This is a genomic window from Tahibacter harae, from assembly GCF_024437735.1.
Lineage (GTDB): Bacteria > Pseudomonadota > Gammaproteobacteria > Xanthomonadales > Rhodanobacteraceae > Tahibacter > Tahibacter harae.
The window spans coordinates 114,808-163,307 of sequence record NZ_JANFQO010000015.1 but is presented as its reverse complement, the minus strand read 5'-3'; the positions used below and the strand labels follow the sequence as shown (position 1 = coordinate 163,307).

Annotated in this window: 44 protein-coding genes and 2 pseudogenes (1 of these 46 running past the window's edge); 28 read left to right on the top strand and 18 right to left on the bottom strand. The window is 66.3% G+C overall.

What is annotated here, in order from left to right; genetic code table 11:
• The 4 genes from rluB to NM961_RS16400 form a co-directional block, all read right to left on the bottom strand.
• A partial coding sequence (rluB, locus tag NM961_RS16415) for a 23S rRNA pseudouridine(2605) synthase RluB (RefSeq protein ID WP_255915492.1) occupies positions 1–1,183 on the bottom strand: 1,183 nt, incomplete at its 3' end.
• Positions 1,180–2,484: an SMC-Scp complex subunit ScpB gene (scpB, locus tag NM961_RS16410; protein WP_255915491.1), complete on the bottom strand. Its 1,305-nt coding sequence runs from the start codon at positions 2,482–2,484 to the stop codon at positions 1,180–1,182. The genes scpB and rluB, both read right to left, overlap by 4 nt.
• The gene (locus tag NM961_RS16405; RefSeq protein ID WP_255915490.1) at positions 2,484–3,392 is read right to left on the bottom strand and encodes a segregation and condensation protein A; all 909 of its coding nucleotides are present in this window, start codon (positions 3,390–3,392) and stop codon (positions 2,484–2,486) included. The genes scpB and NM961_RS16405 overlap by 1 nt, the downstream gene beginning before the upstream one ends.
• Positions 3,393–3,464: 72 nt before the next feature.
• Positions 3,465–4,082, bottom strand: a complete 618-nt coding sequence (locus NM961_RS16400; RefSeq protein ID WP_255915489.1) for an L-threonylcarbamoyladenylate synthase — start codon at positions 4,080–4,082, stop codon at positions 3,465–3,467.
• Positions 4,083–4,136: 54 nt separating this feature from the next.
• On the opposite strand from NM961_RS16400, the gene dinB reads away from it, so the two are divergent.
• Both dinB and NM961_RS16390 read left to right on the top strand, forming a co-directional pair.
• Complete coding sequence (gene dinB / locus NM961_RS16395) at positions 4,137–5,315, top strand: DNA polymerase IV (protein WP_255915488.1); 1,179 nt, start codon at positions 4,137–4,139, stop codon at positions 5,313–5,315.
• A gap of 187 nt (positions 5,316–5,502) precedes the next feature.
• Positions 5,503–5,853, top strand: coding sequence for a PilZ domain-containing protein (locus NM961_RS16390; protein ID WP_255915487.1), 351 nt, complete (start codon positions 5,503–5,505; stop codon positions 5,851–5,853).
• A gap of 87 nt (positions 5,854–5,940) precedes the next feature.
• On the opposite strand, the gene NM961_RS16385 is transcribed toward NM961_RS16390, so the two are convergent.
• Entirely contained in the window at positions 5,941–7,629 is a 1,689-nt protein-coding gene (locus NM961_RS16385) for a long-chain-fatty-acid--CoA ligase (protein ID WP_255915486.1), read from the bottom strand.
• A gap of 160 nt (positions 7,630–7,789) precedes the next feature.
• On the opposite strand from NM961_RS16385, the gene NM961_RS16380 reads away from it, so the two are divergent.
• From NM961_RS16380 to NM961_RS16370, 3 genes are all read left to right on the top strand, one after another.
• Positions 7,790–8,215: a nuclear transport factor 2 family protein gene (locus NM961_RS16380; protein ID WP_255915485.1), complete on the top strand. Its 426-nt coding sequence runs from the start codon at positions 7,790–7,792 to the stop codon at positions 8,213–8,215.
• 83 nt (positions 8,216–8,298) lie between these two features.
• Positions 8,299–8,745, top strand: a complete 447-nt coding sequence (locus NM961_RS16375) for an Xre family toxin-antitoxin system antitoxin (protein ID WP_255915484.1) — start codon at positions 8,299–8,301, stop codon at positions 8,743–8,745.
• Entirely contained in the window at positions 8,742–9,236 is a 495-nt protein-coding gene (locus NM961_RS16370) for an RES family NAD+ phosphorylase (protein WP_255915483.1), read from the top strand. Before NM961_RS16375 ends, NM961_RS16370 begins: the two co-directional genes overlap by 4 nt.
• 48 nt (positions 9,237–9,284) lie before the next feature.
• Here the strand turns inward: NM961_RS16370 and NM961_RS16365 are convergent, their stop codons facing one another.
• Positions 9,285–9,704 carry a winged helix-turn-helix transcriptional regulator gene (locus NM961_RS16365; protein WP_255915482.1) on the bottom strand — a complete coding sequence of 140 codons (420 nt, stop codon included), beginning with the start codon at positions 9,702–9,704 and terminating at the stop codon, positions 9,285–9,287.
• A gap of 53 nt (positions 9,705–9,757) precedes the next feature.
• On the opposite strand from NM961_RS16365, the gene NM961_RS16360 reads away from it, so the two are divergent.
• On the top strand, positions 9,758–10,327 hold the full coding sequence (locus NM961_RS16360; protein WP_255915481.1) for a hypothetical protein: 570 nt from the start codon (positions 9,758–9,760) through the stop codon (positions 10,325–10,327).
• Between the two features lie 129 nt (positions 10,328–10,456).
• Here NM961_RS16360 and acnA read toward each other — a convergent pair whose 3' ends face one another.
• The 4 genes from acnA to NM961_RS16340 form a co-directional block, all read right to left on the bottom strand.
• Positions 10,457–13,153, bottom strand: coding sequence for an aconitate hydratase AcnA (gene acnA, locus NM961_RS16355; protein WP_255915480.1), 2,697 nt, complete (start codon positions 13,151–13,153; stop codon positions 10,457–10,459).
• Positions 13,154–13,352: 199 nt separating this feature from the next.
• Positions 13,353–13,976: a high frequency lysogenization protein HflD gene (gene hflD, locus NM961_RS16350; protein ID WP_255915479.1), complete on the bottom strand. Its 624-nt coding sequence runs from the start codon at positions 13,974–13,976 to the stop codon at positions 13,353–13,355.
• Positions 13,977–13,980: 4 nt separating this feature from the next.
• Entirely contained in the window at positions 13,981–15,072 is a 1,092-nt protein-coding gene (mnmA, locus tag NM961_RS16345; RefSeq protein WP_255915494.1) for a tRNA 2-thiouridine(34) synthase MnmA, read from the bottom strand.
• 28 nt (positions 15,073–15,100) lie between these two features.
• Positions 15,101–15,589, bottom strand: a complete 489-nt coding sequence (locus NM961_RS16340; protein WP_255915478.1) for an NUDIX hydrolase — start codon at positions 15,587–15,589, stop codon at positions 15,101–15,103.
• A gap of 109 nt (positions 15,590–15,698) precedes the next feature.
• On the opposite strand from NM961_RS16340, the gene clpS reads away from it, so the two are divergent.
• Together clpS and clpA are read left to right on the top strand one after the other, a co-directional pair.
• Positions 15,699–16,025 carry an ATP-dependent Clp protease adapter ClpS gene (clpS, locus tag NM961_RS16335; RefSeq protein WP_255915477.1) on the top strand — a complete coding sequence of 109 codons (327 nt, stop codon included), beginning with the start codon at positions 15,699–15,701 and terminating at the stop codon, positions 16,023–16,025.
• Between the two features lie 41 nt (positions 16,026–16,066).
• Entirely contained in the window at positions 16,067–18,343 is a 2,277-nt protein-coding gene (clpA, locus tag NM961_RS16330) for an ATP-dependent Clp protease ATP-binding subunit ClpA (protein ID WP_255915476.1), read from the top strand.
• 191 nt (positions 18,344–18,534) lie between these two features.
• On the opposite strand, the gene infA is transcribed toward clpA, so the two are convergent.
• The 4 genes from infA to trxB all read right to left on the bottom strand — a co-directional run bounded on the left by infA (position 18,535) and on the right by trxB (position 21,850).
• Positions 18,535–18,753: a translation initiation factor IF-1 gene (gene infA / locus NM961_RS16325; protein ID WP_133820089.1), complete on the bottom strand. Its 219-nt coding sequence runs from the start codon at positions 18,751–18,753 to the stop codon at positions 18,535–18,537.
• A 237-nt stretch (positions 18,754–18,990) separates the two neighbouring features.
• Entirely contained in the window at positions 18,991–19,722 is a 732-nt protein-coding gene (gene aat, locus NM961_RS16320) for a leucyl/phenylalanyl-tRNA--protein transferase (protein WP_255915475.1), read from the bottom strand.
• Entirely contained in the window at positions 19,719–20,867 is a 1,149-nt protein-coding gene (locus NM961_RS16315; RefSeq protein ID WP_255915474.1) for a GNAT family N-acetyltransferase, read from the bottom strand. Before NM961_RS16315 ends, aat begins: the two co-directional genes overlap by 4 nt.
• A gap of 23 nt (positions 20,868–20,890) precedes the next feature.
• Positions 20,891–21,850: a thioredoxin-disulfide reductase gene (gene trxB, locus NM961_RS16310; RefSeq protein WP_255915473.1), complete on the bottom strand. Its 960-nt coding sequence runs from the start codon at positions 21,848–21,850 to the stop codon at positions 20,891–20,893.
• A gap of 268 nt (positions 21,851–22,118) precedes the next feature.
• On the opposite strand from trxB, the gene ald reads away from it, so the two are divergent.
• From ald to NM961_RS16290, 3 genes are all read left to right on the top strand, one after another.
• Positions 22,119–23,186, top strand: a complete 1,068-nt coding sequence (ald, locus tag NM961_RS16305; RefSeq protein WP_255915472.1) for an alanine dehydrogenase — start codon at positions 22,119–22,121, stop codon at positions 23,184–23,186.
• Positions 23,187–23,240: 54 nt separating this feature from the next.
• Positions 23,241–23,687 carry a hypothetical protein gene (locus tag NM961_RS16300; protein ID WP_255915471.1) on the top strand — a complete coding sequence of 149 codons (447 nt, stop codon included), beginning with the start codon at positions 23,241–23,243 and terminating at the stop codon, positions 23,685–23,687.
• A gap of 126 nt (positions 23,688–23,813) precedes the next feature.
• Entirely contained in the window at positions 23,814–26,135 is a 2,322-nt protein-coding gene (locus NM961_RS16290; protein ID WP_343231925.1) for a DNA translocase FtsK, read from the top strand.
• Positions 26,136–26,150: 15 nt separating this feature from the next.
• Here NM961_RS16290 and NM961_RS16285 read toward each other — a convergent pair whose 3' ends face one another.
• Positions 26,151–26,738 carry a hypothetical protein gene (locus NM961_RS16285; protein WP_255915470.1) on the bottom strand — a complete coding sequence of 196 codons (588 nt, stop codon included), beginning with the start codon at positions 26,736–26,738 and terminating at the stop codon, positions 26,151–26,153.
• Positions 26,739–27,032: 294 nt separating this feature from the next.
• Between NM961_RS16285 and lolA the strand changes: the two genes are divergently transcribed.
• The 5 genes from lolA to serS all read left to right on the top strand — a co-directional run bounded on the left by lolA (position 27,033) and on the right by serS (position 32,461).
• Complete coding sequence (gene lolA, locus NM961_RS16280; RefSeq protein WP_439334224.1) at positions 27,033–27,713, top strand: outer membrane lipoprotein periplasmic chaperone LolA; 681 nt, start codon at positions 27,033–27,035, stop codon at positions 27,711–27,713.
• Positions 27,713–28,387 carry a YoaK family protein gene (locus NM961_RS16275; protein ID WP_255915468.1) on the top strand — a complete coding sequence of 225 codons (675 nt, stop codon included), beginning with the start codon at positions 27,713–27,715 and terminating at the stop codon, positions 28,385–28,387. Before lolA ends, NM961_RS16275 begins: the two co-directional genes overlap by 1 nt.
• A gap of 193 nt (positions 28,388–28,580) precedes the next feature.
• Positions 28,581–29,945 (top strand): replication-associated recombination protein A, encoded by a 1,365-nt coding sequence (locus tag NM961_RS16270; protein ID WP_255915467.1) that lies wholly within the window; start codon positions 28,581–28,583, stop codon positions 29,943–29,945.
• Entirely contained in the window at positions 29,942–31,114 is a 1,173-nt protein-coding gene (locus NM961_RS16265; RefSeq protein WP_255915466.1) for an MFS transporter, read from the top strand. The genes NM961_RS16270 and NM961_RS16265 overlap by 4 nt, the downstream gene beginning before the upstream one ends.
• A 69-nt stretch (positions 31,115–31,183) precedes the next feature.
• A complete protein-coding gene (serS, locus tag NM961_RS16260; RefSeq protein ID WP_255915465.1) occupies positions 31,184–32,461 on the top strand; it encodes a serine--tRNA ligase in 1,278 nt (425 codons plus the stop codon).
• A 124-nt stretch (positions 32,462–32,585) separates the two neighbouring features.
• Here the strand turns inward: serS and NM961_RS16255 are convergent, their stop codons facing one another.
• Entirely contained in the window at positions 32,586–32,885 is a 300-nt protein-coding gene (locus NM961_RS16255) for a DUF1244 domain-containing protein (RefSeq protein ID WP_255915464.1), read from the bottom strand.
• Between the two features lie 185 nt (positions 32,886–33,070).
• Here NM961_RS16255 and folD point away from each other — a divergent pair, with 185 nt between their 5' ends.
• From folD to guaA, 7 genes are all read left to right on the top strand, one after another.
• On the top strand, positions 33,071–33,925 hold the full coding sequence (gene folD / locus NM961_RS16250; protein WP_255915463.1) for a bifunctional methylenetetrahydrofolate dehydrogenase/methenyltetrahydrofolate cyclohydrolase FolD: 855 nt from the start codon (positions 33,071–33,073) through the stop codon (positions 33,923–33,925).
• Between the two features lie 8 nt (positions 33,926–33,933).
• Positions 33,934–34,797 (top strand): TRAP transporter TatT component family protein, encoded by an 864-nt coding sequence (locus NM961_RS16245; protein WP_255915462.1) that lies wholly within the window; start codon positions 33,934–33,936, stop codon positions 34,795–34,797.
• Positions 34,798–34,838: 41 nt separating this feature from the next.
• Complete coding sequence (locus tag NM961_RS16240; RefSeq protein WP_255915461.1) at positions 34,839–35,834, top strand: TRAP transporter substrate-binding protein; 996 nt, start codon at positions 34,839–34,841, stop codon at positions 35,832–35,834.
• Between the two features lie 36 nt (positions 35,835–35,870).
• A complete protein-coding gene (locus NM961_RS16235) occupies positions 35,871–36,374 on the top strand; it encodes a TRAP transporter small permease (protein WP_255915460.1) in 504 nt (167 codons plus the stop codon).
• Complete coding sequence (locus NM961_RS16230) at positions 36,371–37,645, top strand: TRAP transporter large permease (protein WP_255915459.1); 1,275 nt, start codon at positions 36,371–36,373, stop codon at positions 37,643–37,645. Before NM961_RS16235 ends, NM961_RS16230 begins: the two co-directional genes overlap by 4 nt.
• 710 nt (positions 37,646–38,355) lie before the next feature.
• Complete coding sequence (guaB, locus tag NM961_RS16225) at positions 38,356–39,813, top strand: IMP dehydrogenase (protein ID WP_255915458.1); 1,458 nt, start codon at positions 38,356–38,358, stop codon at positions 39,811–39,813.
• A 79-nt stretch (positions 39,814–39,892) separates the two neighbouring features.
• A complete protein-coding gene (gene guaA / locus NM961_RS16220; protein ID WP_255915457.1) occupies positions 39,893–41,536 on the top strand; it encodes a glutamine-hydrolyzing GMP synthase in 1,644 nt (547 codons plus the stop codon).
• Positions 41,537–41,617: 81 nt separating this feature from the next.
• On the opposite strand, the gene NM961_RS16215 is transcribed toward guaA, so the two are convergent.
• Positions 41,618–41,845, bottom strand: coding sequence for a hypothetical protein (locus tag NM961_RS16215; protein WP_255915456.1), 228 nt, complete (start codon positions 41,843–41,845; stop codon positions 41,618–41,620).
• Between NM961_RS16215 and NM961_RS16210 the strand changes: the two are divergent.
• Positions 41,838–42,393: pseudogene (locus NM961_RS16210) on the top strand (tyrosine-type recombinase/integrase); the annotation flags it as partial. The gene NM961_RS16215 and the pseudogene NM961_RS16210 sit on opposite strands and share 8 nt — an antisense overlap.
• 150 nt (positions 42,394–42,543) lie before the next feature.
• Here NM961_RS16210 and NM961_RS16205 read toward each other — a convergent pair.
• Positions 42,544–42,798 (bottom strand): annotated as a pseudogene (locus tag NM961_RS16205) (ATP-binding protein); the annotation flags it as partial.
• Positions 42,799–43,000: 202 nt separating this feature from the next.
• On the opposite strand from NM961_RS16205, the gene mads1 reads away from it, so the two are divergent.
• The 4 genes in view from mads1 to NM961_RS16185 are tightly spaced (at most 58 nt apart) and all read left to right on the top strand, a layout consistent with a single transcriptional unit that may run on beyond the window.
• Positions 43,001–43,201, top strand: a complete 201-nt coding sequence (gene mads1, locus NM961_RS16200; protein ID WP_255915455.1) for a methylation-associated defense system helix-turn-helix domain-containing protein MAD1 — start codon at positions 43,001–43,003, stop codon at positions 43,199–43,201.
• Between the two features lie 58 nt (positions 43,202–43,259).
• Positions 43,260–46,043 carry a class I SAM-dependent DNA methyltransferase gene (locus tag NM961_RS16195; protein ID WP_255915454.1) on the top strand — a complete coding sequence of 928 codons (2,784 nt, stop codon included), beginning with the start codon at positions 43,260–43,262 and terminating at the stop codon, positions 46,041–46,043.
• Positions 46,040–48,094 (top strand): DEAD/DEAH box helicase, encoded by a 2,055-nt coding sequence (locus tag NM961_RS16190; RefSeq protein ID WP_255915453.1) that lies wholly within the window; start codon positions 46,040–46,042, stop codon positions 48,092–48,094. The genes NM961_RS16195 and NM961_RS16190 overlap by 4 nt, the downstream gene beginning before the upstream one ends.
• A protein-coding gene (locus NM961_RS16185) for a GIY-YIG nuclease family protein (RefSeq protein ID WP_255915452.1) crosses the window boundary here: on the top strand, positions 48,087–48,500 show its 5' portion. It continues 771 nt past the right edge of the window; only the first 414 of its 1,185 coding nucleotides appear in the window; the start codon lies at positions 48,087–48,089; its stop codon lies beyond the right edge, outside the window. The genes NM961_RS16190 and NM961_RS16185 overlap by 8 nt, the downstream gene beginning before the upstream one ends.

Sequence of the window (48,500 nt, the reverse complement as noted above, 5' to 3'; positions counted from 1 at the left end):
CGCCGCGGTTGAATTCATCGCCGGCCGACCAGGTACGCGGCATCACCACTTCCTGGCCGGGCGCGGCGCCGCGGCGTGCGGGACGGCGCTGCGGCTTGTCGGTATTGCCGTCGACCACGCGGCCGCCGCGGCCCTGGCCGGCCGGGCGCGCCGCGCCGCCGCCGAAGCGCTTGGGACCGCCGGGGCCGCCGCGGCCCGGACGGCGGCCGGGGCCGTCGTCGCGGATGCGGTCGAAACGGGTCAGCTCGCGCGCCTCGGCGCGGTCGGCGCCGGTCCAGGCCTGCTGGCTGCTCTTGGGCGCCGGGCGGTATTCGGTCACGGCCGACTGGCCGGCGCGGCGCTGGTGGATCACCGGCTGCAGGGTCAGCGTGGGTTCGCTGCTGGTGGCGCCGCAGAGTTCGCGCAGCGCCTTGGTGTCCTCGGCATCCAGCTCCTGCGAGTGGCCGCGCTTGAGCGGCCGCGGCAGTTCCACCGTGCCGTAGCGCACGCGCTTGAGGCGGCTGACCAGGAAGCCGGCCGCATCCCACAGGCGGCGCACTTCGCGGTTGCGGCCTTCCTTGATCACCACGCGGAACCAGGAATGGCTGCCGCTGCGGCTGATCACGCCGATATCGTCGAAATGGGCCGGGCCGTCGTCGAGTTCTATGCCGGCCTTGAGGCGCTCCAGCACTTCATCGGGCACTTCGCCGTGGACGCGGCAGATGTATTCGCGTTCGATCTCGCTGGACGGATGCATCAGCGCATTGGCCAGGTTGCCGTCGGTGGTCAGCAGCAGCAGGCCGGTGGTGTTGATGTCCAGGCGGCCCACGGCGATCCAGCGCTGTCCTTTCAGGCGCGGCAGCTGCTCGAACACGGTAGGACGGCCTTCGGGATCCTCGCGCGTGGTCACCACGCCTTCAGGCTTGTGGTAGACCAGTACCTGCGCCTGTTCGGCATCGTCGCGGATCACCACGAACAGCTTGCCGTCGAGTTCGACCCGGTCGCCGCTCTTGACGCTGAGCCCGATCGTCGCCGGCGCGCCGTTGACCGTGATCTCGCCATTCTGGATGCGCTGTTCGAGCAGGCGGCGCGAGCCCAGGCCGGCGTTGGCCAGCACCTTGTGCAGGCGTTCTTCCACGGCCGGCGTGGTTTCGTCGCTCTGCGAGCGCTTGAGGGTGAGGGTACGGCGGGGTGCAGCGGTCATGCGTTGTGCTCCGGGACGTCGTCGGACGTCGTGGTTTCTGGCGGATCGACGACGTCGTCGTCCGGGGAAAAATCGCTGTCGGCGAAATCAGGGGTGTCGTCGCTGTCCAGCGCGGATTCGCCCGCAGCGGACCAGTCGGTGTCGGCTTCCGGCGCGTCCTCGAAATCGCCGGCGGCGAAGTCGCCGTCGGGATCGGGCGCGGAAGGCGCGGGGGAGGGCTTGCGGCTGCCGCGGGGGCCGGCGGCCGGCTGTCCCGATCCGGAGTCGCCGGATTCGCGGGAAGCTTCGGGCGCTTCGGTCTCGGCTTCGCCGGAGTGCGCGCTTTCTATGGTTTCTTCGGCGGTTCCGGCCATGGCGGAAGCGTCGGCTTCGGCGTTGGCTTCATCCTCACCGGCGGCCTCGGCGGAAATCCCGGCTTCGTGCGGCGCCGCAGCTTCGGCCGCGTCGTCCATGGCCGGCGCTTCGGCTGCGCCAGCTCCGGCTTCGAGCGGTCCGGCTTCAGCGCTGCCCGCAGGCTGCGCAGCATCGCCATCGCGGTCTTCGCCAGCGGCCGCGGTGTGGTCGTCGTCCGTCGCAGAGGCCGGCTCCGCGCCGGCTTCCGCCGCGGCCTGGTCTGCGCTTGCTTCGTCCGTCACCGCCGTTTCCGCGCCGGGTTCGCCGCCGGCTGCTGCCGTTTCCGCCGCGGCTTCGGCCGCCATGGCTTCCTGGTCTTCCGGCGGCAGTTCCAGCGATGGCGGGATCACCGGCGCCAGGTCCATCTGCGGGTCGTACTCGTCCAGGTCGCGGATCTCCGCCAGCGGCGGCAGCTCATCCAGCGATTTCAGGTTGAAATAATCGAGGAAATTGCGCGAGGTGCCGAACAGCGCCGGCCGGCCTGGCACGTCGCGGTAGCCGACCACGCGCACCCATTCGCGCTCTTCCAGGGTCTTGATGATGGACGAGGACACGGCCACGCCGCGGATCTGCTCGATCTCGGCGCGGGTGATGGGCTGGCGGTAGGCGATCAGGGCCAGGGTTTCCAGCAGCGCGCGCGAATACTTGGTCTGGCGTTCGGTCCACAGGCGCGTGACCCAGGCGTGCACGTCCTCGCGGATCTGGTAGCGGAAGCCGGAGGCGACTTCCTTGAGTTCTATGCCGCGTTCGGCGCAGTCCTCGGCCAGGGCGGCCAGGGCGGCGCCGATCTGGTCGTTGTCCACCGCTTCCTCTTCGGTGAACAGGCCGGCCAGCTGGCTCAGCGACAGCGGCTGCGCCGCGGCCATCAGCACCGCTTCGAGTATGCGTTTGAGCAGTAGCGGATCCATCACTCGGTTTCTTCCAGGGCGGCGTCGCTGTCGTCGGCGGCCAGCACGGGCATTTCGCCGTCGACGATCAGGGCCTTGAGGTAGATCGGGCCGGGTACCTCGTTCTGCACGATCTCGATGAGGATTTCCTTGGCCAGCTCCAGCATGGCCAGGAAGGTCACCACGATGCCGCGGCGGCCTTCTTCCACATTGAAAAGACTTTCAAAACGGTGGAACTGGCCGTCGCCCAGGCGGCCGAGCACGTCGCTCATGCGGTGGCGCACGGACAGGGCCTCGCGCTGGATGGCGTGGTGGCCGGTCAGGTCGGCGCGGCGCAGCACGTCTTTCAGCGCCAGCAGCAGTTCCTTCAGTTCCACCGGCGGCGGCAGGCGCACCACGGCGCGGTCCGGCACGAAGGCCGAGGCGGTGGAGATGTCGCGTTCCAGCCGCGGCATGGCTTCGATATCGGCCGCGGCCTTCTTGAAGCGTTCGTATTCCTGCAGCCGGCGCACCAGCTCGGCGCGCGGGTCTTCCTCTATGCCTTCCTCGTCCGGCGGGCGCGGCAGCAGCAGGCGGGATTTGATCTCGGCCAGGATCGCCGCCATCACCAGGTATTCGGCGGCCAGTTCGAGCTTCAGGTTCTGCATCAGCTCGATGTAGTCGACGTACTGGCGCGTGATCTCGGCGACGGGAATGTCGAGGATGTCGAGGTTCTGCCGGCGGATCAGGTAGAGCAGCAGGTCCAGCGGGCCTTCAAACGCCTCCAGGATGACTTCCAGCGCATCCGGCGGGATGTACAGATCCTGCGGCATCTGCAGCACGGGCTGGCCTTTCACGATCGCCAGCGGCATTTCCTGCTGCTGCGGTACGGACGTGAAAATGCCTTGGCCCTCGCTGGGCGCGAGTTGCTCGGCAGGCTCGGTGCTCATCTAGCGGGTGCTGGTCTCTACGCTGTTCGCCGCGCTCACCGCGGCATGCGGGCCTGGGAGGCCGGTTGCATCTCAGGCGAATGGCACTTCGCCCTTGCCCTGGCGCACTAGCCGCGGCGTGTCGTCCAGCAGGTCGATCACGGTCGTCGGTTCGTTGCCACAGAAGCCGCTGTCGACAAACAGGTCGACGGCGGAGCCAACATGGTCGTACAGGTCGTCGACTTCCCAGCCAGCCATGTCCGCGTCCGGGAGTATCAGGCTGGAGCTGCTAAGCGGCTCGCCCAATGCTTCGACCAGCGCCAATGCCACGCGATGGTCCGGAATGCGGACGCCTACGGAACGTTTCTTGGCCTGCTTGAGATGCCGGGGTACATCGGCAGCCGCAGGGAGAAGGAAGGTGTAGGGGCCGGGAGTCAGGGATCGGACTGTCCGGAACGCCGCATCGTGCATGCGGGCGTACGCGCCGACCTCACTCAAGTGGCGACAGATTAAAGTGAAGTTGTGCCTGCTGTCCAGCTTTCGCAGGCGTACCGCCCGTTCCTGCGCCGGCAGGGCGTTCAGGCGCCAGCCCAGGGCGTAGCCCGAATCGGTGGGGTAGGCGATGAGGCCGCCGCGGTCCAGCACGGCCACGGCCTGGCTGATCAGGCGCGGCTGGGGATTGTCCGGGTGGATGGCGAGGCGCTGGCTCATGCGGGGAGCCTGCGCACGCAGACGAAATTCGTCAAGCGCGGCACACTTGCGCGCATGGGAAGCCCGCGCGCCATCATCCACGTCGACATGGACGCGTTTTACGCGGCGGTGGAGGTGCTGGACCATCCGCAATGGCGCGGCCTGCCGCTGGTGGTGGGCGAGCTGGGCCCGCGCAGCGTGGTTTCCACCGCCAGCTACGAGGCGCGCCGCTACGGCGTGCGCTCGGCCATGCCGACCCTGACCGCCCAGCGGCTGTGTCCGCAAGCCCTGTTCGTGCCGGTGCGCATGGCGCGCTACCGCGAGGTCTCGGCCGAGGTGTTCGCGGTGTTCGGCGAGGTCACGCCGGAGATCGAGGGCCTGTCGCTGGACGAGGCCTTCCTCGACGTCAGCCGCAGCCTGCGCCTGTTCGGCGGCGGGATCGAGGCCATAGGCCGCCGTCTCAAACAGGAAATCGTGCGCCGCACCGGGCTCAACGCCTCGGTCGGCATGGCCCACAACAAGCTGCTGGCCAAGCTTGCCAGCGAATTGTCCAAGCCCGACGGCTTCCTGCGCATACGCCCCGAACAGGTCCACGCCGTACTCGACCCGCTGCCGGTGGGCCGGCTGTGGACCGTGGGCAAGGTGGCCGAGTCCAATCTGCACCGCCTGGGCATACGCACCGTGGGCGAGCTGCGCTTTGCCGAGCCGCGCCGGCTGCAGCAGGCCTGCGGCAACCAGGCCGCGCACTGGCAGCGGCTGGCCCGCGGCGAGGACGACCGCCCGGTACAGCCCGACGCCGGAGAAAAGTCGATCAGCGCGGAGACCACTTTTGTCACGGACCTGACCACCCTGGACCAGGCCTTGTCATGGTTGGCGCGCCTGGCCGAGCGCGTCGGCGAGCGCGTGCGTGCGCAGCAGCTCAAGGGCCGCACCATCACGCTGAAGGTGCGCAAGCCGCCGTTCGAGACACATACCCGCCAGCTCAGCCTGGGCGAACCCACCGATGCCACCAGGGAACTGCTCGATGCCGGCCGCACCTTGCTGCAGCGCTGGTGGGCGGCGGAAAAGGATCCCCGCCTGCGCCTGCTGGGCATAGGCATCAGCCAGTTCGCGGCCGAAGCGCAGAGCGGCCTGTTCGCGCCTTCGCCCGGCCAGGACCGCCTGGCCGACCGCATCAACCAGCGTTTCGGCCAGGGCAGTCTGGTGCGCGGGGTGGTGCTGAAATCGCGCCGCGGCGGGTCGGAGAATTCCTGACTATCGGCGTTTTGCCCCGTGCCTCCGGCGGAAAATCACCGGAATCGGCCTCGGCGCCGCGTTTTTCGCCGTGCTGCGCAAATTCCGTCCCGCTCCCTGGCACGATTTGTGATTCGCCATGAATTGATTTTGGCGGCATGCTTCGCTAAAAGAGCCTAGACCCACGGGGGGTTGCAGGATGCTTCACATGAACAATCGCAACGCGCGCGTGGGCATGCGCCCGGCCCGCATGAAAATCCGCTCGGCCGTGCTGATGATGCATGGCGCCGATGCGTGGTCCAGCGAGCTGGAAGACATTTCCGCCACCGGCGTGCTGGTGCGCCGTCCCGAGGAATTCACCGGCAAGGCCGGCGACATGTTCGTGCTGGACATGATGATCGGCGACGAACTCAACATTCATCTGGAGGCCACTGTCGCCCGTGTCACCGCCGACAGCGTGGGCTTCGCCTATGCGCGCATTCCCGAGAGCAAGGAAGAGCCGCTGTGGAACCTGCTCGGCGGCTATGCCGATTCGATCGAGTCCTACCACAACAACTAAGCGCCGCGTCCGCGCGGTGTCACTGCTTCCCGCAACAAAAAAGCCCGCTTCGCAGCGGGCTTTTTTGTTGCGCTGCAGCGCGAAGATTCAGGCCTTGACCGCTCCCTTGGGCGCGTCGCGCAGCTCGCGGCGGATGATCTTGCCGACGTTGCTCTTGGGCAGCGAATCGCGGAACTCGACGAAGCGCGGCTGCTTGTATCCGGTGAGGTTGGCCTTGCAGTGGGCGCGCAGGTCCTCGGCGGTCAAATTGGGATCCTTGCGCACCACGAAGATCTTCACCGCCTCGCCGGATTTCTCGTCCGGCACGCCGATCGCGGCGACTTCCAGCACGCCCGGATGCGCCGCGACCACGTCCTCGACCTCGTTCGGATAGACGTTGAAGCCCGACACCAGGATCATGTCCTTCTTGCGGTCGACGATGTACACATAGCCCTTTTCGTCCATGCGCGCGACGTCGCCGGTATGCAGCCAGCCGTCGTCGCCCAGCACCTGGGCGGTTTCCTCCGGCCGGTTCCAGTAGCCCTTCATCACCTGCGGCCCGCGCACGCACAGCTCGCCGATGTCGCCGACCGGCAGCTGGTTGCGGTTGTCGTCCTGGATGGACACCTCGGTGGAGGAAATGGGCATGCCGATGGAGCCGTTGTATTCGGGCAGGTCCAGCGGGTTCATGCAGGCCGCGGGTGAAGTCTCGGTCAGGCCGTAGGCCTCGACCAGGGTCACGCCGGTGACCTTCTTCCAGCGTTCGGCCACCGGACGCTGTACCGCCATGCCGCCGCCCAGGGCCAGGTGCAACGTGGAAAAATTGATCTGGTCGAAGCCCGGCGTGTTGAGCAGGCCGTTGAACAGGGTGTTGACGCCGGTGATCGCGGTGAAGGGGACCTGGTTGATCTCCTTGACGAAGGCGGGCATGTCGCGCGGGTTGGTGATCAGATAGTTCAGGCCGCCGAACTTCATGAACACCAGGCCGTTCGCGGTCAGCGCGAAGATGTGGTACAGCGGCAGGGCGGTGATGATGATTTCCTCGCCCATCTTCGCGTTCACGCCTATCCACGACGAGGCCTGCTGCATGTTCGCGACCAGGTTGCCGTGGGTGAGCATGGCGCCCTTGGCCACGCCGGTGGTGCCGCCGGTGTACTGCAGGAAGGCGATGTCGCCGTGGCCCAGCTCCGCGCGCACGAAGTTCTGCCGCGCGCCGCGCGCCAGCGCGTCGTTGAAGCGGATCGCGCCCGGGATATTGAACGCCGGCACCAGCTTCTTGACGTGCTTGACCACCAGGTTGGTGATCAGCGACTTGGGGAAGCCCAGCATGTCGCCCAGGCCGGTGGTGATCACGTGCCTGCACGACGTCTCGCCCAGCACTTCGGAAGCCGTGGCGGCGAAATTGTCCAGCACCACCAGGGCTGCCGCGCCGGAGTCGTTGAGCTGGTGCTTGAGTTCGCGCGGCGTGTACATCGGATTGGTGTTGACCACGGTCAGGCCGGCGCGCAGCACGCCGAAAATCGCGATCGGGTACTGCAGCACGTTGGGCATCATCAGCGCGACGCGGTCGCCGCGCTTGAGGCCCAGGTCTCCGGTCAGGAACGCGGCGAACTGGCGGCTCAGGCGATCCACGTCGTCGTAGCTGAGCGTCTTGCCCATATTGCAGAAGGCCGGCCGCTGGCGGAAGCGGTCGCAGGCGGACTCCAGCACCGCAACGACCGAGGCGTACTCGTGAAGATCGATCTCGGCGGGGACTCCGGCGGGATAGTTCGCGAGCCAGGGGCGTTGTGTGCTCATCGTCGGGAAGGCCTCGAAGTGCGGATTGGCGACATGGCCGCTGTTGCGCGGCGGATTCGGCCTGATTGGAGCACAGCCCCGGAAAATGCGGCAAGCGGCATTGCAGCGAGGCGCGGCCTGTGCGCCAATCGCGGTCCCCTGTCTTGTGCCGGAATCGCCTATGCGCCGGGTTTTCGCCGTCCTCGCCCTGATGCTGTTCGCCGCCGGCTGCAGCCGCACGCCCGATGAAACCCAGATCCGCGAAGCCATCGCGGCGATGGAGCATGCGGTGGAGCAGCGCCAGCCGCGCGAATTCATGGCCTTCGTCGCCGAGGACTTCACCGGCAGCGAGGGCAGCCTGGACAAGGCCGGCGTGCACAACCTGCTGCGCGCCCAGTTTCTCGGCAACCAGGCCGTCGGCGTGGTACTGGGGCCCATCGAGGTCACCCTGACCGGCGAGCGCGCCGTGGCCAAGGTCAGCGCCACCCTGACCGGTGGCAGCGGCGGCTGGATTCCCGAGCGCGGCGCGGTCTACGACTTCGACACCGGCTGGAAGAAAGTCGGCGGCGAATGGCGCTGCATCAGCGCGAACTGGACCCGGCACTGAGCCCGGCGCGGGCTTTGCCGGCCTGGAAACCGCGCGTATATTCCCCATATGATGGGCCTTGAGCCGTCATTTGGAGCAATGCCGTGAACGCCGTGGCCGAGGACGTCTCCCGTTTCCTGCAAGCCAACCGCGGCAGCGCGCGCTTTCGCGTGCCGGCGACCGCGCTGCAGTTCGACGCGCTGCTGCGCAAGGGCCTGGCCCTGTCGGTGGCCGACGCCGCCGCCAGCACCCTGGGCGTCACCCGCGAGCGTCTGGCCCGGCTTATCCGCATCAGCCCGTCCACGCTGGAGCGCCGCTTCAAGGAAAAGGCCGACCTCACCGGTGCGGAGGCCGACGCGCTCTACCGCATCATCGGCCTGCTCGGCGTGGCCCAGCGCGTGCTGGCCGACGACGCCAATGTGAAATCGTGGATGGCCCGGCCGCAGCCCGGCCTGGACGGCCGCATCCCGCTGGACCTGATCGACAACGCCGCCGGTACCGAGGCTGTGATCCTGCTGCTCGAACAGATCTACCACGGCCTGGTGCCGTGATTGTCTGGCGCGTCATCCGGCGCGAGTTCGCCGACGCGCCGCTGTCCGTCGAAGGCGCCAAGTCCTGGCCCGGCCGCTGGCATTCCGCCGGCACCGCCATCCTCTACACGGCCTCTACCGAATCCCTGGCGCTGCTGGAGAAATTCGTCCACCTCGCGCTGGAATTGCGCAGCATTCCCCATATCAAGCTGAAGATAGAACTCCCGCCCGGCGCGGTCGTCGAGGAAATGGAATCCCTTGCCGCCGGCGCGCCCGACTGGCGCAGCGACGATCCCAGCGCCGCCCGGGCTTTCGGCGACGAATGGGCGCGCACTGCAAAGAGCCTCGGGCTGAGCGTGCCCAGCGTGCTGTCTTCGAGCGAGCGCAATGTGCTGCTGCGCGCCGCCTCGCCGCTGTACGAGAAGCTGCAGATCGTCAGCGCCGACGAATTCCTGTACGACGAGCGCATGTGGAAAGGTGAAAACCGCGCCGCGCCCAGACGCGGCAGATAGAGCGCCGGTGACCGCGGCGAAATTCATCCGCATTCCGCGCCCGGCGAGTCATCCTGCAGGCAGGATGGACCCGGCACAGGCCAGCGGCGTGCCGGCGGCGGCACCGGTCCGCTTGCGCCGCAAATGTTCCTCGCCCCAGACACGTACCATTTCCACCAGCGGCAACAGCGCCGCGCCGTAGCGGCTGAGCTGGTACATCACCGGTGCCGGCGATGCTCCTGTAGGCACACGCTCGACGAGGCCGTCGGCTTCCAGTTCGCGCAGTTGTTCGGCCAGCACCTTGGGCGAGATCGGCGCCGCGCGGCGGCGCAGGCCGGCGAAATGCAGTTCGCCGTGGGCCAGCCAGTAGATCAGGGTCAGCTTCCATTTGCCGCCGATGGCGGCGAAGGCGGCCGTCAGCGGGCAATCCGCCAGCGGGTTGGGCCGCGCCGCGCGGGGATGCTTACCTGCAGGTGCGTTCTTGCGCATGGGCTTTCCGCTCTTTCATTCTCGTCCGCATCATGCGCACACGGGAGATCGCCATGCAAAAGCCTTCGTGGATCCGCGCCGCCGCCGCACTGCTGGCCCTGCTGTCCGCGTCGCCGGCGTGCGCCGCGCAGGCGCCGCCGGCAGCGCCGCCGCCGCGCGACGGCCAGCGGGATTTCGATTTCGAGGTCGGCGTCTGGAATACCCGCCTGAAACGCCTGGCGCAGCCGCTGTCGGGCTCGCAGGAGTGGCTGGCCTACGAGGGCACCACGACCGTGAGCAAGGTGCTGGACGGACGGGCGAACCTGGTCGAGCTGTCGGTCAAGGGCGCCGCCGGCACGCTGGAGGGCCTGAGCCTGCGGCTCTACAACCCGGTTTCGCGGCAGTGGAGCCTCAACTTCGCCAATATCCGCAGCGGCGTGCTGGCGCATCCCAGTGTGGGCGGCTTCAAGGATGCGCGCGGCGAGTTCTACAGCCAGGAGGAATTCGGCGGCCGCACCATTCTGGTCCGCTTCGTCATCTCGGCGATCACGCGCGACTCGGTGCATTTCGAGCAGGCGTTTTCCGACGACGGCGGCAGGAACTGGGAGGTCAACTGGATCGCGGACGACAGGCGCGTCCGCTGAAACCGCATACGCAGGCGTCGGCAGGGTCTGCCGGGGGCAGCGCCCGTGCAGGAAACTTGCCGGTACTGCAATAACTGCCGGAAAAGAAAAAGGCGCCGCCGCTCAGCGGCGGCGCCCTGGTCCGGTTTCTCAGGCCGCCTTCGGCGCCGACGCCAGCTGGCGCAGCACGTAGGGCAGGATGCCGCCGTGACGGAAGTACTCCACTTCCTTCGGCGTCAGCAGCAGCACCTTCACGCTGAAGCGCTTGGTGTCGGTCGGGCCCTTGGCCACGACTTCGATCTCGCGTGCCTCGCCGTCGTTGAGGCCGGCGATCTCGAACACCTCATCGCCCTTGAGGCCGATGGTCTGCGCGTTCTCGCCGTCCTTGAACTGCAGCGGCAGCACGCCCATGCCGACCAGGTTGGAACGGTGGATGCGCTCGAAGCTCTCGGCGATGACCGCCTTGACGCCCAGCAGCATGGTGCCCTTGGCCGCCCAGTCGCGCGAGGAGCCGGTGCCGTATTCCTTGCCGGCGATCACGACCAGGGGCACGCCCTCGGCCTTGTAGCGCATGGCGGCGTCGTAGATCGACAGCTTGGCGCCGTCCGGATAGTGATAGGTATTGCCGCCTTCTTCGCCGCCCAGCATCAGGTTCTTGATGCGGATATTGGCGAAGGTGCCGCGCACCATCACGTCGTCGTTGCCGCGGCGCGAGCCGTAGGAGTTGAAGTCGATCTTGGCCACGCCGCGGCTCTGCAGGAACACGCCGGCAGGCGAGGTGGCCTTGATGTCGCCGGCGGGCGAGATGTGGTCGGTGGTGATGGAATCGCCGAACAGGCCCAGCACGCGGGCGCCGTGGATGTCCTGGATCTTGCCCACGGCCATGGTCATGCCGTCGAAGTAGGGCGGGTTCTTGATGTAGGTGGAGCTGCCGTCCCAGGAGTAGATCTCGCCCTCGGCCGAGGCGATCTGGTTCCAGCGGCTGTCGCCCTTGAACACGTCGGCGTAGTTCTTCTTGAACATTTCCGGGCCGACGGTGGCGGCGATGACGTCGCCGATTTCCTTGTTGCTCGGCCAGATGTCGCGCAGGAACACGGCCTTGCCGGATTCGTCATGGCCGATCGGATCCTTGGACAGGTCGGTGTCCACGGTGCCTGCGATGGCGTAGGCCACGACCAGCGGCGGCGAGGCCAGGTAGTTCATCTTCACTTCGGGATGGACGCGGCCTTCAAAGTTGCGGTTGCCCGAGAGTACCGAGGTGACGACCAGGTCGCCCTCGGCGATGCCGGCCGAGACTTCTTCCGGCAGCGGGCCGGAGTTGCCGATGCAGGTGGTGCAGCCGTAGCCGACCACGTAGAAGCCCAGCTGCTCCAGATCCTTCAGCACGCCGGCCTTCTTGAGGTAGTCGGTGACCACCAGCGAGCCCGGTCCCAGCGAGGTCTTGACCCAGGGCGCGACCTTCAGGCCCTTGGCCACGGCGTTGCGCGCGAGCAGGCCGGCGCCAAGCATCACGGCCGGGTTGGAGGTGTTGGTGCAGGAGGTGATGGCGGCGATCACGACCGCGCCGTCCTTCAGCGCGTATTCCTTGCCGTCCTTGACCACCTGGGCCGTACCCGGGGTGGCCGACTTGGTCCTGGTCGCGCGCGCTTCGACCATCGGCGCCAGGGCCTCGCGGTAGTTGGCTTCCACGTTTTCCAGCAGCACGCGGTCCTGCGGGCGCTTGGGGCCGGCCAGCGAAGGTTTGACGTCGGCCAGGTCCAGGCTCAGCACGGAGCTGTATTCCGCGTCGGCCTGGCCGGCTTCGCGCCACAGGCCCTGGGTCTTGGCATAGGCCTCGACCAGGCTGATCAGGGCTTCGTCGCGGCCGGACAGGCGCAGGTAGTTCAGCGCTTCGCTGTCGATGGGGAAGATGCCGCAGGTGGCGCCGTATTCCGGCGCCATGTTGGCGATGGTGGCGCGGTCGGCGAGGGCGAGGTGATCCAGGCCGTCGCCGAAGAATTCGACGAACTTGCCCACCACGCCGTGCTTGCGCAGCATCTGGGTGACGGTGAGGACCAGGTCGGTGGCGGTGGCGCCTTCCGGCAGCTTGCCGCTGAGCTTGAAGCCGACCACCTGCGGAATCAGCATCGAGGACGGCTGGCCGAGCATGGCGGCTTCGGCTTCGATGCCGCCGACGCCCCAGCCCAGCACGCCGATGCCGTTGATCATGGTGGTGTGCGAGTCGGTGCCGAACACGGTGTCCGGGAAGGCCCAGGTCTCGCCGCCGCTGCTGCGGGTCATGACCACGCGGGCCAGGTTCTCCAGGTTGACCTGGTGCACGATGCCGGTGTTCGGCGGCACCACCTTGAAGTTGTCGAAGGCGTTCTGGCCCCAGCGCAGGAAGGAATAGCGCTCGATGTTGCGGCCGAATTCGATCTTGCCGTTGAGGTCCAGCGCCTCGGGCTTGCCGAACACGTCGACCTGGACGGAGTGGTCGATGACCAGTTCGGACGGGATCTGCGGGTTGATCTGGCTGGCGTCGCCGCCGAGCTTGACCACCGCGTCGCGCATGGCGGCGAGGTCGACCACGCAGGGCACGCCGGTGAAGTCCTGCAGCACCACGCGGGCCGGCATGAAGGAGATTTCGGTATCCGGTTCTTTCTTGGCGTCCCAGTTGGCGACGGCTTCGATCTCTTTCGCGGTGACGTTGACGCCATCTTCCTGGCGCAGCAGGTTCTCAAGCAGAATCTTCATCGAGAACGGCAGGCGCTTGAGGTCGAAGCGCTGGCCTAGGGCGGCGAGGCTGGCGATGGTGTAACGCTGACCGTTGACCTCGAGTGAGGTGCGGGTCGAGAAAGAGTCTTTCATTCCGTTCTCCTGGCGTGCAGCGGCTGGAACCGAGGGCCTGGGCAGCCGCGGGGAATGGCCGGGGCGCGAGCGCCTGCGCGGGGGCTACCCAGAAAAAAAGCGCCACATTATGCCTGAAACGAGTGTTTGACTGCAGGCTTTCGCGTCGACTTTGGTCGGCCCATGCCGTAACGGTATATGCCGGCGAGCGCGGCGGGGCTCAGGCGCCGTCGAGCTTGGCCCGGCTCAGCAGCCCGCGCGCCAGCATCAGCAGCTGCTTGCGCTTGAACAGCAGGTGCCACTGGCTGCCGCCGAGCTGGCGCCACAGCACCGCCGCACGCACGCCGGCGAGCAGGGTGGAGCGGATGCGCTCGACCTGGGCGGGCTGCTGCAGGTACAGCGGGTTGCCCTGCACGACCACGCGCGGACGCAGGTTGGACAGGGTGGTGGCGTACAGCTCCGACAGCCGCGCCAGCACGCTGGAATGGGTCAGGCCCAGGTGTTCGACCTGGCGCTGGATGGCGTCTATGCCGTCGCGCAAGGTCTGCAACATGCCGCCGTTGCGCGCCAGCTTGCGCTCGACCCGCAGCACGGAGACGGCGATCTGGCTGGCGGCGAGTTCGCCCGGGTTGGCGTCCATCTGTTGCACCAGGGTTTCCAGGCCCAGGCGCACGCCGGCCACGCCGCCGAAGGCGTCGGCGGCGCTGTCGACGTCGATGCGCAGGATGCTGGCGATGCTGGCCTCCAGCGCGGCAGCGTCCTGGCTGCCGCTGGTGGCGGCGCTGCGCACCAGGGCGGCGGACTGGAATACGCCGGCCAGGGCCAGGACCTGTGCTTCGTTCATGCTGTCATCCTTGGGCGAGTCCGCCGTAGGGTGCGTCGGTGGCTGCGATGACCGCGCCGCCCAGGCATTCCTCGCCGGTGTAGAACACGATGGATTGGCCCGGCGTCACGGCGCGCTGCGGCGCGTCGAAATACACCATGAGGCCGTCGCCGCGGAATTCCAGGCGGCAGGCCTGGTCGGGCTGGCGGTAGCGGGTCTTGGCGCTGCAGCGCAGGCCGTCGGCGGGCGGCGCGCCGGCGGTCCAGCTCGCATCGCTGGCGCGCAGGCTGCGCGAGTCCAGCCAGTGGTTGCTGTTGCCCTGGGCCACGTAGAGATGACGCTGCTCCACATCCTTGCCGACCACGTACCAGGGCTGGCCGTCGGCGTCGCGGCGGCCGCCTATGCCCAGGCCCTGGCGCTGGCCCAGGGTGTAATACATGGTGCCCTGGTGCGTGCCCAGCACCGCGCCCTGGGGCGTGCGTATTTCGCCGGCCTGGGCCGGAATGTACTGCGATAGGAACTCGCGGAAGTCGCGCTCGCCGATGAAGCAGATACCGGTGGAGTCCTTCTTGTCGTGGGTGGCCAGGCCGGCTTCGCGCGCCAGTTCGCGCACCTGCGGCTTGGGCAGCTCGCCGACCGGGAATTCCGTCGCCGCCAGCTGCTGCTGGCCCAGCGTATACAAAAAGTAACTCTGGTCCTTGTTCTCGTCGCGGCCGCGCAACAGGCGGTAGCGGCCGTCAAGACAGTCGACCCGGGCATAGTGGCCGGTGGCGATCTTGTCCGCGCCCAGCTCCCGCGCATGGTCGAGGAAGGTGCGGAACTTGATTTCGCGATTGCACAGAACGTCGGGATTGGGCGTGCGTCCTGCACGGTATTCGGCCAGGAAGTGAGTGAAAACCTGGTCCCAGTATTCACCGGAGAAATTGCGCGCGTGGAACGGCAGATCGAGCGCGGCGCAGACCCGCAGCGCGTCCAGACGGTCGCGGTCGGCATCGCATTCGCCGAGGCGGCCGTCATCTTCCCAGTTCTTCATGAACAGGCCGGCCACGTTGCGGCCCTGGCGCTTCAGCAGCAGGGCGGCGACCGAGGAATCCACGCCGCCGGACACGCCGACCATGATCAGGGGCTGGCTCACACGCGGCCTTTCATTGTGCCAGCCACTGCAGCGCGCCCAGCGGCAGGCGCTGGCCGCCGAGCCAGGCGTCGATGCTGGCCAGGATCAGCGGGCTGCGCAGGCGCGGCGCGGCGGCCTCGATCTCGGCGCGGCTGAGCCAGACGGCCGCGACGATGCCGCTGTCCAGCGGCTGCTGCGGATGGTGGCGCAAGGGTTGGGCGGCGAAGGTGAAGCGTACGAAATGCCGGCCCAGCTGGGGGTTTTCCCATTGATGCACACCGACCAGGCAGTCCAGGCTCACATCCCAGCCGGTTTCCTCGCGGGTCTCGCGCCGGGCCGCATCGGCCAGGGATTCGCCGGGTTCCAGGTGGCCGGCGGGCTGGTTGAGCAGCAGGCGGCCGCGGATGTCCTCTTCCACAAGCAGGAAGCGGCCGTCCCGGGGCACGATGGTGGCGACGGTCACGCGGGGGCGCCAGACGGCGTCCTCGTCGGCTTCCGCTACGGCGACAGGAGCATTCATCCGGGCAATGTTACACGAGCGCCGCGCTGCCGCCGGGCCCTTGCAAAGCGCCCTACGGCCACCATTAGCGGCGCTATACTGGAATCAGGCATAGGGACGCGGTTGAACAATGGCTGGCAATACCGAACACAACCCGCAACACGATCACGGCCTGGCGGTCGAGGAAGCCCGGCCGGAGATCGCGCGCCCGCCGATGTACCAGGTCCTGTTGCTGAACGACGACTACACGCCCATGGACTTCGTGGTCCATATCCTGCAGGCCTTTTTCGGCTTCGCCTATGAACGCGCCCACGAGGTGATGCTGAATGTGCATTTGCGCGGGCGCGGCGTCTGCGGTCTGTATACGCGGGAAGTGGCAGAAACCAAAGTCACCCAGGTCAACGAATTCGCCCGTTCCAACCACCATCCGTTGCTGTGCACCATGGAAAAAGCCTGAGTGGTCCCCATCTCCGGCGCATCCTGATACAGGGGTAAGGCATGTTTAGCAAAGACCTCGAACTCACCATTGGCCAGTGCTACAAGGATGCGCGCGAGCAGCGCCACGAATTCATGACCGTGGAGCATCTGCTGCTGGCCTTGTTGGAAAACCCGTCCGCCGCGGCCGTGCTGCGCGCCTGCGGTGCGGACATAGCCAAGCTCGGCAAGGAACTCAAGGCGATCATCGCCGAGACCGTGCCGGTGCTGCCGCCCGGCGACGAACGCGACACCCAGCCCACCCTGGGCTTCCAGCGCGTGCTGCAGCGGGCCGTCTACCATGTGCAGTCCTCGGGCCGCAAAGAGGTCACCGGGGCCAACGTCCTGGTCGCCATCTTCGGCGAAAAGGACTCCCACGCCGTGTATTTCCTCAATCAGCAGGAAATCACCCGCCTGGACGTGGTCAACTACATTTCCCACGGCATCGCCAAGATCGGCCACGAACCGCAGCAGCAGCCCGGCGGCGGCGGCGAGCGCGAGGCCGAGGAAGGCGGCGAGCCCAAGGGCAATCCGCTGATCGAGTTCGCCACCAACCTCAATGAACTGGCGCGCCAGGGCAAGATCGACCCGCTGATCGGCCGCACCGAGGAAGTGGAGCGCACCATCCAGGTGCTGTGCCGCCGGCGCAAGAACAATCCGTTGTACGTCGGCGAGGCCGGCGTGGGCAAGACGGCGCTGGCCGAGGGCCTGGCCAAGCGCATCGTCGAGAACGACGTGCCGGCCGTGCTCAAGGAATCGACCATCTACGCGCTGGACCTGGGTGCCCTGGTCGCCGGCACCAAGTACCGCGGCGATTTCGAGAAGCGCCTCAAGGCGGTGATCGGCCAGCTCAAGAAAGAACCTCAGGCCATCCTGTTCATCGACGAGATCCATACCATCATCGGCGCCGGCTCGGCCTCGGGCGGCACCATGGATGCGTCCAACCTGATCAAGCCCATGCTGGCCTCGGGCGAGATCCGCTGCATCGGTTCGACCACGTTCCAGGAATACCGCGCGATCTTCGAGAAGGACCGCGCGCTGGCCCGCCGCTTCCAGAAGATCGACGTGGTCGAGCCTTCGGTGGCCGATTCCTTTGAGATCCTCAAGGGCCTGCGTTCGCGCTTCGAGGAACACCACAACGTCGAATACACCAACGACGCGCTGAAGGCGGCGGTGGATCTGTCGGTCAAGCACATCGCCGACCGTCTGCTGCCGGACAAGGCCATCGACGTGATCGACGAAGCCGGCGCGCGCCAGCGCCTGGTGCCCGAGGAAGAGCGCAAGAACGTCGTCGACGTGCCCGAGATCGAGTTCATCGTCGCGCGCATGGCGCGGATCCCGCCCAAGCAGGTGTCCGCCTCCGACCGCGACGTGCTCAAGAAGCTGGACCGCAACCTCAAGATGGTCGTGTTCGGCCAGGATCAGGCCATCGATTCGCTGGCCGGCGCGATCAAGATGGCGCGCTCCGGCCTGGGCAACCCGGCCAAGCCCATCGGCTGCTTCCTGCTCGCCGGCCCCACCGGCGTGGGCAAGACCGAGGTCACGCGCCAGCTCGCGCTGCAACTGGGCATAGAGCTGATCCGCTTCGACATGTCCGAGTACATGGAAGCGCATTCGGTGTCGCGCCTGATCGGTGCGCCCCCGGGCTATGTCGGCTTCGACCAGGGCGGCCTGCTGACCGAGCAGATCGTCAAGCATCCGCATTGCGTGCTGCTGCTGGACGAGATCGAGAAGGCGCATCCGGACGTGTTCAACATCCTGCTGCAGGTCATGGACCGCGGCGCGCTGACCGATACCAACGGCCGTGAAGCCAACTTCAAGAACGTGATCGTGGTGATGACGACGAACGCCGGCGCCACCCAGGCGGCGCGCCGTACCATCGGCTTCGTCTCGCAGAACCACGCCACCGACGCGATGGAGGCGATACGCCGCCAGTTCTCGCCGGAATTCCGCAACCGCCTGGATGCGATCGTGCAGTTCGGTGCGCTGGACCTGGATCACATCCTGCGCGTGGTGGACAAGTTCCTGATCGAACTGGAAACCCAGCTGCACGAGAAGTTCGTCTCGCTGCATGTGGACATGGATGCCCGCCGCTGGCTGGCCGAGCATGGCTTCGATCCGCAGATGGGCGCCCGCCCGATGGCGCGGGTGATCCAGGACAACGTCAAGCGCGCGCTGGCCGACGAACTGCTGTTCGGCAAGCTGGTCAGCGGCGGCCGGGTGTTGCTGTCGGTGGTCGACGGCAAGCTCGATGTGCGCGTCGAGGCGGCGGACGAGAAGCTGGAGGCGACGGTCGAGTAAACCGCCGTACCAAAGCACCAATGAAAAAAGCCCGGCTGGTCCGGGCTTTTTTCTGTCGCCTGTGCCAGGGCGTCGCAGACATTTCGCAACGCCGGCGCGTGCCGGCCGGTGCGAAGCCGCGTTCCGCCCGCTGCGGGCGATGCCGCTGCCGGCCGGGCAGGGCTCGGCCGGATCGCGCGGCGAGGCGCGGCTTACTTCATGCGGTAGGTGATGCGACCCTTGGTAAGGTCGTAGGGCGTCATCTCGCACTTGACCTTGTCGCCGGTCAGGATGCGGATGTAGTTCTTGCGCATGCGGCCCGAAATATGGGCGGTGACCACGTGGCCGTTTTCCAGCTTCACGCGGAACATGGTGTTGGGCAGGGTTTCAAGCACCGTGCCTTCCATCTCGATGACATCGTCTTTGGACATTGGCCCTTCGTTTTGGCTGTGGTCGCGGCAGGAAGCTTTGGGAAATCAATGCCCTGGCGCGATTCCGGAGTGGTTCGCCGCAAACGGCGGCCGCTTCTCCGGCCACGATTCGCGCAAGCTGCAGGACTGGCCTGCGTCGCCGCATTGAGAAAGGGCGCCGCGGCCCTTTTTCAAGCCCCTCGGCGGAGCGGCGCGGGATGATGCCACGTTAGGCGCCCCACGGGAAGCAAGACCGTCTCAGTCCTGCAACAGGTCGCGGCCGCGCCAGCCGGCCACGTCGGCGGCCCAGCTGCCGATCTGGCCGGGCTTTGCGGTCAGTTCGGCAATGCGCCGGCTGAATTCGCGCCGCGGCATTTCGTAGGCGCCCAGCGTGGTGAGGTGGTCGGAACTGACCTGGGCGTCGATCAGCGGCCAGCCGCGCCGGGCGAGCAGCCGGGCCAGGGCGAGCAGGGCGACCTTGGAGCCGTTGCCGGCAGCGCTGAACATGGATTCGCCGTAGAACATGCGGCCTATGGCCACGCCGTAGATGCCGCCGACCAGTTCTCCGCCGGTGAACACCTCGACCGAATGCGCGTGACCCAGCCGGTGCAACTGCCCATACGCCGCCAGCATGGCCGGACTGATCCAGGTGCCGGACTGCCCCGGCCGCGGCGCGGCGCAGGCCTGCATCACGCGGGCGAACACGCTGTCGGCGCGGATCTCCCAGTCGCAGTCGCGCAGCCAGCGGCGCAGTGTGCGCGACTGGTGCATGGCGCCGGTGGCGAACACCATGCGCGGGTCCGGCGACCACCACAGTATCGGCTCGCCTTCGGAGAACCACGGAAAGATGCCCTGGCGATAGGCGTCGAGCAGGCGCCCGGGGCCAAGATCGCCGCCGGCGGCGAGCAGGCCGTTGGGCTCGCGCAGGGCGGTTTCCACGGCCGGGAATTCCTCGTTGCGGCCGGCGTGCAGTATCGGAATGCGGATCATGCGCCGGCTCCGCTGTCGTCGTCGGCATAGGGCGACTGGGCGCGGAAATACGCGCCGTTGTGCTGCCAGTGCAATTCTTCGGTCTGCAGCGCGCGCCGTATCGCCTCGCGGAACGGTGGCTGCGCGATGTAGTGGAAGGAGCGGGTGGGCGTGGGCAGGAAGCCGCGCGCGATCTTGTGCTCGCCCTGGGCGCCGGGCTCGAAACGCTGCAGCCCCTCGCGCAGGCAATAATCCAGGCCCTGGTAATAGCAGGCTTCAAAATGCAGGCCGGGAATCTCGCGCGTGCAGCCCCAGTAGCGGCCGTACAAGGTGCCATGGCTGCGCAGGCACAGCGCCATGGCTACCCGTTCGCCATGCTGGCGCGCCAGGAATACGACCAGATTGCGCGGCATGGCCTGGCCCAGGTGGCGCAGGAATGCCTCGGTCAGGGCGGGATAATTGCCTTTTTCGGCGAATGTTTCTTTGTAGCAGGCGTGCACGAAGTGCCAGTCGGCGTCGTCCAGCTCGTCGCCGTGCAGGGTTTCCAGGCTCACGCCCTGGGCGGCGACGCGGGCGCGCTCCTGGCGCAGGTTCTTGCGCTTCTTCGGCTTGAGCGCGGCGAGGAAATCGTCGAAGTCGCGGTAGCCGCGGTTGTGCCAGTGGAACTGCCAGTCGTGCCGCGGCAGCCAGGTATCGGCGGCGAAGTCGGCGGCACTGTCCTCCGCGACGAAATTCACATGCGCCGAGGACAGCCCGTAGCGCCCGCAGGCTTGGCTCAGCGCCCGCAACAGCACCTGCCGCTGCGCCGGCGCGCCGAGCAGGCGCGGCCCGGTCACAGGCGAGTAAGGCACGGCGACGAGCAGTTTGGGGTAGTAATCCAGGCCGTGGCGCTGGTAGGCCTCGGCCCAGGACCAGTCGAACACGAACTCGCCGTGGGAGTTGTCCTTGAGATAGCAGGGTGCCGCGGCCACGGCGCGGCCGGCATCCAGCAGCACGGCGTGCCACGGCAGCCAGCCCAGCTCGGCACGGATGCAGCCGTGACGTTCCAGGCCGGCCAGGAAGGCATGGGCCAGGAACGGGTTGTCGTCGGGGCGCAGGGCATCCCAGTCCTGTGCCGCGATCTCGTCCAGGCCGGAAAGAAAGCGGACTTCCGCCGATGCGGCCATGGCCCGTGCTGCGTGGCCCGGCCTCAGGCCAGGCCGAGCTTGTCCAGGTACTTCTCCGCGTCCAGCGCCGCCATGCAGCCGAAGCCGGCCGAGGTCACGGCCTGACGGTAGACCTGGTCGGCCACGTCGCCGGCGGCGAACACGCCCGGTACGCTGGTGGCGGTGGCGCCGCCTTCCAGTCCGCTGCGGATGCGGATGTAGCCATTGTTCATATCGAGCTGGCCGTCAAACAGGGCCGTATTTGGTGTATGGCCGATGGCGACGAACAGGCCGCTGATGGCCAGTTCGCGGGTGGAGCCATCCACGGTGCTGCGCAGGCGCAGGCCGGTCACGCCGGTGTGGTCGCCGAGCACTTCATCCACGCCGTGGTTCCACAGGATCTCGACCTTGCCGGCCTTCTCCTTGGCGAACAGCTTGTCCTGCAGGATCTTCTCCGCGCGGAACTTGTCGCGGCGATGTATCACTGTGACTTTCTTGGCAATGTTTGCCAGGTACAGCGCTTCCTCGACCGCGGTGTTGCCGCCGCCGACGACGGCGATTTCCTGTTCGCGGAAGAAGAAACCGTCACAGGTGGCGCAGGCGGAAACGCCCTGGCCCTTGAAGCGTTCCTCCGACGGCAGGCCCAGGTACTTGGCGGTGGCGCCGGTGGCGATGATCAGTGCGTCGGCGGTGTAGCTGCCGCTGTCGCCGACCAGTCTGAACGGGCGCTGGGCCAGGTCGACGGTGTGGATGTGGTCGAACACGATCTCGGTGGCGAAGCGCTCGGCGTGCTTCTGCATGCGTTCCATCAGCGCCGGCCCGAGCAGGCCCTCCACATCGCCCGGCCAGTTGTCGACCTCGGTCGTGGTCATCAACTGGCCGCCCTGCTGCATGCCGGTCAGCAGCAGCGGCTTGAGGTTGGCACGCGCCGCATACACCGCCGCGGTATAACCGGCCGGACCGGAACCGAGGATCAGCAGGCGACTGTGCTTGGGGGTGCTCATGTATAATCCCTCGCCGCAAATTGCGGCCTTGAACGTGTCGATTCATACGACCCTGCGGCAATGCGCTGCATTGCAAGACGGTCGTTCCGTTGTCTTCAGTCCTTCCACGCCGGTGTCTGACCCTGACGGGTGCAGGCCGCCGCCGTTCGGGCCAGCAAGAGCCCGCAAGGATGGGGAGAACGCGCACACGATTCAAGGGCGGTGCGAAGCTCGGGAGGGCGTCGCCTGCACGGCAAGAACGAGCTAATCACACCACTGAGGAATTGCAATGCGTATCGGTATCCCTTCGGAAACCAAGACCCTTGAAGGCCGCGTCGCCCTGGTGCCGGCCGCCTGCGCGGATCTGGTCAAGCGCGGCCACGAGGTCTTCGTGCAGTCCGGCGCCGGCGTCAAGAGCGGCTTCTCCGACGCCGATTTCACCCGCGTCGGCGTCAAGATCGCCGCCGATGCGGATGCGCTGTATGAAGCCGGCGAACTGATCGTCAAGGTCAAGGAGCCGATCAAGGGCGACCTGGAGCGCCTGCGCAAGCACCACCAACTGTTCTGCTACCTGCACCTGGCGCCGGAGCCGGAACTGACCCGGCGCCTGCTCGACATCGGCCTGACCGGCGTGGCGTTTGAATCCGTGGAAGAAGCCGACGGCTCGCTGCCGCTGCTGGCACCCATGTCCATCATCGCCGGCCGCATCGCGGTCCAGGTCGGCACCCACCTGCTGCACCAGCCCATGGGCGGCAAGGGCAAGCTGCTCGGCGGTCTGCCGGCGACGGAGCGCGGCAAGGTCGTGGTGCTCGGTGCCGGCGCGGCCGGCGGCAATTCCGCCCAGCTGGCTGCGGCCGGCGGCGCCAACGTCGTCGTGTTCGACAAGCGCCCGGACCGCCTGGCCCAGATGATGGCCCTGGGCACCAACGTCACCGCGCTGTATCCGTACGAGGAATACGTCGCGCGCGAAGTCGCCACGGCCGACCTGGTCGTCGGCGCCGTGCTGATCCCCAGCGCCAAGGCTCCGCACGTGGTCACCCGTGAAATGGTCAAGACCATGGAGCCGGGCAGCGTGCTGGTCGACATCTCCATCGACCAGGGCGGCTGCTTCGAGACCGCCCGCCCGACCACCTGGGCCGAGCCGACCTACCTGGTAGACGGCGTGACCCATTTCGCCGTGACCAATATGCCGGGCGCGGTGCCGCAGACGTCCTCGCAGGCCATTTCGGCCGCCATCCTGCCGTATGTGCAGCGCATGGCCGGCGGCCCGCAGTGGCGCGAACATGCGGCGCTCAAGCGCGGCATCAACGTCGACGGCGGCGAGATCGTCCACCCGGCCCTCAAGGGCATGCTGTAAGCCACGCCCGCTGCTGCCCCGGCCCCGGTGCCGGGGCAGCGCAGGCCGGATGTCATGGATACGACATCGTCTCCGGCGCGCCTGCCGCGCCTGCTCGGCGTGCTGATGGCGATCTATCTGGTCGCTTCGCTGCTGCATTTCACCCACAACGCCGAATACCTGGCGGACTACCCGGGGCTGCCGCCCGGCTGGACCTGCCTCGGCGTCTACGCGGCCTGGTTCTGCATCACCGCCACGGGTCTCGCCGGCGTCTGGTTGTTGCGGCGCGGCTGGTCATCCACCGGCCTGGCGCTGATCGCGGTGTATGCGCTGCTGGGCCTGGACAGCCTGGGCCACTACCTCGTGGCGCCGCTGGCCAGCCATACCCGCGTCATGAATGTTTCCATTCTTGCGGAAGTCGGCGCGGCCCTGGCCGTGCTGGTCGAAACCGTGCGCCAGTTCGCGCTGAGCCTGCTACGCCGGCATCGCCGTCGCGCCGCGGTGCTGCCGGCGGCGCAGTGAGCGGGTAAAGTCGCCGCTGCGGCCGGCGATGCGGGCCGTCCGGCGTCATCCCGGCTTTTCGTGTTCCGTGCGACAATCGCCCAGCGAACAAAGCCTTACAGAAAATTCCTGAGGTATAGTCCAGCGGTGTCGCGCAATTCCAAAGCCACTCCGGCGCCGGGCATCGGCGAACAGCTGCAGAAGCTGCTGCGGGAAATCGCCTTCCTGCTGCTGCTGCCGGTCGTCGTCTATCTGCTGGCCTGCCTGCTGAGCTACAGCCCGCAGGACCCGGGCTGGTCGCACGCGGGCCAGCCCGAGCATATCCACAACTTCGGCGGCGCCGTCGGCGCCTGGTTTGCCGACCTGGCGCTGTACTTCTTCGGCGGCCTGGCCTACGTGTTTCCGCTGCTGCTGCTCGCCGTCGGCGCGGCCTTCGTGCGGCCGCGGGCCCAGACACCGGCCTCGGCACTGCAACCTTCGCTGCGCCTGATCGGCTTCGTCGCGTTTTTCCTCAGCGGCAGCGGCCTGGCCCATCTGCATTTCACCGGTCCCAGCCAGCTGCCCGAGAAGGCCGGCGGCATCCTCGGCAAGATGGTTGGCGGCGGCCTGCTGCACGGCTTCGGGTTTCTCGGCGCAACCCTGTTCCTGCTCGCGGTATTCCTGGTCGCCGTCACCCTGGCCACCGGCCTGTCCTGGTTCAAGCTGATGGACAGCATAGGCCGCGGCATCATTGCCGGCGGCGCCTGGCTGCTGGGCAGCCTGAAGAAGGCGGACGATGCCCGCGTCGGCCGCGCCGCGCGCATCGAGCGCGAGGAAGTGCGCAAGGTCGAGACGGTGAAGCAGGCCCGGCGCGAGCCGGTCAAGATCGAGAAACCCGCCCAGGCCAGCATAGAAAAGAGCGAGCGGGCCGAGCGCGAGCAGCAGATCCCGCTGTTCGTCGGCGCGCCGGTGGACGGCGAGCTGCCGCCGCTGTCGCTGCTGGACGAACCCAAGCCCCAGATCGCCGGCTATTCCGAGGAAACCCTGGCCGTGCTGTCGCGCCAGGTCGAACTCAAGCTCAAGGATTTCCGCATCGAGGCCCAGGTCGTCGGCGTGTTCCCGGGCCCGGTGGTCACCCGCTTTGAAATGGAACCCGCCGCCGGCGTGCGCGGCAGCCAGATCAGCAACCTGGACAAGGACATCGCCCGCGGCCTGTCTGTGGTCAGCGTGCGCGTGGTCGACGTGATCCCGGGCAAGAACGTGATCGGCCTGGAAATCCCCAATGCCAAGCGCGAGATGGTGTACCTGTCGGAAATCCTGCGCTCGGACAAGTACGACGCGATGAAATCGCCGCTGTCGCTGGCCCTGGGCAAGGATATCGGCGGCCGGCCCACGGTCGCGGACCTGGCCAAGATGCCGCACCTGCTGGTCGCCGGCACCACCGGCTCAGGCAAATCGGTCGCGGTCAACGCCATGGTGCTGAGCCTTTTGTACAAGGCCAGTCCACGCGATGTGCGCCTGATCATGATTGACCCCAAGATGCTGGAGCTGTCGGTCTACGAAGGCATTCCGCATCTGCTCGCGCCGGTGGTCACCGACATGAAGGAGGCCGCCAACGCGCTGCGCTGGTGCGTGGCCGAAATGGAACGGCGCTACAAGCTCATGGCCGCGGTCGGCGTGCGCAACCTGGCCGGCTTCAACAAGAAGGTGAAGGAAGCCGAGGACGCCGGCCAGCCGCTGCTGGATCCGCTGTTCCGCCCCGATGCCTCGCAGCCGGAACGCCGCGCCGAGCCGCTGCAGCCGCTGCCCTACATCGTCATCATCATCGACGAATTCGCCGACATGATGATGATTGTCGGCAAGAAGGTGGAAGAACTGATCGCGCGCCTGGCGCAGAAGGCGCGCGCCGCCGGCGTGCACCTGATCCTGGCCACGCAGCGTCCGTCGGTGGACGTGATCACCGGCCTTATCAAGGCCAATATCCCGACCCGCATCGCCTTCCAGGTATCCAGCAAGATCGACTCGCGCACGATCCTCGACCAGTCGGGTGCCGAAGCCCTGCTCGGCCACGGCGACATGCTCTACCTGCCGCCGGGCACGGCCACGCCCGAGCGCGTGCACGGCGCCTTCGTCGACGACCACGAAGTACACCGCGTGGTCGAATGGCTGCGCGCCCAGGGCCGGCCGGAATACATCGAAGGCGTGCTGGAGGAAGTGCAGACCACCGGCGACGGCAAGGTCATCGGCGAAACCGGCCTGCCCGAGGAAATCAGCGAAGGCAACGCGGACTACGACGAACTCTACGACCAGGCCGTGCGCATCGTGACCGAGTCGCGCCGCGCCTCGATCTCCGGCGTGCAGCGCCGGCTCAAGATCGGCTACAACCGCGCCGCGCGCCTGGTGGAGCTGATGGAGCAGCAGGGCGTGGTCAGCCCGCCGGAACACAACGGCAACCGCACCGTGCTGGCGCCGCCGCCGCCGGATGTGTGAGCCGGCCGCGCGGGCTCAGCCGGGCAGCTCGAAACCATCCGCGTAGATTGCATCCGCCGCCGGCACGGTCGCCGGCGCGCCGGCATCGTCGTAGCACCAGTCGTGGATGGTCACGGGAAAGCCCAGCGGCGGCTGCGTGCTCAGGCGGATCCAGCCGTAGTTGATCGCGCCGCTGCCTTCGTTCTTGAAGCGCAACCCCAGATAAGCCTGGCTCAGCCCCGCCTGCCACAGGCTGGTATCGCCATCGAAGCCGGCACGGCTGAACAGCGCGTCCGGCCCGATCACGGCGCCGGGCTGCAGCACCGCGAACGTGGTGCCCGAACTCACCACGCCGGCGCCGCCGTTGGCAGCCGAGCCCCAGTAGAACTTGAGCTGGCCCGGCGGCTCGCCGATCTGGCGGGCGTAGGGATCGATGTCGAAGCCCGGCGCCAGCGATTCGGCTTCGCCGCTGACACCGGTGATCAGGTTCAGGTACAGCCCTTCGCCAGTGGCCGGCACATTCAGGTTGCGCAGCGGCGAACAGACCTCCGCCGCGCCCGCGGGCAAGGCCGCAGCCAGGGCCGAGAGCAGGGCAGTGCGGGCGATACGGGATTGCACGGACATGGAACTGGCCTGCGGAAGTGCCTGCGCGGCGGAAGGAAAAGTGTACCGTCGCCGCGGCCGGCGCGGGCTCCGCGCCGCGGCGGATCTGCGCAGTCCCGCTGCGATTGTCGCGCCGCGCCGCCGCATGGGATGATCGGGCGATGGCTGACCCTGGCATCCGTCGCGGCGCAGCGCCGCGTCCGGATCCGCTGTCGGTATTTCTGGCGGGGCTGAACCGCCGCTGCGCCGCGCGGGAACCTGCGCCGCCGGCGCCGGTCCAGGCCGCGTCCATTTCGCACGAGAGTGAACCCGATGCTGTCTCGCGTCCTGCTAATCGGCCTGCTGGCCCTCAGTTCCACCGCCGGCGCAGAAACCGCGCGCGCGCGCCTGGACGCCTTCGCCAAGGGCCTGCAAAGCGTCTCCGCCGGTTTCGAGCAGACTGTGTTCGATGCCAACGACAAACCCGGCAAGAAGACCAGCGGTACACTCGCGGTGCAGGCGCCGCGCCAGTTCCGCTGGGATGTGAGCAAGCCCTACGAACAGCAGATCGTCGCCGACGGCATGCACGTATGGATCTACGACCCGGACCTGGAACAGGTCACCGTGCGCAGCCAGAGCGTGGAAGAAGCGCACAGCCCGCTGACCGTGCTTACCGACCTGGCCCAGCTCGACCGCGATTTCGCCGCCAGCGAGCAGGGCGAGCACGACGGCCTGAGCTGGCTGCGGCTCAAATCCAAGGCCAAGGAGCCGGAGTTTGAATACGCCGACTTCGGCTTCGCCTGCGCCGACGCGGCGAAGAAAACCTGCGGCGGCGCCGTGGTGCTGCAGCGCATGCTGTTCAAGGACACCCTGGGCAACCGTACCGAGACGCGCTTCTCCGACTGGCAGCGCAATCCGAAACTCGCCGCTGACCGCTTCACTTTCACCCCGCCGCCCGGCGTGGACGTGATCGGCGAGGTCAAGCCCGGCGCGGAAGTGCACCCGCTCAACGATTGATGACCGTTGCGGCTCTGCCACGTTGGGTAGGCGCCGGCGCGTTCGCGCTGGCCTGCATCGCGGGCATGGTCAACGCGGTCGGTTTTCTTGCCTTCGAGCACCAGGCCATCACCCACCTCACCGGCACGACCACGCTGTTCGGCGTCGCGCTGGCGCAGGGGCAGGGCGGCCTGGCCCTCAACCTGCTGCTGTTCCTGCTGAGCTTTCTCGCCGGCGCGGCGCTGAGCGGCGCCATCGTGCGCGACAGCACCCTGCGCCTGGGACGCCGCTACGGCGTCGCGCTGGTGCTGGAATCGATGCTGCTGCTGCTGGCCATACCGCTGCTGCACCGGCACAGCGTGGCCGGCATCTGCGTCGCCACTGCGGCCTGCGGCCTGCAGAACGCCATGGCTAGCACCTACAGCGGCGCGGTGCTGCGCACCACGCATGTGTCGGGCATCTTCACCGACCTGGGCATCATGCTGGGGCAGCGCCTGCTGGGCCACAGCCACGATGCGCGCCGGCGCAATCTCTATCTGCTCATCGTCGCCGGCTTCGCCCTGGGCGCGCTCTGCGGTGCGGCGGGCTTCGCCGTGCTGGGCGAGAACGTGCTCGCCGTGCCGGCCCTGCTCACCGGCATCGCCGGCCTGGCCTACGGGCTGTACCGCCAGCGCGCGCTGCAGCGCGGGCCTTAGGTCCGAGTGGAATCCGCCAGTTGTATCGTTGTTGCCTTGCCGGCATTCGGCGCCGCGTACCGGTGCGGCGGGCAGCGCGATTGCGGCGGTATGGACCGCAACGCCGGCGAACGGCGCAGCGGCCGCGCGCTGAGGGCCGCGGCCGCCACGGCGCATGCCCAAACCGCCGCCGCAACCCGCTAACCTAGGCCGCATGTCCCGCCGCAAACCCAGTCCCGCCTCCGCCGGCCTGTTCGCCGAGCCCGAAGGCCTGAAACCCCTGGCCGAACGCATGCGTCCGCGCGTGCTGGACGAGATCGTCGGCCAGTCCCGCCTGATCGCGCCCGGCAAGCCGCTGCGCCGGGCGGTCGAATCCGGCCATGTGCATTCCATGATCCTGTGGGGGCCGCCCGGCTGCGGCAAGACCACGCTGGCCCTGCTGCTGGCGCGCTATGCCCAGGCCGAGTTCCGCGCCATTTCCGCCGTGCTGTCGGGGTTGGCCGATGTGCGCGCGGCGCTGGACGAGGCCGCCGCCAATTTCGCCCGCGGCGTGCGCACGGTGCTGTTCGTCGACGAAGTGCACCGCTTCAACAAGGCTCAGCAGGATGCCTTCCTGCCGCATATCGAGAAAGGCGTGATCCTGTTCGTCGGCGCCACCACCGAGAACCCCTCGTTTGAACTCAATTCCGCGCTGCTATCGCGCTGCCGCGTACACGTGCTCGAAGCCGTCGCCGCGGCCGACATCGTCGGCGCACTGCGCCGCGCGCTGGAGGACAGCGAACGCGGCCTGGGTGCCCAGGCCATACGCATCAGCGACGAGCTGTTGGCCCTGATCGCCCAGGCCGCCGACGGCGACGTGCGCCGCGCACTGACCTTGCTGGAGATCGCCGCGGAACTGGCCGAGGACGGCGTAATCGACGAATCCACCCTGACCCAGGTGCTGGCCGATCGCACGCGCCGCTTCGACAAGGGCGGTGAGCAGTTCTACGACCAGATCTCGGCCCTGCACAAATCCGTGCGTTCCTCCGATCCGGACGCGGCGCTGTACTGGTTCGTGCGCATGCTCGACGGCGGCTGCGATCCCATCTACCTGGCGCGCCGCCTCACGCGCATGGCAGTCGAGGACGTGGGCCTGGCCGACACCCGCGCCATCGGCATGGCGATCGAGGCCTGGGAAACCTACGACCGCCTGGGCAGTCCGGAAGGCGAGCTGGCGCTGGCCCAGCTGGTGGTCTATCTCGCCGTCGCGGCCAAGAGCAACGCCGTGTACCTGGCCTACGGCGCCGTGCGCGAAGAAGTGCGCGCCCGCGGAACACTGGAAGTGCCCATGGCGATACGCAACGCGCCGACCAGGCTGATGAAGAACCTCGGCTACGGCAAGGGTTATCAATACGACCACGACGTCGCCGGCGGCGTCGCCCTGGACCAGCAATGCCTGCCCGACGCCCTGGTCGGGCGCGAGTTCTACCAGCCCACCGAACGCGGCCTGGAAGCACGCATCGCGCAGAAACTGGCCGAACTGCGCGCCGGCCGCGCCGCGGCCCTGGCCGCGCGGCCGCGCGAGGAAGGCGGCACATGATGCGCGGCGCGCTTGCGCTGCCGCGCACGGTCTGGCTGCTGGGGCTGATCAGCCTGGTCAACGACAGCGCCAGCGACATGATCTACCCGCTGGTGCCGCTGTACCTCAGCGCCGTGCTGCTGGCCGGGCCCAAGGCCCTGGGCCTGATCGAAGGGATCGCCGAAGCCCTGGGCAGCGTACTCAAGCTCGTCGCCGGCGTGCTCGCCGACCGCTTCCGCAGCATGCGCTGGTGGGTGGTCGGCGGCTACGCGCTGTCGGGCCTGATGCGCCCGCTGATTGCGCTCGCCACCAGTTGGGTGGGCGTACTGGCCTGCCGCTTCGCCGACCGCGTCGGCAAGGGCCTGCGAGCCGCGCCGCGCGATGCGCTGCTCACCTTGAGCGTGCCGCCGCAGCAGCGCGGCCTGGCTTTCGGTCTGCATCGTTCCATGGACAATCTCGGCGCCGTGATCGGCCCGCTGCTCGCCGCACTGCTGCTGGGCCTCGGAATGCCGCTGCGCGACGTGTTCTTCTGGTCGCTGGCGCCGGCCCTGCTGGTGATCGTGCTGACCCTGCTGGTGCGCGAGCCGGAGCGGGCCGAACTCAAGCCCAAACCGTTTCGCTGGGATCTCTCCGACCAGCCCCAGGCCCTGCGCCGTTATCTCGTCGCCCTGGGCTTGTTCACCCTGGGCAACTCCTCCAATATGTTCCTGCTGCTGCGGGCCAAGGAGCTGGGCCTGGGCGATGCGCAGATACCGCTGATCTGGGCCCTGGTCTGCGGCGTCGCCGCGGTGTTCGGCACCCCGCTGTCGGCCTGGTCGGACCGGCTGGACCGGCGCCGCCTGATCGTGGTCGGCTGGAGCCTCTACGCCGGCTTCTACCTGATCTTCGGCCTGCTGCCGGCCCAGCCCTGGCTGCTGTGGCCGCTGTTCGCGGCTTACGGCCTGTTCCTGGCCGCGACCGAGGGCGCGGAAAAAGCCCTGGTCGCCGACCTGGTGCCGCCCGAACAGGCCGGTACCGCCTTCGGCTGGTACAACCTGGTCAGCGGCGTGCTGCTGCTGCCGGCTTCGCTGCTGTTCGGCTGGTTCTGGGCCGATGTGGCACCGCTGGCGGCATTCGCCTTCGGCTCGGCCTGCGCCCTGGCCGCGGCGGTGCTGCTGCGCTTCTGGGTGCGCCCGGCCACGGCGGGCTGAGGCGCGCGTTGCGCGCGCCGGCGCCTGGCCGCGATAATCACCGGCTTCGTTGAATTCCAAAGGATTGCCATGCTCGACCCAGCCCTGCTGCGCGGCCAGCTCGACGCCGTTGCCGAACGCCTGGCGACGCGCGGTTACGCGCTGGACAAGGCCGCGATCGAAGCCCTGGAATCCCGGCGCAAGGTCGTGCAGGTGGAAACCCAGGAACTGCAGACCCGGCGCAATTCGCTGTCCAAGCAGATCGGCATGGCCAAGGGCAAGGGCGAGGACGCCTCGGCCCTGATGGCCGAAGTCGGCGGCATCGGTGACTCGCTCAAGGCCAACGAGGACCGCCTGGCCGACATCCAGCAGCAGATCGCCGCGATCGCGCAGAGCATTCCCAACCTGCCGCACGAATCCGTGCCGCTGGGCGCCGACGAATCCGCCAACGTCGAACAGCACCGCTGGGGCACGCCGCGCAGCTTCGATTTCCCGGTGCGCGACCATGTGGATCTGGGCGCCCGCAAGGGCTGGCTGGACGGCGATGCCGGCGCCAAGCTCTCCGGCGCGCGCTTCACCGTGCTGCGCGGCGAACTGGCCCGGCTGCACCGCGCACTCGCCCAGTTCATGCTGGACCTGCACACCGGTACCCACGGCTATCTTGAAACCAATGTGCCGCTGATCGTGAACGCCGATTCCATGCTCGGCACTGGCCAGCTGCCCAAGTTCGAGGAAGACCTGTTCGCCACCGCCGTCGGCGACAACCGGCGCTACCTGATCCCGACCTCGGAAGTGCCGCTGACCAATCTGGTGCGCGACAGCATCGTCGAGGCCGATTCGCTGCCGCAGCGCTATACCGCCCACTCCATGTGCTTCCGCGCCGAGGCCGGCTCCCACGGCCGCGACACCCGCGGCATGATCCGCCAGCACCAGTTCGAGAAGGTGGAGCTGGTCAGCATCGCCAGGCCGGGCGAAAGCGACGCCGAGCACGAACGCATGACGCGCTGCGCCGAAGCCGTGCTGGAAGCGCTGGAACTGCCGTACCGGCGCATGCTGCTGTGCACCGGCGACATGGGCTTCGCCGCAGTGAAGACCTTCGACCTGGAAGTCTGGCTGCCGTCGCAGAACACCTACCGCGAGATTTCCTCCTGCTCCAACTGCGGCGATTTCCAGGCCCGCCGCATGCTCGCACGCTGGCGCAACCCGGAAACCGGCAAGCCCGAACTGCTGCATACCTTGAACGGCTCCGGCGTCGCCGTCGGCCGCGCGATGATCGCGGTGATGGAGAACTACCAGCAGGCCGACGGCTCGATCGCGATTCCGGCAGCGCTGCGGCCGTATATGGGCGGGGCTGAGCGGATCGCCTGAAGCCCGGTTTGCAGGATTGCAGTGGTGACGCCTGAAAGCCCTCTCCCCCAGCGCGCCGGGGGAGAGGGAGCGCTTCTGTTTTCTGCGACGCGGCAATCGGTTTGCGCGTGCCCCAGGCGCTGTCCTACGGGTGGTTTTTCGTTGCCTTCTCAAATGCCACCAGCTGCTCCGCCGTCGCTTCCGGCTGGTACTGCTGCTTCCAGTCCGCGAACGGCATGCCGTAGATGCGTTCGCGCGCCGCGTCCTTGCTCAGCGCCAGGCCGTGTTCGGCGGCCGCTTCGCGGTACCAGTCCGCCAGACAGTTGCGGCAGAAGCCGGCGGTAATCATCAGGTCGATGTTCTGCACATCCTTGCGCTGGTCCAGATGGGCCAGCAGGCGGCGGAAAGCGGCGGCTTCCAGTTCGGTCGGGCTGGGCGGATTCATGACGGCGGCTCCGGGGAAAGCCTGCATGGTAGCTGACCGCGGCGGCGGGCCGGTTTGAGGCAGCCCGGCCGGACATGGATAATGCGCGCCTTGGCGAGGCCGGGCAGCATTCCGGCCGTTCTCACCGCGTCGCGACTGACGCTTCTGCACAGCCGGCTGCAGTCCGGCCCTGGATCTGCCCACTCATGACCGCCCGCATCCTGGACGGCAAACGCATCGCCGATGAATTGCTGGAGCGGATCAAGGGGCGGGTCGCAGCCCGCGTCGCCGCCGGCAAGTCACGGCCCGGACTGGCCGTGATGCTGGTCGGGTCCGATCCGGCCTCGGCCGTATACGTCAAGAACAAGCGCAAGGCCTGCAAGGAAGTCGGCTTCCGCTCCTTCGACTACGACCTTCCCGCCGAGACCGCCCAGGCCGAGCTGGAAGCACTGATCGACCGTCTCAACACCGACCAGCGCGTGCACGGCATCCTGCTGCAGCTGCCGCTGCCGCCGCACGTCGACGCCACGGCGCTGATCAACCGCATAGACCCGCGCAAGGACGTGGACGGCTTCAACGCCGCCAACGTCGGCGCGCTGGTGCTGCGCCAGCGCGGCCTGCGGCCGTGCACGCCCAAGGGCGTGATGACCCTGCTGGCACATACCGACCGCCCGGTGCGCGGCCAGCATGCGGTCGTGGTCGGCGTGTCCAACCACGTCGGCCGGCCGATGGCGCTGGAGCTGCTGCTGGCCGGCTGCACCACCACGTCCTGCCACAAGTTCACCCGCGATCTGCCCGGCTTTGTCAGCCAGGCCGACCTCGTCGTCGTCGCCGTGGGCCGGCCCGGCCTGGTCAAGGGCGAGTGGATCAAGCCCGGCGCCATTGTCATCGACATCGGCATCAACCGCCTGGACGACGGCAGCCTGGTCGGCGACGTGGAGTTCGACGCCGCCGCGCAGCGCGCCTCGTGGATCACGCCGGTGCCGGGCGGAGTGGGGCGCATGACCGTGGCCACCCTGATCGAGAACACGCTGGAAGCCGCCGAGACCTTCTTCGACTGAATGCTGCCATGTTGATTCTGCGCAAAGTACACATAGTCGTCATTTCCGCCGCGCTGGCGCTGCTCAGCGGCTGCGCCGGCATCGTCAACAAGGCCACCGACCGCTTCTCGGTCAATCTGCGCACGGCCATCCTCAACCAGGACGATCCCGCCACCGTGCGCGACGGCCTGCCGGCCTACCTGCTGCTGCTGGACGCCATGCTGCAGGGCGAGCCTGACAACCCCGGCACCCTGCTGGCCGCGGCGCGCCTGTACGGCGCCTATGCCGGCGGCTTCGTCAGCGAGCCCGAGCGTGCGAAGCGCCTGGCCAATCGCGCCTTCGGCTATGCGCGGCGTGCAACCTGCGTGCGCAATGCCGGCCTCTGCGGCGCGATCGAACAGCCTTTCGAGGCTTTCGCCGCCGAAGTGGCCAAGGCCGGCGCCAAGGATCTGGACCTGCTCTACGGCCTGGCCTCGGCCTGGGCCGGCCGCATCCAGCAGGACAGCGGCGACTGGAACGCCATCGCCGACCTGCCCAAGGTGCAGGCCCTGACCGAGCGCGTGATTGCGCTGGATGCAAACTACGAAGGCGGCGAGCCGCACATGATCTTCGGCGTGCTGCATTCGCTGCGGCCGGCCTCGCTGGGCGGCAAGCCGGAACTGGGCAAGGCCGAGTTCGAGACTGCCATCGCCCAGTCCCAGGGCCGCAATCTCATGGCCAAGACGCTCTACGCGCAGTACTACGCGCGCCTGGTGTTCGACCAGGAACTGCACGACCGTTTGCTGAACGAAGTGGTCGCCGCCGCGCCGGAAGCGCCGCAGCTGACCCTGATGAACGTGCTGGCGCAGCAGCGGGCCAAGGCCCTGCTGGCCTCCGGCAAGGACTATTTCTAGGCATTGAGCGGGTCGTCACGGCCCTTTCGAGGAGTGAAGCAATGAATCTGCGCAACCGTCTGCTGACCGGCCTGCTCGCCCTGCTGGCCGGCGCCGCGGCCCAGGCCGAAGTCATCAAGATCGCCACCACCGCGCCCGACGGCACGGCCTGGATGCGCGAGATGCGCGCCGGCGCCGATGCGGTCAAGACCCGCACCGAGGGCCGCGTCGAACTCAAGTACTACCCCGGCGGCGTCATGGGCGACCAGGCCACGGTGCAGCGCAAGATCAAGATTGGCCAGCTGCAGGGCGGCGCCTTCACCGGCGGCGAAGTGTCCGGCATCAATCCGGATGTGCAGCTCTACAGCCTGCCGTTCCTGTTCCGCAGCCAGGCCGAGGTCGACGCGATCCGTGCCAAGTTCGATGCGCCCATCAAGGACGGCTTCGAGAAGAACGGCTTCGTCGCGCTGGGCCTTTCCGGCGGCGGCTTCGCCTACATCATGAGCACGCGCGAGATAAAAACCCGCGACGATCTCAAGGCCGCCAAGGTATGGGTGCCGCAGGGCGACCATATTGCCGAGATCGCCTTCAAGAACGCCGGCGTCACGCCGATCTCGCTGCCGCTGGCCGATGTCTACACCAGCCTGCAGACCGGACTGATCGACACCGCCGCCAATACCCTGGCCGGTGCGATCGCGTTCCAGTGGCATACCAAGATCAAGCACATCGTCGACCTGCCGGTGAGCTATGTCGCCGGCGTGCTGGTGGTGGACAAGAAAGCCTTCGACAAGGTCAGCGCCGCCGACCAGGCCGTGCTGCGCGAGGAAATGGGCAAGGCCTTCGCGCGCCTGGACCAGATCAGCATCGAGGACAACACCAACGCCGTCGATGCGCTGAAGAAGGCCGGCATCACCATCCACACGCCCAGCGCCGAGGAAATCAGCAACTGGCAGAAGGTCGGGTCCGACTCGGCCAGCCAGATCGAAGGCGAGAAGGCGCTGTCGATGGACCTGTACAAGTCCCTGGTCGAGACGCTGGCGGCGCTGCGCAAGAAGTGATGCGGAACGGCTGAGACAGGGGCAGGGGAGACACGCATGAGCACGGGATTCCAGCGCAATCTGGCGCGCCTGCACCGCTTCGAGGACTGGGTGCTGACCGTGCTGGTGATCGGCATGGTGCTGCTGGCCGGCGCGCAGATTCTGCTGCGCAACCTGTTCGACGGCGGCTTCCCCTGGGCCGAGCCGGTGTTGCGCGCGCTGGTGCTGTGGAGCGCGATGCTGGGCGCGGTCATCGCCACCCGCGAGGACCAGCACATCGGCCTGGATTTCATCGCCCGCTTCGTCGGCGGGATGAAGCTGCGCGTCGCCCGTTTCATCGCGCTGGCCTTCGCCGCCGCGCTGTGCGCGCTGATGGCCTGGCACAGCTGGGCCCTGGTCCAGCTGGATCTGGAAGGCGGCACCGAAGGCGTGCTCGGCATTCCGGCCTGGGCGCTGGAACTGATACTGCCGCTGGGCTTCGCCCTGATGGCCGTGCGTTTTCTGATCCGCTCGCTGCTGCCGCCCAGGGCGCATGAAGTCCTGCCGGAGGCCGGCGCATGATCTGGCTCATCGTCGGCATCCTGATCCTGCTCGCGGCCCTGGGCGCGCCGCTGTTCGCCGTGCTTGGCGCCATCGCCCTGATCGGCTTCTACAGCGCCGGCCAGGAAGGCATCGCGGTCGCGGTGGAGTTCTACCGCCTGTCCGACATGCCGGCGCTGATCGCGATTCCACTGTTCACCCTGGCCGGCTACATCCTGGCCGAAAGCAAGACGCCGCAGCGCCTGGTGCGCCTGACCAACGCCCTGGTCGGCTGGATGCCCGGCGGCCTGGCCATCGTCGCCGTGCTGGCCTGCACGCTCTTTACCGCGTTCACCGGCGCCACCGGCGTGACCATCATCGCCCTGGGCGCCGTGCTCTATCCGGCCCTGCGCCAGGCCCAGTACGGCGAGAAATTCAGCCTGGGCCTGCTCACGGCCTCGGGCAGCCTGGGGCTGCTGCTGGTGCCGTCCATGCCGCTGATCCTCTACGGCGTGGTCGCGCAGCAGTTCCAGCCGGTGAGCATAGATGCACTGTTCAAGGCCGGCGTGCTGCCGTGTCTGCTGATGGTCGTGATGCTCGGCGTCTACAGCGCCTGGCATGTGCGCGATGTGGCCCGGCCGCAGCGCGCGACGCTTGGCGAACTCGGCGCTGCACTGAAGGACGCCGCCTGGGAAATCCCGCTGCCGTTCGTGATCCTGATCGGCATCTACTCCGGCAAGCTGGCCGCCTCCGAAGCCGCCGCCGCCACCGCGCTGTACGTGCTGCTGGTGACGGTGCTGATCCGGCGCGAGATCAAGCTCGGCGAACTGCCGCGGGTGATCCGCCATGCGATGGTGCTGGTCGGCGGCATTCTCGTGATCCTGGGTTTCTCCCTGGCGCTGACGAACTGGCTGATCGATGCGGAAGTGCCGGAGAAACTGTTCCAGTTCCTGCGCACGCACATCCCGGAAAGCAATCCGTTCCTGTTCCTGCTGGCGCTGAACCTGTTCCTGCTGGTGTTCGGCATGCTGCTGGAAGGCTTTCCGGCGATCATCCTGCTGGTGCCGCTGGTGTTGCCGGTGGCGGTGCGCTACGGGATCGATCCGGTGCATCTGGGCATCATTTTCCTGGCCAACCTGCAGCTCGGCATTTTCCTGCCGCCGCTGGGGATCAATCTGTATATCGCCTCGGCGCGGTTCCGGCAGCCGGTGATGACCTTGGTGCGGGCGGCGGTGCCGTTCTTTCTGATCATGTTGGCGGCTACGTTGATCATTACTTACTGGCCGGGGTTGTCGCTTTGGCTGGCGCGGTGATTGTTGTTTTTTGCTTTTGCTGACAGATGGCGCTGATGTGTTGGCCAGGCCTGCGGGGACGGTTGTGAGTCTTCGCGGACGCCTAGGGCGGGAATTGTTTTAACGCAGTTTCGTCCGCCTGCGGCGGCCGACCTACTTTCTTTTGCTTGTGCAAAAGAAAGTAGGCAAAGAAAACACACCCCAGAAGCCGCGCCCTGCGGGCATCCTGCCCTCCGGGTGCGCGAGGCGGCTCCGGGGTCGGCCGAAGGGCCATCCTGGCCCAACGGCCGACTCGCGCCCATCCCTGGGCGCGACCCGCGCGATGCGCGGGCTGGTCCTACGCCGCCTCGCCGCGGCTTATGGGGCCCCGGTAGAGCGGCGCACATCCGTGTGCGCAGAAGCAACGGCAACGGCAACAGCAACGGCAACAGCAAGGGCGCAAGCCAGGTACGGCAGGGGCAATTGCCGTTGCGTTTTCAAAGCGCTGCAGGTGCTCTGCAAATTGCGGGAATATTCCATCCCCCAAGCGCAACGCGCTTGGGGGGAGGGAGGGTGAGGGCCAGCGCATCGGCAGTTATCGCCGCCCGGTTTTTGCGTGCCCTGCGTGTACGGACATTTGCGCCCTTCGCGCAGGGACCAATTCCCGCGACCCTCGCCCAACCAATCCTCAAGTTATTTGAGCCGCGCCCCGCTTCCCGTATAATCCCGTTTTTGCGACGGTCCATAAGCGTATGCGCATCCTCGCCGAAGCCCTGACGTTCGACGACGTCTCGCTGGTTCCTGCCTACTCCAACGTCCTGCCCAAGGACGTCAACCTTTCCACCCGATTGACCCGCGGCATCCGGCTGAACATTCCGGTCCTCGCCGCCGCCATGGATACCGTCACCGAAGCACGCCTGGCCATCACCATGGCCCAGTGCGGCGGCATGGGCATCATCCACAAGAACATGCCGGTGGAACGCCAGGCGGCGGAAGTCCGCCTGGTGAAGAAGTTCGAGGCGGGCGTGATCCGCGATCCGATCACGGTGACGCCGGAAACCTCGATCCGCGAAGTGATGCAGATCGTGCGGGCGCGCAATATCTCCGGCGTGCCGGTGGTGGACGGCGAGCAGCTGGTCGGCATCGTCACCAACCGCGACCTGCGTTTCGAGAAGAAGCCCGACGATCCGGTGCGCCACATCATGACGCGCAAGGAACGCCTGGTCACGGTCAACGAAGGTGCGCACGAGGAAGAAGTCCTCGCCCTGCTGCACAAGCACCGCATCGAGAAAGTCCTGGTCGTCGACGATGGTTTCCGCCTGCGCGGCCTGATCACGGTCAAGGACATCCAGAAAGCGCGCGACAATCCCAACGCCGCCAAGGACAAGCACGAACGCCTGCGCGTGGGCGCGGCGGTCGGCGTCGGCGGCGATACCGAAGAGCGTGTCGCCGCCCTGGTCGAGGCCGGCGTCGATGTGCTCGTGGTCGATACGGCCCACGGCCATTCCCAGGGCGTGCTGGACCGCGTCGCCTGGGTCAAGAAGAATTTCCCCGAGATGCAGGTCATCGGCGGCAACATCGTCACCGGCGACGCGGCGCGCGCGCTGGTCGATGCGGGCGCCGACGCGGTCAAGGTCGGCGTGGGCCCGGGCTCCATCTGCACCACGCGCATGATCGCCGGCGTCGGCGTGCCGCAGATCTCGGCGGTCAGCATGGTGGCCGAGGCGCTGCGCGACAGCAACGTGCCGCTGATCGCCGACGGCGGCATCCGCTATTCGGGCGATATCGCCAAGGCGCTGGTCGCCGGTGCGTCCTGCGTGATGATCGGCGGCATGTTCGCCGGCACCGAGGAAGCCCCGGGCGAGGTCGAGCTGTACCAGGGCCGCTCCTACAAGAGCTACCGCGGCATGGGTTCGCTGGGCGCCATGCAGAAGGGCTCCAAGGACCGCTATTTCCAGGACGAGGCCGATACCGACAAGCTGGTCCCCGAAGGTATCGAAGGCCGCGTGCCCTACCGCGGGCCGCTGCGCAACATCGTGCACCAGCTGGTCGGCGGGCTGCGCGCTTCCATGGGCTATGTCGGCTGCGCCACGGTGGACGAACTGCGCATCAAGCCGCAGTTCGTGCGCATCACCAGCGCCGGCGTGCGCGAATCGCATGTGCACGACGTGGCGATCACCAAGGAAGCGCCGAACTACCGCCTGGATTGAAGACGAGCTTGGGGACCTGCGGGTCCCCAAATTTTTTCCACCGGCGCCGCGCGCCGTTTTCGTACCGGTTTTCTCAGTTATGCAAAACATCCACAACGACAAAATTCTCATCCTGGATTTCGGCGCCCAGTACACCCAGCTGATCGCGCGGCGCATCCGCGAGATCGGCGTGTATTGCGAGATCTGGGCCTGGGACCACGATCCGGCCGAGATCCCGGCGTTCGCGCCCAGGGCGGTGATCCTGTCGGGCGGGCCGGAATCGGTGACCGAGGAAAATTCGCCGCGCGCGCCGCAGCAGGTGTTCGACCTGGGCGTGCCGGTGCTGGGCATCTGCTACGGCATGCAGACCCTGGCCGAACAGCTCGGCGGCAAGGTCGAAGGTGGCCATCACCGCGAATTCGGCTATGCCCAGGTCAAGGCCGATCTTTCCTGCGAACTGTTCCGCGGCCTGCGCAGCGACAGCGGCAGCCTGCCGGCCTATGGCGAAGGTGAATCGTGGATGGGCGCGCAGGGGCCTGCCGCGGCGGCGGAAGCGGCTCCCGGGCACGCCGCGCTGGATGTGTGGATGTCCCATGGCGACCGCGTCGTCACGCTGCCGCCGGGCTTCCGCGCCGTCGGCGCCACCGGATCGCTGGCCTACGCGGCCATGGCCGACGAAAGCCGCCGCTACTACGGCGTGCAATTCCATCCCGAAGTGACCCATACCAAGCAGGGCGCGGAGCTGCTGCGCCGCTTCGTAGTGGATATCGCCGGCTGTGCCACCTTGTGGACCGCGGCCAACATCATCGACGACGCTGCCGCGCGCGTGCGCGCCCAGGTCGGCTCGGACAAGGTGCTGCTGGGCCTGTCCGGCGGCGTGGATTCCTCCGTCGTCGCAGCCCTGCTCAAGCGCGCCATCGGCGACCAGCTCGTCTGCGTATTCGTCGACACCGGCCTGCTGCGCTGGAAGGAAGGCGACCAGGTCATGGCCACCATGGCCGAGCACATGGGCGTCAACGTGATCCGCGTCAACGCCGCCGAACGCTACTTTGCCGCCCTGGCGGGGGTGCAAGATCCCGAAGCCAAGCGCAAGATCATCGGCCGCCTGTTCGTCGAGATCTTCGAAGAAGAATCGGCCAAGCTCACCGACGTCAAATGGCTGGCCCAGGGCACCATCTATCCCGACGTGATCGAGTCGGCCGGCTCCAAGACCGGCAAGGCCCACGTCATCAAGAGCCACCACAATGTCGGCGGACTGCCCGAGCACATGAAGCTCGGCCTGGTCGAACCGCTGCGCGAACTGTTCAAGGATGAAGTGCGCCGCCTGGGCGTGGAACTCGGCCTGCCGCGCGAAATGGTCTACCGCCACCCGTTCCCGGGCCCCGGCCTGGGCGTGCGCGTGCTCGGCGAGGTCAAGGCCGAATACGTGGAACTGCTGCAGCGCGCCGACGACATCTTCATCCGCGAACTGCGCGCCCACGGCCTCTACGACAAGACCAGCCAGGCCTTCGCCGTCTTCCTGCCGGTCAAGTCCGTCGGCGTGGTCGGCGACGCCCGCGCTTACGAATGGGTCATCGCCCTGCGCGCCGTGGAAACCATCGACTTCATGACAGCGCATTGGGCGCATCTGCCCTACGAATTCCTCGGCGCTGTCTCCACGCGCATCATCAACGAACTGCATGGGGTTTCGCGGGTGGTCTACGACATCAGCGGGAAGCCGCCGGCGACGATCGAGTGGGAGTGAATTAGCGTCCTTCGAGAATTATCGCCGGCCATCGAAAAACTACCACAGCACATTGATTTATAGGGAAATTTATCGCGGCAGCTATCGGTGGCTATCGCCGGCCAGCAGAACAGATTGGCGGTAGCGTTGGCGGTGAGAAACGAAGGTCGGATTCGGACCCTCCCGTTCACTATCCAGACCAAAGCCGTCTTTGACGGTAAAAGTCTTCTTGGGAAAGTTGGTTTTATGCGGCTTTCCGAGCATCAGCAGGTCTCTTGGCCCCTGACGGTAAAAGCCGTCACGAGCAGGAGGAAAAACCTCGATGCTCACCGACACTGCGCTGCGTAACCTCAAGCTTAAGTCCAAGACCTACAAGGCTTTTGACCGCGATGGCATGTACGTGACGGTATCGCCCGTCGGTACCGTCACCTTCCGCTACGATTATCCTCTCAACATTCGCCGCGAGACGCTGACCATTGGCCGTTATGGGCCGGCGGGCATCTCGTTGGCGCTGGCGCGTGAAAAGCTGATCGACGCCAGGAAGGCCGCCGCTCAAGGTAAGTCCCCGCGCTGGAGAAACAGCGCGAGAAGCGCCGCCAGACTGCCGCCAAGACCTTCGGTGAAGTGACCGAGAATTGGCCGGTGGGCGCCCGGATGGCTGATAGCACGAAGGCGATGCGCAAGAGCATCGTCGATCGGGACATCTGCCGGCTTTCCGAAATCGGCAGCTCAACGAAATCACTGCCGATGACCTGCGCGCGCTGTGCAACAAGGTGAAGGCGCGCGGGGCGCCTGCCATTGCGAGGCACATCCGCGACATCGTGAAGCAGGTCTATGCCTTCGCCATCCTGCATGGCGAGGAGGTGGACAACCCGGCCGGGCTTGGGTGATGGGCTTAGTCAGTGAATAAAGCAGGCAATGCAGCAACGCGCTGCCTTTCTCGTCGAACAGGGGCTGGCTGTCACGGCAACTCAATTCTGACCCACCCCGGCAGTTGAATTCTGACCCGCCGGCTGCGTGGTTTTGGCTTACTGCTTCATGGAAGGCAGTGTCATCGACCGGCCGATGACGCTGGCTTTGCGCTTGTCCTTGAGCCGGTAGCTTTTGCCGCGAATCTGCACGACGTGAGCGCGGTGAAGCAATCGGTCGAGCATGGCCGAAGTCAGCGCGGCATTGCCGCCGAAGACCGCTTCCGAGTCGCCGAAGGACAGGTTGCTGGTGAGGATGACCGAACCGGCTTCGTAGCGTTTGGCGATGAGCTGAAAGAACAGGTTGGCCTGCTTGACGTCAACCATCTGCACTCTGACGGCTAAAGCACGTGACCTTGCCGTCGCGCCAATGACGTTAGCCTGCCGCAACGTGCTGCGACGGCCGAACTTGTGGCCTCCTGCCCATGAGATTCGGGGTTCATTTGGGTGGATCGAATGGTAGATTTGGCCAAACTTTGGAAGACTTCGTCGTTTGACGCCAAGCGAGCCGCCTGACATGAACGAACCCGATAGCGAAATTCTCACGCTGGACGAAGTGGCGGTCTATCTCAAGGCAGGGAAGAAGACCGTCTACCGGCTGGCCCAGCAGGGGGAGATGCCGGGATTCAAGCTGGGCGGCATCTGGCGGTTTCGTCGCAGCGAGTTGGATCGCTGGATTGCCGCACAGATAGCCGAGAAAACGCAGGATAAGACATGAGCGCCGCGCAGAACGACAGCGGTCAGGTCGCCACGCCCCGAAGGAGGGCTGCACGCCCATGAATGCCGTAGAAATCGAACAAGCCATCACCGATCTCGCGGAGCAGCCTTTTGACCCCGCAGAGTTCCCCTATGCATTCCTTGAAGCCTTCGGCAACAAGGCGACGACCATCAAGCGCCTGCGCGCGGGGGCATCGAACAAGTCCGATCTCGGCGGTGTTCTCCAGACCAGCAACATCCACATCCTGACCTGCGACGCAGGGCGGGTGACCCAGACGCTGGCCGTCCTCAAGTCCAGTCCGGCCACAACCAAGGCCAAGGCGAAGTTCATCCTCGCCACCGACGGCGTAGATTTCGAGGCCGAAGACCTGACCAGCGGCGATACAGTCGCCTGCGCCTTTAAAGATTTTCCCGACCACTTCGGCTTCTTCCTGCCGCTGGCGGGCATCAGCACGGTTCGCCAGATCAGCGAAAACGCCTTCGACATTCGGGCCACCAGCCGCCTGAATCGCCTGTACGTCGAACTGCTGAAAGACAACCCTGAATGGGGCACGGCAGAGCGTCGCCACGACATGAATAACCTCATGGCGAGACTGATTTTCTGCTTCTTCGCCGAGGACACGGACATCTTCATCGGCAAGGGCCGCTTCACCGAAACCGTCGCGCAGATGAGCGCGAAGGACTCGTCCAACACGCACGAGGTCATCGCCACGTTGTTCCGTGCCATGAACACCAAGCGCGAGGACCGGGCCGCCACCAAGATTCCCCGATGGGCCGAAGACTTCCCCTACGTCAACGGGCAGTTGTTCTCTGGTGGCGACGAGGTGCCGCGATTCAGCAAGATCGCCCGGTCCTACCTGTTACACGTCGGCGGGTTGGACTGGACCAAGATCAACCCTGACATCTTCGGCTCGATGATCCAGGCCGTCGCTGAGGACGAGGAGCGCGGCGAGTTGGGAATGCACTACACCAGTGTTCCCAATATCCTGAAGGTGCTGAACCCGCTGTTTCTCGACGACCTGCGTGCAAAGCTGGAAGAGGCGGGCGACAACCCGCGTACTTTGCTCAACCTGCGCAAGCGCATGGCGAGGATCAGAGTCTTCGACCCGGCTTGCGGTTCAGGCAACTTCTTGGTCATCGCCTACAAGGAAATGCGCGCAATCGAGGCCGAGATCAACCGGCGGCGCGGTGAGCAGGATCACGCATCAGAAATCCCGGTCACCAACTTTCGCGGGATCGAGCTGCGCGACTTCCCGGCAGAAATTGCGCGCCTCGCGCTGGTCATCGCTGAGTACCAGTGCGACGTGCTGTACCGGGGGCAGAAGCTGGCCTTGGCCGAGTTCCTGCCCCTGCGCAACGAGAACTGGATCACTTGTGGCAATGCGTTGCGGCTCGACTGGTTGAGCATTTGCCCCACGACTGGGACGGGCGTAAGGGTGCAAGCCGACGATTTGTTCGGCTCCCCGCTCGATCAAGCTGAGATAGATTTTGCTAACACAGGCGGTGAGACATACATCTGCGGCAACCCGCCATACAAAGGAACGAAGAACCAATCCGCCTCCGAGAAGGAAGACTTGCGTAGCGTCTTTGACGGATTTACAAGGCGCAGCGGAACGCTCGATTATGTTGCGGGTTGGTTTTTGAAGGCCGCGGTTTACGCAAGTCACACCAAAGCGGATTTCGCGTTTGTTACTACCAACTCTATCTGCCAAGGTGGACAGGTTCCTGTGCTTTGGCCGGTGCTATTCGATCTCGGATGTGAGATTAAGTTTGCTTATCAGTCTTTCAAGTGGCGTAACCTCGCCAGTCAGAACGCTGTAGTGACCGTGATCATTGTCGGTGTTTCGCGAAATGCAGGTTCTGTAAGACGGCTGTTTCAGGTCGGTCAGGACAAAAATAATACCGAGCTCACGACCAACCTAATTGGTCCCTATCTAATTCCGGGATCTGACGTAATTGTGGAGGGCCGCACGAGTCCGCTTTCCAGCATAGCGCCAATGCAACTTGGGAATGCGCCATATGACGGTGGGAATCTAATTTTGGAACGAGGTGAAGCGGACAGGGTCGGTCTCAGCCAGCACGATCAAGAAAGGTGGCTGCGCGATCTTTGGGGTTCTACAGAGGTTATTAACGGCAGCCCGAGGAAGTGTATTTGGATCGAGGAAGCTAGCCTATCAGATGCGATGGAGAACTCGGTCATTCGTGGGCGCATTGAAGCAGTAAGGGCGATGCGCTGCGCTAGCACGGATGCTGGCACTCGCGCCATGGCGGATAGGCCTCATCAATTCAGAGAGATGAATTCTGGTGCCAAGAGCACTCTAGTTATTCCTATACGAAGTTCGGAGTTCAGGCCTTATCTGCCAGTGGATTTGGTCGACCCAAACTGTTGCGTAACCAATCTGGCGTACGCTATTTATGATGGCCCTCTAATGAACTTGGCAATCATTGCTTCTCGATTGCACTTGGTTTGGATTGGGGCGGTTTGTGGTCGGATGAAGACCGACTTCAGTTATTCCAACAAAATGGGTTGGCATACCTTTCCCATCTTAACTCTTACCGACAAAAACAAAACTGACCTCACGCGCTGCGCCGAGGACATTTTGCTGGCGCGGGAACATCACTTCCCAGCCACCATCGCCGATCTCTACGATCCCGAGAATATGCCTGCCGACTTGCGGGCGGCACATGACCGCAACGACGAAGTGCTGGAGCGCATCTACATCGGTCGGCGCTTCAGGAACGACACCGAGCGGCTGGAAAAGCTGTTTGACCTCTATACCAAGATGACCGCTTCTGCTGCACCGGACAAAGGTAAGAAGCGCAAAGCGGGAGCCAACGCATGAGCGACAACATCAAGTCCGTACCGTCCGTTTCCGTCACCTACGCCCGCAACGGTGCGTCGACCAAGGCCAATGCTCTTGGGATGAGGCCCATGCAGGAGAGAGCCTACGAAAAGCGGGGCGAACAATACCTTCTTATCAAGTCGCCGCCCGCATCGGGCAAGAGCCGCGCGCTGATGTTCGTGGCACTCGACAAGCTCAAGAATCAAGGCTTGAAGCAGGCCATTATCGTTGTGCCGGAGAAGTCCATCGGTGCCAGCTTTAACGACGAGCCGCTGTCGAAGTGCGGTTTCTGGTCCGACTGGCACGTCGAACCCCAGTGGAACCTGTGCAACGCGCCGGGCAATGACAACGGCGGTAAGGTCAAGTCGCTGGGCGCATTCCTTGAAGGCGACGATAAGGTGCTGGTCTGCACCCATGCAACCTTCCGCTTCGCGGTCGATGCTTACGGCGTGGAGGCGTTCGATGACCGACTGATCGCGGTCGATGAGTTCCACCATGTTTCGGCGAACCCGGACAACAAGCTCGGCTTGCACCTAGGGCAGTTCTTCGCGCGGGGCAAGACGCACATCGTTGCCATGACCGGCTCCTACTTTCGTGGTGACGCTGAGGCTGTGCTTGCGCCGCAGGATGAGTCGAAGTTCGATACCGTCACCTACACCTACTACGAGCAGCTCAACGGCTACGAATACCTCAAGCAACTCGACATCGGCTATTTCTTCTACAGTGGGCCTTACGTCGATGACATCCTCAATGTCCTCGATTCCGCCGAGAAGACCATCATTCACATCCCGAATGTCAATTCGCGCGAGAGCACGAAGGACAAGATGCGGGAAGTGGAGCACATCATCGAGGCGCTGGGTGAATGGCAAGGCATCGACCCAGCGACCGGCTTCCAACGTGTCAAGCGCCCCGATGGCCGCGTGCTGCGGATCGCCGATCTCGTCGATGACGATGCCGCCAAGCGCGACCGCGTGTCCGCCTCGCTCAAAGACCCGGCGCAGAAGAACAACCGCGACCATGTGGACATCATCATCGCGCTGGGCATGGCGAAGGAGGGCTTCGACTGGATTTGGTGCGAACACGCCCTGACCGTGGGCTACCGCGCCAGCCTGACCGAGATCGTTCAGATCATCGGCCGTGCAACCCGCGACGCGCCTGGTAAGACCCGCGCGAGGTTCACCAACCTGATCGCCGAACCGGACGCGGCCGAGGAAGCTGTTACCGAGGCCGTCAACGATACGTTGAAGGCCATAGCAGCCAGCTTGCTGATGGAGCAGGTTCTTGCTCCGCGCTTTGAGTTCAAGCCCAAGAACCCCGACAGCGGCCCGACGCCGGGCTTTGACTACGGGGAAGGTGGCTACGACGCGGCCCGCTGCAATGTCGGTGTCAATGAGCAGACAGGGGCTTACCAAATCGAGATCAAGGGCCTCGCCGAGCCCAAGAGCAAGGAGGCAGCGCGAATCTGTCAGGAAGACCTGAACGAAGTGATCGCGGCCTTCGTGCAAGACAAGCCCACCATCGAGCGCGGCCTGTTCGATGAGGAGCTGGTACCCGAGGAACTGACGCAGGTTCGCATGGGCAAGATCATCAAGGACAAGTATCCCCAGCTTGACGCCGAGGATCAGGAGGCCGTGCGTCAGCACGCCATTGCTGCCCTCAACCTCACGCAGCAGGCCAAGCGGCTAGTCACCGAAAGTGAGAGCGACGGGTCACCCAACACCGCCCTGATCGACGGCGTGCGCCGCTTCGCGATGGACGTGCGCGAGCTGGACATCGACCTCATCGACCGCATCAACCCCTTCGGCGAAGCCTACGCCATCCTCGCCAAGACTATGAGCGAGGACAGCTTGAAGCAGGTTGCGGCGGCCATCTCGGCCAAGCGCACGAGCCTGACGCCGGACGAGGCGAAGGAGATGGCTGTTCGCGCCGTTCAGTTCAAGAAGGAGCGCGGACGCATTCCTGCACTCGATTCCCAGGATGCCTGGGAGCGACGCATGGCCGAAGGCGCGGCCGCCTTTATGCGATTCAAGGCGGAGGGGCGCTATGAGTAACTCCGATCTTGACGAACTCGCTGCAGAGCTTGCCGAGTTCGCATCACCCGAGACGAAGGGCGGACGTCCAGCCAGTGAGGAGCGCGTCGTCGCGGGCTTCGAGGAAATCCAACGCTTCACCGAGAAGCACGGGCGTGCGCCGCAGCATGGTGAGGATCACGACATATTCGAGCGCCTCTACGCCGTGCGCCTGGACCGCTTGCGTGCGCTCCCGGACTGCCGCGCCCTGCTTGAGCCGCTGGACTATCAGGGCTTGCTTGCCGCTGCGCCAGCCACTGCCGTTCCGGGAGATGAGGCCATCGATATCGACGACCTGGCTGCCGAGTTGGCGGGCGTAGCCGAGGCGGACGACATCACGGTACTACGCCATGTCCGCACCAGCGCCGACAAGCGCGCAGCCGAGGAG

Coding starts and splice junctions, on each gene's coding strand:
- NM961_RS16270 (WP_255915467.1), top strand. CDS start 28,581: ATGTCCCGCCGCAAACCCAGTCCCGCCTCCGCCGGCCTGTTCGCCGAG.
- NM961_RS16405 (WP_255915490.1), bottom strand. CDS start 3,392: ATGAGCACCGAGCCTGCCGAGCAACTCGCGCCCAGCGAGGGCCAAGGC.
- NM961_RS16400 (WP_255915489.1), bottom strand. CDS start 4,082: ATGAGCCAGCGCCTCGCCATCCACCCGGACAATCCCCAGCCGCGCCTG.
- folD (WP_255915463.1), top strand. CDS start 33,071: ATGACCGCCCGCATCCTGGACGGCAAACGCATCGCCGATGAATTGCTG.
- NM961_RS16230 (WP_255915459.1), top strand. CDS start 36,371: ATGATCTGGCTCATCGTCGGCATCCTGATCCTGCTCGCGGCCCTGGGC.
- NM961_RS16285 (WP_255915470.1), bottom strand. CDS start 26,738: ATGTCCGTGCAATCCCGTATCGCCCGCACTGCCCTGCTCTCGGCCCTG.
- NM961_RS16235 (WP_255915460.1), top strand. CDS start 35,871: ATGAGCACGGGATTCCAGCGCAATCTGGCGCGCCTGCACCGCTTCGAG.
- NM961_RS16265 (WP_255915466.1), top strand. CDS start 29,942: ATGATGCGCGGCGCGCTTGCGCTGCCGCGCACGGTCTGGCTGCTGGGG.
- NM961_RS16365 (WP_255915482.1), bottom strand. CDS start 9,704: ATGCGCAAGAACGCACCTGCAGGTAAGCATCCCCGCGCGGCGCGGCCC.
- aat (WP_255915475.1), bottom strand. CDS start 19,722: ATGATCCGCATTCCGATACTGCACGCCGGCCGCAACGAGGAATTCCCG.
- mads1 (WP_255915455.1), top strand. CDS start 43,001: ATGAACGAACCCGATAGCGAAATTCTCACGCTGGACGAAGTGGCGGTC.
- NM961_RS16240 (WP_255915461.1), top strand. CDS start 34,839: ATGAATCTGCGCAACCGTCTGCTGACCGGCCTGCTCGCCCTGCTGGCC.
- NM961_RS16195 (WP_255915454.1), top strand. CDS start 43,260: ATGAATGCCGTAGAAATCGAACAAGCCATCACCGATCTCGCGGAGCAG.
- trxB (WP_255915473.1), bottom strand. CDS start 21,850: ATGAGCACCCCCAAGCACAGTCGCCTGCTGATCCTCGGTTCCGGTCCG.
- guaB (WP_255915458.1), top strand. CDS start 38,356: ATGCGCATCCTCGCCGAAGCCCTGACGTTCGACGACGTCTCGCTGGTT.
- clpA (WP_255915476.1), top strand. CDS start 16,067: ATGTTTAGCAAAGACCTCGAACTCACCATTGGCCAGTGCTACAAGGAT.
- dinB (WP_255915488.1), top strand. CDS start 4,137: ATGGGAAGCCCGCGCGCCATCATCCACGTCGACATGGACGCGTTTTAC.
- acnA (WP_255915480.1), bottom strand. CDS start 13,153: ATGAAAGACTCTTTCTCGACCCGCACCTCACTCGAGGTCAACGGTCAG.
- NM961_RS16380 (WP_255915485.1), top strand. CDS start 7,790: ATGCGCCGGGTTTTCGCCGTCCTCGCCCTGATGCTGTTCGCCGCCGGC.
- mnmA (WP_255915494.1), bottom strand. CDS start 15,072: ATGGTCGGCGTGTCCGGCGGCGTGGATTCCTCGGTCGCCGCCCTGCTG.
- NM961_RS16275 (WP_255915468.1), top strand. CDS start 27,713: ATGACCGTTGCGGCTCTGCCACGTTGGGTAGGCGCCGGCGCGTTCGCG.
- NM961_RS16360 (WP_255915481.1), top strand. CDS start 9,758: ATGCAAAAGCCTTCGTGGATCCGCGCCGCCGCCGCACTGCTGGCCCTG.
- NM961_RS16255 (WP_255915464.1), bottom strand. CDS start 32,885: ATGAATCCGCCCAGCCCGACCGAACTGGAAGCCGCCGCTTTCCGCCGC.
- NM961_RS16190 (WP_255915453.1), top strand. CDS start 46,040: ATGAGCGACAACATCAAGTCCGTACCGTCCGTTTCCGTCACCTACGCC.
- clpS (WP_255915477.1), top strand. CDS start 15,699: ATGGCTGGCAATACCGAACACAACCCGCAACACGATCACGGCCTGGCG.
- NM961_RS16385 (WP_255915486.1), bottom strand. CDS start 7,629: ATGAGCACACAACGCCCCTGGCTCGCGAACTATCCCGCCGGAGTCCCC.
- NM961_RS16390 (WP_255915487.1), top strand. CDS start 5,503: ATGAACAATCGCAACGCGCGCGTGGGCATGCGCCCGGCCCGCATGAAA.
- scpB (WP_255915491.1), bottom strand. CDS start 2,484: ATGGATCCGCTACTGCTCAAACGCATACTCGAAGCGGTGCTGATGGCC.
- NM961_RS16245 (WP_255915462.1), top strand. CDS start 33,934: ATGTTGATTCTGCGCAAAGTACACATAGTCGTCATTTCCGCCGCGCTG.
- NM961_RS16315 (WP_255915474.1), bottom strand. CDS start 20,867: ATGGCCGCATCGGCGGAAGTCCGCTTTCTTTCCGGCCTGGACGAGATC.
- NM961_RS16340 (WP_255915478.1), bottom strand. CDS start 15,589: ATGAATGCTCCTGTCGCCGTAGCGGAAGCCGACGAGGACGCCGTCTGG.
- guaA (WP_255915457.1), top strand. CDS start 39,893: ATGCAAAACATCCACAACGACAAAATTCTCATCCTGGATTTCGGCGCC.
- serS (WP_255915465.1), top strand. CDS start 31,184: ATGCTCGACCCAGCCCTGCTGCGCGGCCAGCTCGACGCCGTTGCCGAA.
- hflD (WP_255915479.1), bottom strand. CDS start 13,976: ATGAACGAAGCACAGGTCCTGGCCCTGGCCGGCGTATTCCAGTCCGCC.
- infA (WP_133820089.1), bottom strand. CDS start 18,753: ATGTCCAAAGACGATGTCATCGAGATGGAAGGCACGGTGCTTGAAACC.
- NM961_RS16300 (WP_255915471.1), top strand. CDS start 23,241: ATGGATACGACATCGTCTCCGGCGCGCCTGCCGCGCCTGCTCGGCGTG.
- ald (WP_255915472.1), top strand. CDS start 22,119: ATGCGTATCGGTATCCCTTCGGAAACCAAGACCCTTGAAGGCCGCGTC.